The organism is Bacteroidales bacterium, assembly GCA_041671145.1.
Classification (GTDB): Bacteria; Bacteroidota; Bacteroidia; order Bacteroidales; family JAHJDW01; genus JAQUPB01.
This window is the reverse complement of sequence record JBAZBZ010000018.1, coordinates 1-56,640: the sequence shown is the minus strand read 5'-3', so window position 1 is coordinate 56,640 and position 56,640 is coordinate 1. Positions and strand designations below refer to the sequence as shown.

General features: G+C 31.5%; 41 protein-coding genes. 23 read left to right on the top strand and 18 right to left on the bottom strand.

The genetic code is table 11. The annotated features are described in order from the left end of the window. The first annotated feature begins 114 nt into the window (after window positions 1-114). Window positions 115-1,632 (top strand): helicase-related protein, encoded by a 1,518-nt coding sequence (locus tag WC223_07660; GenBank protein MFA6924117.1) that lies wholly within the window; start codon window positions 115-117, stop codon window positions 1,630-1,632. Window positions 1,633-1,641: 9 nt separating this feature from the next. Here the strand turns inward: WC223_07660 and WC223_07655 are convergent, their stop codons facing one another. The 5 genes from WC223_07655 to WC223_07635 all read right to left on the bottom strand — a co-directional run bounded on the left by WC223_07655 (window position 1,642) and on the right by WC223_07635 (window position 9,282). Beyond that, window positions 1,642-2,136 carry a hypothetical protein gene (locus tag WC223_07655; GenBank protein ID MFA6924116.1) on the bottom strand — a complete coding sequence of 165 codons (495 nt, stop codon included), beginning with the start codon at window positions 2,134-2,136 and terminating at the stop codon, window positions 1,642-1,644. A 9-nt stretch (window positions 2,137-2,145) separates the two neighbouring features. After that, on the bottom strand, window positions 2,146-4,152 hold the full coding sequence (locus WC223_07650) for a restriction endonuclease subunit S (GenBank protein MFA6924115.1): 2,007 nt from the start codon (window positions 4,150-4,152) through the stop codon (window positions 2,146-2,148). Continuing rightward, complete coding sequence (locus WC223_07645; protein ID MFA6924114.1) at window positions 4,149-5,585, bottom strand: N-6 DNA methylase; 1,437 nt, start codon at window positions 5,583-5,585, stop codon at window positions 4,149-4,151. The genes WC223_07650 and WC223_07645 overlap by 4 nt, the downstream gene beginning before the upstream one ends. Then, window positions 5,582-6,736, bottom strand: a complete 1,155-nt coding sequence (locus WC223_07640; GenBank protein MFA6924113.1) for a hypothetical protein — start codon at window positions 6,734-6,736, stop codon at window positions 5,582-5,584. Before WC223_07640 ends, WC223_07645 begins: the two co-directional genes overlap by 4 nt. 152 nt (window positions 6,737-6,888) lie before the next feature. Next, entirely contained in the window at window positions 6,889-9,282 is a 2,394-nt protein-coding gene (locus WC223_07635) for a DEAD/DEAH box helicase family protein (GenBank protein ID MFA6924112.1), read from the bottom strand. Between the two features lie 818 nt (window positions 9,283-10,100). Here WC223_07635 and WC223_07630 point away from each other — a divergent pair. Then, a complete protein-coding gene (locus tag WC223_07630; GenBank protein ID MFA6924111.1) occupies window positions 10,101-13,226 on the top strand; it encodes a T9SS type A sorting domain-containing protein in 3,126 nt (1,041 codons plus the stop codon). 64 nt (window positions 13,227-13,290) lie between these two features. Here WC223_07630 and sprA read toward each other — a convergent pair whose 3' ends face one another. From sprA to WC223_07610, 4 genes are all read right to left on the bottom strand, one after another. Further along, window positions 13,291-20,550 (bottom strand): cell surface protein SprA, encoded by a 7,260-nt coding sequence (gene sprA, locus WC223_07625; GenBank protein MFA6924110.1) that lies wholly within the window; start codon window positions 20,548-20,550, stop codon window positions 13,291-13,293. Window positions 20,551-20,658: 108 nt separating this feature from the next. After that, window positions 20,659-21,243, bottom strand: coding sequence for a Holliday junction branch migration protein RuvA (ruvA, locus tag WC223_07620; protein MFA6924109.1), 585 nt, complete (start codon window positions 21,241-21,243; stop codon window positions 20,659-20,661). A gap of 148 nt (window positions 21,244-21,391) precedes the next feature. Further along, complete coding sequence (locus WC223_07615; protein MFA6924108.1) at window positions 21,392-22,849, bottom strand: NADP-dependent malic enzyme; 1,458 nt, start codon at window positions 22,847-22,849, stop codon at window positions 21,392-21,394. Between the two features lie 231 nt (window positions 22,850-23,080). Next, entirely contained in the window at window positions 23,081-25,267 is a 2,187-nt protein-coding gene (locus tag WC223_07610) for a YfhO family protein (protein ID MFA6924107.1), read from the bottom strand. Window positions 25,268-25,510: 243 nt separating this feature from the next. On the opposite strand from WC223_07610, the gene WC223_07605 reads away from it, so the two are divergent. Next, entirely contained in the window at window positions 25,511-26,152 is a 642-nt protein-coding gene (locus WC223_07605; protein ID MFA6924106.1) for an HAD family phosphatase, read from the top strand. Between the two features lie 98 nt (window positions 26,153-26,250). Here WC223_07605 and WC223_07600 read toward each other — a convergent pair whose 3' ends face one another. Beyond that, complete coding sequence (locus WC223_07600) at window positions 26,251-27,231, bottom strand: acyltransferase (GenBank protein MFA6924105.1); 981 nt, start codon at window positions 27,229-27,231, stop codon at window positions 26,251-26,253. 35 nt (window positions 27,232-27,266) lie between these two features. On the opposite strand from WC223_07600, the gene WC223_07595 reads away from it, so the two are divergent. Further along, complete coding sequence (locus WC223_07595; GenBank protein ID MFA6924104.1) at window positions 27,267-27,785, top strand: hypothetical protein; 519 nt, start codon at window positions 27,267-27,269, stop codon at window positions 27,783-27,785. Between the two features lie 22 nt (window positions 27,786-27,807). On the opposite strand, the gene pepF is transcribed toward WC223_07595, so the two are convergent. From pepF to WC223_07560, 7 genes are all read right to left on the bottom strand, one after another. Further along, a complete protein-coding gene (gene pepF / locus WC223_07590) occupies window positions 27,808-29,730 on the bottom strand; it encodes an oligoendopeptidase F (GenBank protein MFA6924103.1) in 1,923 nt (640 codons plus the stop codon). A gap of 162 nt (window positions 29,731-29,892) precedes the next feature. After that, a complete protein-coding gene (locus WC223_07585) occupies window positions 29,893-31,227 on the bottom strand; it encodes an ABC transporter permease (protein ID MFA6924102.1) in 1,335 nt (444 codons plus the stop codon). A gap of 5 nt (window positions 31,228-31,232) precedes the next feature. Further along, window positions 31,233-32,159, bottom strand: a complete 927-nt coding sequence (locus tag WC223_07580) for an ATP-binding cassette domain-containing protein (protein ID MFA6924101.1) — start codon at window positions 32,157-32,159, stop codon at window positions 31,233-31,235. A gap of 82 nt (window positions 32,160-32,241) precedes the next feature. Further along, window positions 32,242-32,499, bottom strand: coding sequence for a zinc ribbon domain-containing protein (locus WC223_07575; GenBank protein ID MFA6924100.1), 258 nt, complete (start codon window positions 32,497-32,499; stop codon window positions 32,242-32,244). A gap of 41 nt (window positions 32,500-32,540) precedes the next feature. Next, window positions 32,541-33,680 (bottom strand): molecular chaperone DnaJ, encoded by a 1,140-nt coding sequence (dnaJ, locus tag WC223_07570; protein MFA6924099.1) that lies wholly within the window; start codon window positions 33,678-33,680, stop codon window positions 32,541-32,543. A gap of 65 nt (window positions 33,681-33,745) precedes the next feature. Continuing rightward, a complete protein-coding gene (locus WC223_07565) occupies window positions 33,746-34,366 on the bottom strand; it encodes a nucleotide exchange factor GrpE (GenBank protein ID MFA6924098.1) in 621 nt (206 codons plus the stop codon). Between the two features lie 121 nt (window positions 34,367-34,487). Next, a complete protein-coding gene (locus WC223_07560) occupies window positions 34,488-35,948 on the bottom strand; it encodes a hypothetical protein (protein ID MFA6924097.1) in 1,461 nt (486 codons plus the stop codon). Between the two features lie 58 nt (window positions 35,949-36,006). Between WC223_07560 and WC223_07555 the strand changes: the two genes are divergently transcribed. The 11 genes from WC223_07555 (at window position 36,007) to WC223_07505 (ending at window position 46,517) form a co-directional block, all read left to right on the top strand. Then, window positions 36,007-36,348 (top strand): translation initiation factor, encoded by a 342-nt coding sequence (locus tag WC223_07555; GenBank protein ID MFA6924096.1) that lies wholly within the window; start codon window positions 36,007-36,009, stop codon window positions 36,346-36,348. Window positions 36,349-36,448: 100 nt separating this feature from the next. Beyond that, window positions 36,449-39,028: an AsmA-like C-terminal region-containing protein gene (locus tag WC223_07550; protein MFA6924095.1), complete on the top strand. Its 2,580-nt coding sequence runs from the start codon at window positions 36,449-36,451 to the stop codon at window positions 39,026-39,028. A 129-nt stretch (window positions 39,029-39,157) separates the two neighbouring features. After that, window positions 39,158-39,538, top strand: a complete 381-nt coding sequence (gene gcvH, locus WC223_07545) for a glycine cleavage system protein GcvH (protein ID MFA6924094.1) — start codon at window positions 39,158-39,160, stop codon at window positions 39,536-39,538. 119 nt (window positions 39,539-39,657) lie between these two features. Then, complete coding sequence (locus WC223_07540) at window positions 39,658-40,059, top strand: VanZ family protein (GenBank protein ID MFA6924093.1); 402 nt, start codon at window positions 39,658-39,660, stop codon at window positions 40,057-40,059. A 41-nt stretch (window positions 40,060-40,100) separates the two neighbouring features. Then, the gene (locus WC223_07535) at window positions 40,101-40,343 is read left to right on the top strand and encodes a hypothetical protein (protein MFA6924092.1); all 243 of its coding nucleotides are present in this window, start codon (window positions 40,101-40,103) and stop codon (window positions 40,341-40,343) included. Further along, on the top strand, window positions 40,340-41,278 hold the full coding sequence (locus tag WC223_07530) for a substrate-binding domain-containing protein (GenBank protein ID MFA6924091.1): 939 nt from the start codon (window positions 40,340-40,342) through the stop codon (window positions 41,276-41,278). The genes WC223_07535 and WC223_07530 overlap by 4 nt, the downstream gene beginning before the upstream one ends. Before the next feature lie 101 nt (window positions 41,279-41,379). Then, complete coding sequence (locus tag WC223_07525; protein ID MFA6924090.1) at window positions 41,380-43,074, top strand: tetratricopeptide repeat protein; 1,695 nt, start codon at window positions 41,380-41,382, stop codon at window positions 43,072-43,074. An 88-nt stretch (window positions 43,075-43,162) separates the two neighbouring features. Then, entirely contained in the window at window positions 43,163-43,501 is a 339-nt protein-coding gene (gene rbfA, locus WC223_07520) for a 30S ribosome-binding factor RbfA (GenBank protein MFA6924089.1), read from the top strand. A 57-nt stretch (window positions 43,502-43,558) separates the two neighbouring features. Further along, window positions 43,559-44,401, top strand: coding sequence for a class I SAM-dependent methyltransferase (locus WC223_07515; protein ID MFA6924088.1), 843 nt, complete (start codon window positions 43,559-43,561; stop codon window positions 44,399-44,401). Window positions 44,402-44,524: 123 nt separating this feature from the next. Then, window positions 44,525-46,021: a LysM peptidoglycan-binding domain-containing protein gene (locus WC223_07510; GenBank protein ID MFA6924087.1), complete on the top strand. Its 1,497-nt coding sequence runs from the start codon at window positions 44,525-44,527 to the stop codon at window positions 46,019-46,021. A 154-nt stretch (window positions 46,022-46,175) separates the two neighbouring features. Further along, window positions 46,176-46,517, top strand: coding sequence for a diguanylate cyclase (locus WC223_07505; protein MFA6924086.1), 342 nt, complete (start codon window positions 46,176-46,178; stop codon window positions 46,515-46,517). A 4-nt stretch (window positions 46,518-46,521) separates the two neighbouring features. Here the strand turns inward: WC223_07505 and WC223_07500 are convergent, their stop codons facing one another. After that, complete coding sequence (locus WC223_07500) at window positions 46,522-47,016, bottom strand: SET domain-containing protein (GenBank protein MFA6924085.1); 495 nt, start codon at window positions 47,014-47,016, stop codon at window positions 46,522-46,524. A 469-nt stretch (window positions 47,017-47,485) separates the two neighbouring features. On the opposite strand from WC223_07500, the gene WC223_07495 reads away from it, so the two are divergent. The 8 genes from WC223_07495 (at window position 47,486) to WC223_07460 (ending at window position 56,320) form a co-directional block, all read left to right on the top strand. Next, entirely contained in the window at window positions 47,486-48,481 is a 996-nt protein-coding gene (locus WC223_07495) for a MoxR family ATPase (GenBank protein MFA6924084.1), read from the top strand. A gap of 132 nt (window positions 48,482-48,613) precedes the next feature. Next, complete coding sequence (locus WC223_07490; GenBank protein MFA6924083.1) at window positions 48,614-49,486, top strand: DUF58 domain-containing protein; 873 nt, start codon at window positions 48,614-48,616, stop codon at window positions 49,484-49,486. A gap of 79 nt (window positions 49,487-49,565) precedes the next feature. Continuing rightward, window positions 49,566-50,528: a hypothetical protein gene (locus tag WC223_07485; protein ID MFA6924082.1), complete on the top strand. Its 963-nt coding sequence runs from the start codon at window positions 49,566-49,568 to the stop codon at window positions 50,526-50,528. Between the two features lie 5 nt (window positions 50,529-50,533). After that, complete coding sequence (locus WC223_07480) at window positions 50,534-51,547, top strand: VWA domain-containing protein (protein MFA6924081.1); 1,014 nt, start codon at window positions 50,534-50,536, stop codon at window positions 51,545-51,547. Window positions 51,548-51,625: 78 nt separating this feature from the next. Beyond that, entirely contained in the window at window positions 51,626-52,672 is a 1,047-nt protein-coding gene (locus WC223_07475; protein ID MFA6924080.1) for a VWA domain-containing protein, read from the top strand. Window positions 52,673-52,898: 226 nt separating this feature from the next. Beyond that, window positions 52,899-53,573, top strand: a complete 675-nt coding sequence (locus WC223_07470; GenBank protein MFA6924079.1) for a tetratricopeptide repeat protein — start codon at window positions 52,899-52,901, stop codon at window positions 53,571-53,573. Window positions 53,574-53,653: 80 nt separating this feature from the next. Beyond that, window positions 53,654-55,513 (top strand): BatD family protein, encoded by a 1,860-nt coding sequence (locus tag WC223_07465; GenBank protein ID MFA6924078.1) that lies wholly within the window; start codon window positions 53,654-53,656, stop codon window positions 55,511-55,513. A 6-nt stretch (window positions 55,514-55,519) separates the two neighbouring features. Then, window positions 55,520-56,320 carry a tetratricopeptide repeat protein gene (locus WC223_07460; protein ID MFA6924077.1) on the top strand — a complete coding sequence of 267 codons (801 nt, stop codon included), beginning with the start codon at window positions 55,520-55,522 and terminating at the stop codon, window positions 56,318-56,320. The last annotated feature ends 320 nt before the right edge of the window (window positions 56,321-56,640 follow it).

Here is a 56,640-nt window from a genome sequence, read left to right as displayed (position 1 = left end):
CTTGATAAAACACCAGTGAAAGAGCTTATCAATAAACCTTATCATCAAAATGTCAAAGAACTTTTATATAGTCAGTTAAAAATGTTTTAATTTTTATGGTACGCTAATGATTATTTGTATGGATTAACTGCAACGCCATTTCGCAAATATAATGATGGCAAATTAATTTTTATTCATTTAGGAGAAACCATTGCCGAATTTAAACCACAAGAATTAGGCAATCAGCAAAAAGTCAAAATCATAATCAGGAATACTGAACTCGATGTTCCTTTTAATTCTAAAACAGACAAGTTTGAAACATTATCAAAAGTATTAGTACATGATTCAACACGAAATAAACTTATACTTAATGATGTTATCGGTGAGTTAAACAAAGGCAAGAAAATTGTTATTATCACAGAAAGAAAAGAACATATTGATACACTTTATCAATATTTAAAACAATCGTATGAAGCAATCACATTAAGCGGAGATGATTCTGAAACGAGCAGAAATAACAAATGGAATATTTTAAAAGAAGGCAATTATCAAGTCCTAATTACCACAGGGCAGTTATTTGGAGAAGGAACTGATTTGCAAAATGCCGAATGTCTTTTACTTGTTTATCCTTTTTCATTTGAAGGCAAGCTAATTCAATATATTGGCAGGGTTCAAAGAGCAGAAGTAATTCCTGTTATTTATGATTACAGAGATTATAAGATTGATTATTTGAATAAATTATTTCTGAAAAGGAATACTTATTATAGAAAAATTGACAAGCAGGCAACTTTGTTTGATGAGCCGGAAGAACAAGAATCAAATACAGAAAATGTATTTACAATTGATAAAAAAATAAAAATTCCAATTGAACAACTTGAATTCAGATATGGCACTATTGCTTTTAAATTTGATGTTTTGGAATTAAAAACAATTCTTGATTTTGAAATTGAAAATATTGAAATACGTCCGGAGTTTGATGTTTTAAAACCATATTTTTCAAAATTACTAAAAACAAAAAATGTTAAAATAAATATTCATGCAGAATTCCAAAACGGAAAGTTAGTTTCTCAAATAGCAACATCAACCGATTTAGAAAAAATAAATCAAGAAATTATTGAAAGTGTGAAGTTCCGATTTATTACAAAAAATATTATTGGAAAGATAAATCCTGCTATTGTTGAAAATAATTTACTTGATATAAACAATATTCAGAATGATGATGAGCTTGATAAAGCACATCTTTACAATTCAGAAGAAGAATTATTTGAAGATATTTTAAAAAATAAAAACTTCAAACATTATAAGCAATTGCGGTATCTTGCACAAAAACACGACAACAACATTCTTAAAATCCGATTTGTGTTAAATCCATTTTCGTTTGTATTTCTTTTAAAAGGAAATGAGCAATATCATATTGTCTTGGAAACATTGGACACAGAGGAAGCAACTTACATTTGGCATTTTGATAAAAACTATTCACTTCCGAACAAACTCAAAGAAATAGACAATCATTTAAACATCATAAGAAACAATGGCAGGCAACCTTTTCTCGAATCCCAACCCGAAAATTTTAGTCGGATTTTACATGACTATTCCGATGAGATGAAAGGTTTTGTATTGTGGAAAGATGCTTTAGCAGAGCGGTTGGTATAAAATGTAGTACTACCATTTATTTTTTTCTTTATAATATTCAATCCCATTAAAAACAGCAATTTTCGCTTGCTCTAAAGTATCAAATATTTTTTTACCAAATACTTCTCCTATTTTCACTTTATACTTATTTGTTTTCTTGTCTTTAAATATAAGCAAATGATGTTCTTCATATTTTAAAAAGTGGTTCCCGTTCTTACTTCGTTTCCATTCTTTTTTTGCCCAGTTAATACGCCTATTTGTTTTATTCCTTAATTCTTTTTCTCTTTGTCTTGGGTTTAAATAATCATTAGTCATTTTTTCCGCACAAACGCAACCAACTCTGAACTCTTCATCAACTTCATTGTGTTCTACTATATGAACGTAGCGAATTTTTTCGTTTCCACACATCATACAGGTTTCATAATCCGTCTCCCATTCTGACTGACCATCTTCTCTTACATCAATAACAGTTATTAATTGCCAACCTTTATGTGGTATGCCTTGTTGTTTCCAATAATTAGCCATATTATTGAATTACTTTTTCTTGGGCTTTTCAATCAATTTTCCCCAACCATCGGGAATTAAATTTTTATCTCTCATCCATTGTATAGCTTTCTCTAATCTATTCTTATCATATTTATTTTTTTTCTCATCCCAACTATAAAAATCATTTATCAAATTATCATCTGTAATTTTTTGCTGAATAATTATTCTATTATTCCAAACTGCATACAGAGTTGAAATTATTTCCGGTTGTTCATAATCATATTTTTTAAAATAGTTAATAAGTTCATTAACTCGTTTTAATTCATCCTCCGAAAAAAAGTTATATGTGTTTTTTGATTTGCTGTGATTTTGTCCTACAGAAAACACAAACTTATTACCAATTTTACTCCTGTTAAACCATTTGTCTTTTAACACTTGATTGAAATATTGTATTGTAAAACCGTTATCATAAGGACCTGCTGCTTTCTGATAATAATTTTGTCCTAAATTTCTTTTAATAGCAATGTAATCTGATAAGTGCAATAATTTTTCAAATTTCACATCGCCAAACTTACTATCGTCTAATGATTGGTTGATGATATATGTTGCCAAAACTTTACGCTTTACAAAATGTTTTTCTTCTTTTTCTTGTAGTGCAGGTATTTTAATAATGCTTTCTTTTTTATATGTTTCTTTTGGTTCGGCAGCTATACTTAATGGTTGCTCATTTTCTTCTTTTGGTTTCAACGCCTCCCTCAATACCTGTTGTAACAATTTTTCGTTTTGCTCTGCACTTTGTTTTATGCTTTCTTCAAGTTCATTGCACGTTTGCATTAGTTGTTCTATTTTTTGAACGATGCGATGTTGTTCGGAAAGTGGGGGTAAAGGAATTAATATTTTTTTTATTTCTACCAACCCAACCATATTGGGAATAGCTGTTCCCCATGCTTGTCCTAAAATGTTTTTTTGAAAATATGGTGAACGAAATATTTTTATAAAAAAAGAATTAATAATTGCTGCATTAAATAAAGTTATTCTCATTAATGCTTGATTTATTATTCCTTCTCTTGCGCCTTCAGGTATTTCAGCGATTCTTCCAAGAGTTGCACCTGAACAACTCACGATTAAATCCTTTGGAAAAACACTAAATGCTTTTAATTCTTGGAATTTTTCTTTTGTTACGAAATAATTACCCAAAGTGTGATTGTCATATATAGCATTTCTTTGTTCATAAACTTTATATCCTTCTTTAACAAATATTCCCACAGTTAAAGCACTTCCAAAAGGACCTCTTCTGAAACTTCCTAAATCCCCCAACCTACACCAAATCCAATTTTCAGGAATTTCAAAAGGAATTTCTTCTGCTTTAATTGGTGGTAGTTCTTTTTCTTTTTTTAGTTTTTTATCTTTTATAAGTTTTTCTTTTTCTGCTTTTATCTTTTCTAACAATTCGTTTGCAGGTTCATCTTTTTGGTTTTGTTTAACTAATTTTCCTTGCACTGCATCTTGCAATAATTGTTGGCGAAGTTTTTTTACAAGCGTTAGTTGGTGGATTAGTTCGGTGGATAATACATCGCTTTCTATTTTAACAAAATTTAATTTTTTAAATATTTTTTCTTGTTCATCATAATCAGGAAGAGATAATTCAATATTGCATAAATCTTCAAAACGCAATGCTTGTCTTACTGTTCCTCTCGCATAAAATATTATTTGTCTTAATCCTTCACTTGATTTTAGAAATTTCAAAAGCAATTCTGCTTTTATTGATTTTGGTTTTGGTTTAAAAACAACATAAGCAGGACTAATCAATCCTTTAATATCTTCTTTTACAAGTCCAATAGAACCAACATTAACTCGATATGGATTATATGCGAAACAATCTTTTTCTATAATTTTATAATCTTCTGCTTTTTCCTCTGCTGCATATTTAGTTTTAATAATACCATCTTCATTACTTACGCCAAAAAATTCTAACCCTTCTGCTCCGCCCACATCTTTTGCTCTTACAGAAAAATTATCTACTAATTCTCCCAATTTTACTTTTCTCCAACTCATTTCACCGCTTCTTTTAATTGGTTCAATAATTTATTGCTTTTATCAAAAGAAGTATGTAACATTTTCATTAATTCCGCACTGCTGTATTCTTTTTCTTCTTCTTTCTTTGTTGGGTTTTTAATATCTAAATCATAGCCACGTTCTATAATTGTTTTTATATCAACCTTCCAACTAATATCGCTTTCTGTTCTTTTCTTCCACCATTTTTTTATTGGCTCAAATTCTTTTAATTGTATTGGTTTTGTTTTATTGTATGACTTATATCCTTCGGGCATACGGTGTTCGTAATACCAAATTTCTTTTGTTGGTTTTCCTTTATCAAAAAATAAAAGATTTGTTGCTACTGTTGCATACGGCTGAAATACGGAGTTTGGCAAACGGATTATTGTATGCAGATTACATTCTTCCAATAATCTTTGCCGTATTCTTTGTTTTACTCCATCGCCAGTTAATGAGCCATCGGGTAATACTATGCCTGCACGTCCTTTGTCTTTTAACAAGTGAATCATTAAAATTAAAAACAAATCAGCACTTTCTTTTGTGCGGTATGTTTGCGGAAAATTTGTTTCATTGTTGTTTGCAACAATTCCACCAAACGGAGGATTTGCAAGTATTACATTCACTCTGTGTTTTTCGGTAAAGTTGCTCAATGGTTGTTCCAAAGAATCACAAAATTTAATATTGGGAATTTCAATATCGTGTAAAATTAAATTTGTAGTTGCAAGTAAATACGGCAATGGCTTGTATTCCCAACCCACTACGTTTTTTTCAATGCTTTTTCTGTCATAAACATTCTTTGCTTGTTTCTTTAAATTCTCAATTGCACAGGTTAAATAGCCACCTGTTCCACATGCAGGGTCTAATATTTTTTCTCCTAATTTCGGGTCAATAATATCTGTTATAAATTGTGTGATTGCTCTTGGTGTGTAAAATTCTCCGCTTTTACCTGCGCTTTGCAATTCTTTTAAAATGGTTTCGTACAACTCGCCAAAAGCGTGTCGGTCTTTAGCAATATTAAAATCAACTTCATTAAGTTTGTTCAATACCTTACGAATATTGATGCCGCTTTTCATATAATTGTTATTGCCCTCAAACACTTTACGAACAATTACTGCACGTTGGTTGCCTGTGCTTAAATCCAAATTACGCAATGCAGGAAATAATTTGCGGTCAACGAACTCAAGTAATTCATCGCCTGTCATTCCTTCGTCATCGCCAGCCCAATTGCCTTTTTCTTTTACCCAATGAAATTTATCAGGAATAGGTGATTTGTATTTGTCGTCTAATAATTCTAATTCTTTGTCTTTATCGGAAAATATTTTTAAGAAAAGCATCCAACCTAACTGCTCAATGCGTTGTGCATCGCCGTTCAGTCCTGTGTCTTGCCACATTATGTTTTGAATACTTTTTATAATTCCGGATATGTTGCTCATTTTAATAATAAATAAGATTGATTAAAAAATTGTTTTTTAAACCACAGTTCAAAAGCAGGGTCAACAAATTCAAACACGCTATTTATTTCGTGAATAATATCATTATTGATAAGCAGTGTTTTGTTTTTGCTTACATTTCGTGGTGTACCTAATAAATGTTTTTGCATCACTGCTGCACTGGTAAATTGTGTTTCGCCTTTGGCTACGGCTTTTAGTAAATTTAATTGTGTATAACTAATGCTCTCTGTCTCCTTTTGATACAAAGGAGAATTGGCATTTACTAATTCAATTAATGCATTATTTATTTCGGCGATTGTAGTTTTTTTGTGTGTGATATTCCATGCGTAGTGAGCTAATTGTTGCACATACCATGAGTGATTTTTCATTAACAAAGGAATCATTTCAGCGGTTTTTTCGTCAATATGTTTTCCTGTGCTTTCAAAGCCATTACAAATAAAAGACACCCATTTTTTGGATTCAATTTTCTGTAACAACATTATATCGCCAAAACGATAAAAAGGTTTAGATGGGCTATTAAAAATATCTGTCATCATGTGGCGTTTACTTCCATATAAGCAGTAAGTAACCAACTTTTGACGTTGCCAACAAGCTCTTAATTTTTTTTCAAAATTGAGATATTCATAAAAAGAAGATAGGTTTTGAAATTCATCAAGACAAATAATAAACTTAACACCTTTCTTTTTGGCAATGGTTTCGGGAAGATTTAAAATTTCATCAGTATTCTTTTTTAATTCTTTCCAATCAAAGCTTAAATTAAAATCGGTGTTGGGGTCTATTCCCAAGCTTAATTTAGGAGTTATGTTTTTAAAAAAATCTTTGCCACTGCTCATCCATTCCTGCCATTTTGATGATGATGCTTTTATTACCTCACGAGCAAAAGTTTCTAAAAATTCTTCTTCGCTGCTTACCGAAAAAAGGTCAATAATTACTGTCTTTGCTTTTTTCTCTTTCTTATTTATTTCAAAAATTACTTTTTCTACCAAAGAAGATTTTCCCCATCTTCTTGGAGATATTATGGTAGTATTTATTCCATTTAATAAGTTACTTTGTAATTTTGCTGATTCAGCTTCTCTATTCGTGAATGAATGAATGCTGACAGTTGTCCCGTAGATAAAAGGTGAGTCTTTCATAATTTTTTATTATACTGTTTAGTATTATACTAAATGGTATTATACACAAAGGTATAAATTTATATAAGTTGATACAATTTTTTTTATAATTATTTCACTGCTCACTATTTTTTTGTGGTAACTTACAAGAATGTAACTTGCAAAATTGTAACTTATGCTGTTTTATAAAGTTCTTTTTCTAATTCTTTAATAGCTTGCAAATATTTTTCTTTGCTTCCAAATTCTTTTATTATTTCTGTTGGCGAACCAAATTCATCAAAAGGATTTACTCTTAATACTTCTATACTTTCAATGTTTTCAATGCCTTCATCAGCATATTTATCAAGCAATGCTTCTAAAACTTTTTTAGCTTGTTCGCCATATTTAGTAAAGTAATTTCTTTTCTTTACATTGTTTACTCTCTCTTTGCGTGTTAATGGCGGTTGGTCGTATGCAACATGACAAATTAAATCAAATAAATCAACTTGTTTCCCAACAGCTTCATATAATGCTTCAACCAAAACGCCTTGTTCCTGCAATTCTGCAATTATAGCTTCTTTTCTATCGGTCGTATTCCATTTGTTTAAGAAATCATTTAACGTAGCAAATTTATTTTTAATAATTTCTTTTGTGTGGTCTTTTAAACTTGTAGTTATTGGTTTTCCGTGTTGGTCAAAATATAATTCTCTGCTAACTAAAACTGAAACATCAACACCATTCACGTAAACTTTTTGTCTCGGCTCTTTAAAAATATTTGTTTGAATGTTACCCTCAGGATAGCGAATTGTAGGTTTTTCAATCTCAATTTCTTCTCCTGATACTTCATCAATTATTGGAGTCGTATCGTTTTCTTCTTCTTCAACAATTCCACTTAAATCGAAATCTTCAGATACCGGCTTAACTCTTATCGGGTCGCCATCAAAATCTTTATCAGCAAATAAATCCGTTGCATTTCTGAAATCTAAAATAGTAAAATATAGTTTATCAAATTCTTCATTAATTCGTGTGCCACGTCCGATAATTTGTTTGAATTTGGTCATTGAATTAATATTTGCATCGAGAACAATTACTTTGCATGTCTGAGCATCAATGCCTGTTGTCATAAGTTCCGATGTTGTTGCAATAACAGGATATTTTTCTTCGGGATTAGTAAAGTTATCTAATTCACGTTTTCCTTCATCATTATCGCCGGTTATTTGCATTGCGTATTTATAATTTTCTGCAATCAAATCTGCATTTTGATTTGAAATAGCTGAACGCATACGCTCTGCATGGTCAATATCTGCACAGAAAATAATTGTTTTTGCAAATCTATCATAACCTTTTAAAAACTCCGAAACTTTATTTGCAACTGATTCAGTTCGCTCATCAATTACAATGTTACGGTCAAAATCTTTACGGTTATATATACGGTCTTCAACAATATTTCCATCTTTGTCGGTTTTGCCTTTTTCAGGTCTCCAACCTTCTGCATCAACATTTAAAGCAACTCGAATAACTCTGTATGGAGCAAGAAAACCATCGTCAATTCCTTGTTTCAGAGAATATGTATAAATCGGGTCTCCGAAATATTCAATATTGCTTGTCTCTTTAATTTCTTTTGGAGTGGCAGTTAAACCTATATGAGTAGCGTTTTTGAAATAGGTTAAAATTTCCCGCCAAGCACTATCTTCTTTTGCACTTCCTCTGTGGCACTCATCAATAACAATTAAATCAAAGAAATCAGGTGAAAATTGTTTGTAAACATTTGCATCTTCTTCCGAACCCGATAAACCTTGATATAATGCTAAATAAATTTCATAACTTTTATCAATTTGTCTGTGTTTTACCACAGTCATTTTATCTCTGAAATATTTAAAGTCGCCTCTTTTTGTTTGGTCTATCAAAGCATTGCGGTCTGCTAAAAATAGAATTCGTTTTTTTGCTCCTGCTTTCCACAAGCGATGAATAATCTGAAATGCAGTATATGTTTTTCCTGTACCAGTCGCCATAACTAACAGAATTCTATTTTGCCCACCGGCGATTGCTTCACAAGTCCTATTTATAGCAATTTGTTGATAGTATCGAGGTTTTCTTCCGCTTCCATCAAAATAATAATCTTGAGAAGCAATTTTTTCAGCATTAGTTGTCGTAATACCTTTATATTTCTTGTATTTTTCCCAAAGCTGTTCAGGTGAAGGGAAGTTATCAATACTTAATTCTTTCTCAATATTTTCGTCTGTTGCAGTTCTGTCGTGAAATAAAAAACCATCTCCATTACTGCTGAATACACATGGAATATCAAGTATCTTAGCATAATTCAATGCTTGTTGAATTCCTGCTCTAACAGAATGTTTATTGTCTTTTGCTTCAATTATTGCAATTGGAATATTGGGTTTATAATAAAGAATATAATCGGCACGTTTTCTTTCTCCTCTTGCTGTTAGCTTGCCACGAACATATATTTTGCCATCAGTAAAAAAAACTTCTTCCAATAACTGCGTTTGTTTATTCCACCCTGCTTTTTCAACCGCAGGTGTTATAAACTTTGTACAAATATCACGTTCCGATAATTTTTTTTTATCCATTATTATTTATAGTAAAATTCAAAAGTAAGTATTTTTTTGCTTTCTATAAATTAGCAAAAATTTCACCCAAATAGTTGACTAAATTTACTATTAAATTGTTAAATGAACCAAATATTAATTTTATTATTTGAGAGGATTTCTATTAACATACTCGTTGTTTACAGCATTTATTCTGATTTAACAAACAAATCATCTATTGCATTTTCTTCGCTATCACTTTCACTGTTAAATTTTATTTCTCTGTGGTAATCTTCATCGTAATCTTCACTCATTGCTTCATTTCTTTCTATTTTTACAATATTCTCCTTGATTTTATCATCCCAATATGTTCCGTCTATATCAATTCCAAAATCGTAGTCAAATAAAGTATTTGGAAATAGTTCATACTTTAACTCCTTTTCCAGTGAATAAATTTCATCATAGAGTTCGGGATTTAATTTGTTTCAAACAATATTAATATAAAAGATAGCACAATACATAACTTTCGTGGATTTTGGTGATTTGGTGTTTTAGTGGCAAGAAAAATATAGCCACCAAATAAAAAAACAATTAAATTATTTAATTTCAATATTTATAATCCCGAACTCACGTTAAATAGAATTATATAATTTCATTTTCAAGAAACTCCATAAAAAAACAAAAACCAATCTGAATTTTCAGAAAAGCAACGACCAAAATTAGTAAAGAATAAATTTACATTATGAAATTTTTTTTTGTGCTTTTTTAACATAATAATTTTTTTTGTAAACTAAATATGAAGAAAAGTTTTGTACTTTTGTCGTTCATTTTTAATTAAACAACTAAAATTTATAAAACTTATGAAAAAACTATTTGCAATTTTGTTTTCGCTTATGCTCTCTATGACAGCATTTGCGCAATACGATGTTCCCAACTGGAACATGGAAACATGGGACTCAACGCAACAATATATGCCAAAGTTTTGGGATATAGCAATGGGAGGAATTTCGCATGTTAAACCGGCACATGGTGGCAACTGGGCATGTAAACTGCAAAACGATTCAATACAATTTAATCCGGGTGTTCTTATTGACGGTAATACTGATCAAGGTATAAATTGGTATGGAGGAAAACCTTATTCCCAGAGACCTGATACATTAAGGATATTTGCAAAATACAATTTTGTCGGTAATGATAGTGCAAGGTTAGTTCTTATATTTAAGAAAAACAGAATACCGATAATAACTCCGATAAATAAAGCTATTATTGGTGGAGTACATACCAGCGGTTTCAGAGAAATAAAGATTGGAATTAATTATCTGGTGTCTGATAATCCAGATACTGTTATTATTGGAGTTATAGCTTCTGATTATATAGCTCATCCTGAGGGACCATTTCCGGCAGGAAATTATATGATTATTGATGATATTACTTTTACCGGAACAGGTATTACACAGCAGATTCCAAACAATGGCTTTGAACAATGGGATTCAACTATGACTTATAACTTGCCGGGATGGTATAATGAAAATTACAGTGATAAAAGTGGATTACCTCCTTCTTTTGTTATGACTTCAGATAAGTGCGAAGGACAACATGCTGTATTAATTCAAAATTATGTTACTTCTACCGATACTGTTTGGGGTTATATTACGACCCGAAAGCCAACTAATAATGATAATGGTGACCATCCTTCATTTAAGCTCACACAGCCATTTAATTATAATACTCTTACATTTTGTTACAAGTATATTCCTCAAAACCAAGATTCAATGGAAGTTTCTTTCGGTTTTTATAAAGCAGGCATGGGAGGGATTGGAGGCGGACAGTACTATGATGGAAATACTGTAAATGCTTATACGGAAAGGAGTATGCCACTTAACTTTAATCCTAGTCAAATGCCGGATAGTGCCAGTATGTCTTTGTGTGCATTTGTGACAAAAGGTAATGGTAATAGTAAGCCAAAACCAAAAGGAAATTCTCAATTATATATAGATAAGCTTTATTTCAGGCAATTTCCAACAATCATAAACAACAACCCCGTAATTTGTGAAGGTGCATCAGTTGTTTTAACAGTAACTGGTGGTGTTAGCTATACATGGAGTACTACCGAAACGGGAAGTGCAATTACTGTCACTGTTCCTTATACAACTACTTTTAATGTAACAGGAGAGGATGGTAATGGATTTACAAATCAGACATCCGTTGTTGTAACAGTTAATCCCGCTCCGAATATTAACGTGAATTCTCCAACCATTTGTGCGGGTTCTTCAGCGGTTTTAACAGCAAGCGGTGCATCATTTTATTCTTGGAGTAATGGATTAGGTGCAGGAAATCCTAAAGCAGTTAGTCCTACAGCAAACACAATGTATTTTGTTACAGGAACTAATTCTCAGGGTTGCACAAACGAGCATCAGGTTAATGTTAATGTAAATCCTTCACCACAGGTTATGGTAAATAATGAAGGAGTTTGTCCGGGAATATCAGCAACCCTGACAGCAAGTGGTGCAAATTCATATTCATGGAACACAGGAACAACATCAAATCCTATTACTGTTAATCCAAGTGTAACTACAACTTATACTGTTACGGGTACAAGTGGTAATGGTTGTTCCAACATTGCTCACGGAGTTGTTACAGTTTACGACTTACCAAATGTTACAGTTAATCAACCTACAATATGTCCGGGAAATTCCGCAGTATTATCAGCAAGCGGTGCTTCAATATATTCATGGAACAATGGATTTATGGGTAATCCCGAAACAGTTAATCCGACTGTTAATACAACATATACAGTTATAGGATTTGATGTAAACAGTTGTTCAAATACTGCGCAGGCAGTTGTTCAGGTTTCATCAAGTATTGTTGTAACAGTGAACTCACCGACAATTTGCAGCGGAACTTATGCCACTTTAACAGCAAGTGGTGCTTCAACATATACATGGGGTAATTTATTTGAAGGCGGGCAATTAGTTGATAATCCCACAAGCACAACAACATATTATGTAACAGGCAGTGCTGGTGCTGGTGCTGGATGTTCCAACACAGCAGTTGCTGTTGTAACCGTGAATCCTTCCCCAAATGTAACATCAACAGGAGGAAGTACAATTTGTGAAGGTGGTTCTTTAAATCTTCATGCAAGTGGTGCAAATACTTATACATGGAGTAATACTCAAACGGATAATTCCATTACAGTGAACCCGACAGTAACTACTACATTTATGGTAACAGGAGCAAATTCATTCGGTTGTTATGACATTTCATCACAGGTGGTTGTGGTTAACCCGAAACCTGATATTATAACGGCAGGTTCAACTATTTGCTTGGGTTCAACGGCAACAATTGTAGCAAGTGGTGCTATACTATACTCGTGGAATAATGGTTTAGGACTTGGAAATCCTAAAACGGTAAGCCCTACTGCAACTACAACATATTCCGTAACCTGTTTTGATGTAAATTCTTGCACAAATACAGGGCATGCAGTTGTTGTCGTAAATTCGTTACCAACGATAACTGTTAACAATCCAAATATAATTCAGGGAAATTCTACAACATTAACAGCAAGCGGAGGAGCTATTTACAATTGGAGCAATGGAATGAATTCAAACCCGATAACTGTTAATCCGACAGTTAATACAACATATATTGTAACAGGAACTGATGGGAATGGATGTACAAATACAGGAATTTCAGTTGTGCAGGTTTCAGTGGGAGTTAACGAATATTTTGCAAACAATAATTTAAGAATATACCCAAATCCGAATAATGGTAATTTTATATTGGAATTAAATTCAGCAAATAATGATGATGTGGAAATAAGAATTACCAACTTATTGGGAGTGATGGTATATCAGGAAAAGAATGTTGCAATAAAAGGAGGATTGACCAAAGAAATTTCATTAACCGATAAGAGCGAAGGAGTTTATATTGTAGCTGTAATAGGAAATGAAGGGATTGTGAACAGGACGATTATTGTGAGAAAATAAGTATTCAGAAAATTCATTTCCCTGTCAGAATTAAAAATTCTGACAACAACAAGGAATAATGAAGTTATTGTGCAAGTGAAAATCTCAAGCTAATACCTGCATTGGTATTGGAGTTGGGAAATTGAGCCGAAACAAAAGGATTTGAAATTATCTTATCGAAGAAAAGTCTTATTGTTAATCGCTGACTTAGCTGATAATCGGCAGATGTATTTATTGATATAACTCTTTGACCGGAAGAAATCTGGTTTACATCTTCAACAATTTTACGCAAAGCAGTTTTATTTGTCCTTATGCCAACATTAGAAATTATATTCAAATCGCTTTTAAAAACTTTCTTTCTACCGCCGGCAGTAATTGGTATTTCAAGGTTTTTAAATCTGTAACCCAATCCGATTGAAATTTCATTACTGCTCAATTCAGTAATTTGGTTATTATCCAAGCTTAACGAAACATCGCGGGATTTTTTTATTTCAAATTTTGTGAGTATGCTATTTTGCCATGCCATATCTATACTAAACAAAGGAGCAAATTGTTCGGATATAGAAACGGCATCTATTTCATATTGCTGAACATAATTACGTACTGCATCTCTTGCCGATTCGAAGCCACTTTCCTCCTTGTATAGAATATTCGAGTTGAAAGAACCTATATTGTATGATGAGCGATAGGAATGCGCAAGTGTAAATGTTTTGAAGAGTTTTTTAAAGAAATCCATTTTTATCAAACCGTCATAAGTTATACGCCAGTTGGGCATCGGAATTGTTGGGAACAATGATTTTTCAACTTTTGAAGGGCTCTTGCCGGTGTATGCTGCAAGAAATGAACGAATAAGAACTTTTTGTGATGTCGCACCGTATCCATCAGGAAAACCTGCTGAATCTCTATCGCCATTCCAGTTTTTGTTACTCCTTGCAAGCTCATTAGCTATATCAAGACGATAATTCTTCAGGTTATTAAATACAGGAGACAGATGAGCTTTATTATCTTTAACAAAAGCGGTTTTCCATGTTAAAAAAGAAATGCTGAAATTTCCTGTTACAGTAGCAGGAGAAGATATATAAACATTTTCATTTGCGTTACCCAAAGTATCTCTGAAATTCTGCTGCAAATTCCGCGTATAATTGCGATTTGCAGTAAGCTCAATTCGCAGGTCACGCAACGGCTCAATTGTTGCCCTTGCACTAAAATTAGAATTATATCTTGTAGTAAACATTCCATAAAACATTGGGTCATTGCTCAGCCATTTTTTATCTGAGGCATACTTTGCGAAATCACTTCTTTGATTTCCGAAAATAAAATCAGTTCCGGGAGCCATTAAATCCCAATCCTGCCCTATAATATAAGTCTTTGGTTTGTATCCAGGGAGCTGCGTTCCAAAAGTTTCGGAATATGTAAACGAACCACTTTTAACTCCAAGCAGCATTTTTACAAATCCTTCAAAAATTATTTTTGCATAATTTATTTTTACCGTATCGGTTTTAACGGTATCCTTGTAATTTTTCAGTTTGGATTTATCTTTAACAATATTTTCTTTTTTTGTAAAATCCTTAATTTTCCCTTGTTGGTCTTTATTGTTTTGTTTCTGATTTAATTTTCTTAAATAGCCGACTTTATTGTATAAAGAATTCATATTGAAATTTCCGTTTATTTGTCTTGTATTCGAATTTTCTATTGTATTGCCGAGACTTCGTGCTGCTAACGGAGCTGCCTTCCAGCTATATGTTGCCGAATATCGTGCATTTGCGGTAATCCAGTTCAGTAATCCTATTTTGTTTATCGGAAGATTATAATTTACATTCAAATTATGATTGTAATCAGTAGTTCTCCCGAGATTTTTAATTGTGTCAAGTAAAGCTCTTTTGTATTTTTTATATTCTTCTTCGTTGCTTTTATCAATTCTGCCCGGTGGCTCATCTATCTGTGCAAGATTGTTGGCATTGAATTCGAGACCAAGTGATTTTGTGAGGTCATACTTTAGTGCATAAATTCTGCTCCATGTAAAATCTTTTTCAGGATAAACCGGAATTATAAGTTTTGCTTCTGAGTTATTTCTGTATGCCGATTCGCTGTACTTCCTGTCCATATCGGTTCGGAACGATAATAATTTAGGCATAAGGTAGAAATTAAAATCTCTCAGCAGTACTAAGGATTTTGTTTTTGATATAAATTTATTTTTTGCAAAAGGAGAATAATTCTTTGGGTTATTTATAAAATTATATCCTAATGCTCCCTTGTATGTTTTTTGAGTTGAATATTCTATTTCGTAGTTGTGATGTATTAATTCGGTATATGCATAAGTTACATCAATGTTTGAAATATCGTAAACGCGGGGTTTTGAAGTAGTGTTTACTTTATTTTTTTTAACATTTACAAAATTTATACTTTTACGTTTTGTATAATCCTGAATAATATTTCTGAGCGAATCTCTTTCTTTTTTGTTTTGATATGAATCAAGAGTAGCACGATATTTTATATCGGGGTCGAGCGGGTCATACTGTGGTTTTACGAATGTTTCGGAGTAATCAAAAAACATAGGTATTCTCAAACCGGTTTTTTCAGGGAAAAATTTTCCGAGTTCGAGATTTGTTGCAACATCATAAGAAATTGAATTTTCCTTGCTTCTTTCATCAAGCTTCTGTTCAATGCCTCCGAATCCTGCCGTTTTCACGGTTCCTGCCAATGCCAGACTTCCCAAATCGGCAAGATTGGTAGTAACCCTTGATGTTGCAGCCCACCCTCCTTGCTCATTCATATCAGTTAAACGCAGTTCATCAATCCATACTTCTGCACACTTTGATAGTCCATCATCGCCGCTGAAAGTTGCTAATTTTTTCGGATTTCTTATTCCTATCATTATTGTTTTTATACCACTTAAATTAGGCGTTCCCTTAACTGTAACCTTATTATTACCATCATAGAAAATAAATTGGTCGGATAAATTTTTTCCTGCATTTTGCCGTATTTCGATATTTCTTTGAAGCTTTGCATTGAGTAAAGTTTCCAGATTAATATCAAATCTGTTTTCTTCCGGCCAGATTTTCTCGGGGTCGGTAGTTCCCCATGCAGTTAATTTTAAAGGAATTTCATATTCGTAAAAATTGTTAACAAAATCGGTTCCCAAACGGATAAATACCGTTAAATCTCCATCTCTGAGCTCATCGCTTGTATTAACGGCTTCTGCATGAACAAACATATTAATTTTTTTATAATTTCTTACATCCAGATCGCTGGTTTTATAAATTGCTCTTGCATCACCATCCATCAAATTACAAACTTTAAGTGATAATGATTGTTCGTTCATTCTTGTAAGAGTGGTGGTCCCCATCATTATTTCCCTTTTAATATCGGGAGGTAAAACATAATTTATCGGAGTACGTTTCCCGTTTTCTTCAATATTAACGGCAGATAAATCGAAAGTTGTCAGATTTCCTTCATCAGTAGGAATTTTTTCGATAGTTCCAATTGGGTAATTATATTTTCTCCATTCGGTTCTTACAAGCTCGAGTGTAGCAAATCGTAAAACTGACATTTCGTGAAAATTCTTAAGGAAAATTCTCATAAATCGAATTGATTTAAAATCGCTGATACCTCCTACTGTTCTGTCGGGAGATTTAACCGGAATCTTAAACTGATACCATTTTACATTTGCTGTTTTATTATTTTTTAATTGCACAGTTGTATTTGAAATATCAGTTATATAATTTTTCCCGACTACCATTTCTGCCGGACGTAATTTTACTTTATACTGAAAATATCTTTCCGACATATTTAATGTGTTATCGCGGTTTATATCTTCAATGTCAGGCATTGTAGTTGCTGTGGTGGGATATCCGTCGGTGAAATGTGCCGAACTTGGTGAGTTGCCTTCCATTCCGTTAAATTGTTTGTATCTTTCAAGAATACTTTTATTCTGACTGTCAAAATCACTTCCCAAATAATAATGATAATCATCGTTTGAAGGGTCTTTCAATGCTTCGGTATAAGCAGTTGAGTTTGTTGTCAGGTCGCTTAAATAACTACTAAAAAAATTCACTTCATCTTTATCACCAAGCCCATCCAATCCGACATCCTGAAAATCTCTTGATTTAGGGTCGTTATCAAAAGTGTTTACCAACGGTTGATTTTTTGGAACTCTTCCCCAATCGGTAGTGCTATATTTATTTATTGTATCGGTTTCTGAAATAGGCAAACCGTTTTCGTAACTTTTTCTTGAGTCGTGCAATATATCTTCGGAAATATCTCCGAGGTTAAAATATAAATCACCACCATCATTCAATGGTTGCTGTGGTCCGGAGCCATCGGGGTCAATAAAAGGATCCATCACCCAGAATTCAATATATTCAACATTTGTAGCTTCAAAGTCGGTTGTTTCAATACTTCGCATAATACCTCCCCAGCGAGTATCGGGGGAATTCAACTTTCCGTTGGCATTAATACCTTTTGAATAAGGAGATGGTTTTGCGTCATAATTATAAGGACCTTTTTCATCAGGATAATATGCTAAATCGAACATCGCCATATTTATAGGCGTTCCGGTTTGATGGTCTTTATTAGGAAAAACTTCCGTTTCCAAAACTTCTCTGACGTAATGATTTGATTGCTGCTCAACATTACTGCTTATACTTTTCGGTGTTCTGCTTTCATTTATTAAAAATAAAGGGTCAATTACATACCACGCCAATTTTGCCCTGTTGTATCCATAAGCAAGTTTTGTATTAGGTACAGCTTCAGGAAACATATATGATTCTACTTGTCCCTGAGGGGTACTTGCAAGTTTCCATGTTCCATAAGACCTCAGGTCAATTGCCGACCTGCTTGCTTCAAAATCATCAATATATATTGTTCCGGTTTTGCCTATTGCATGTGCGTGACCGGGAATCAATTGTGCGAATTCGCCGGTTATCATTACTTTTGAAGGGTCTTTGGTGTCAATAAAAGGTATTTTATCAACTATCTTGGTTATAAGACGGGATTCTTTTTGATAAACACCATCAAGACCCCATATCGTATTTGAAATAGGGTCTTCACCGACATTAACTTTTTGCGTCAGAGGTTTCTCACTCAAATGCAATATGGTTCCTCCAAGTGTTAAATCACGGTTGACCTTATGTTCAACATGCATTCCCATTAATGTTTTTGTTTGCATTGCAAAAAGGGAATTGCTTTCAAGGGAGATTTTTATCGGGTTTCCTGAATTCAAAACACCTTCATTAATAATTTTAACTCTTCCAAGTGTGTAGTCAACGGTATAATCAACATTTTCGGTAAGCTTTAAGCCACCGCAGGTAACTACAACAGAACCTTGAGGGACGTTCATTGCATTTAATGAAATTTCCGAGCCGACAGAAGATTTGTAATTTCCACTCAGATAATATCTGTTTTTTTCGGGATATTGCTGTGCAATAGTTTTAGTAGAATCGTATAAAGCATTAAAAGCATATTTATCAGCAAAAGCAGGGTCGCCGATTTTATCTCTTAAAAATTTTCCGAATGGTTCAAGTATTGGGAAAAATATTCTTCCTGTACTTGATTGTATTGTTCCTCCCGAAGTAGCTGCTCCGTCAACAAAGTCGAAAACTCCGTCGGGAAAAGTATTTAGCTGGGTGTTCAGTCGGTCGAGATTAAAAACACCGATTAGAGGTATTCCGCTGAGTTTAGTTTCGGTAAAATATCCCATCGGAATTCCAAATTCGTCATTTGAATATAAAATATTTAACCGGAAATCCTGATTGTTGACCTGATATGCTCCTAAGGAATATACATTCCGCATCATTAATTTCCACATAGGTTTTACATTCGGATTTAATGATGAGCTTTTCAGAAGTTTTACTATAAGATTTTTTGGGGATGCGATGCCACCGTTTGAAAATTCACCAACCTGGTGAACTGCCGTATCACCAACAAGAGTATATTGATAAGCTACTGCAAGGACATCACCGGGGTTAAGTGTTCTGTTTAATGAAATAAAACCAAGACGCTGATTTAATGTATATTCGGTAGAAGATAATTTCTGAGCATTTTCAACTATTTCAAAATCATTTCCTGATACCAAATTATAGAGAGGTCCGGTTAATAAATTAAATGATGTATTTATATCTCGCAATCCTGACGGATTTATAACGGAAAGCAAATTATTCGAAGAATTTGAAGGAAGATTTTTTCCTGAAACACCTGTCCAGTTTGCATTATAAATATCAGAAGAATTGTTTTCCCCTAAATCCAGAAAAGCAACGATATTGCGGTTTTCGTTAACAGCTGCACCAATACTTGTAATCCAAACTTCAATTTTAGTAATATTTATTGCGGAGTTTACTATTGGAAGATTTGCCAATGCCTTTTCATAATTATTTCTGAAATATTGAGACAGGAAAAAGTGTTTATTTTCTTCATATTGGTCGGCTTTAAGTTCAAACTTGTTGGTTTGAGCTCCGCCCGAAACTTCTATTGTTGATGTTTTTCCTTTCTGCTGCGAAAAAACACTTGTTACAGTTGTTTTTCCAAATTGCAGTTGTGTTTTTATACCGAATAACGACTGGCTTCCTGTAATCAGTGTGCTGGTAAGAGGAAGAGTAACATTTCCTGCTTCAATTTTCTTTATTATTTCATCTTCTTTTCCTTCATATTCGAGTTTCATTTTATTTTCAAATTCAAATGTTGCTTCGGTATTATAGTTGGCACCAAGCTGAATTTTATCACCGATTTTAGCGGTAACGTTTAATTGAATTTTTTGCTGGTAGTCGAAGTTTGTTGTGCGGCGTTGTCGTACATCAAGAGAAGGGTCATCGCGGCGATTCGACTTTATACCAAAAATCATTTCTGCTGAACCCTGAGGTCTTATGTCAATAGTGCTGCTTCCGAAAATTCTGTCAAAAACCTGTCCTCCGATATTAATTTTAGGAATGAGCGCTTTACCTTGTGTAAACTCACTTTCAGCTCCTGCCCTTTCTTTCCAGTATTGATTTATTTGTTTATCATAGTCATAATTCAGAAATTCTTCAAACGTCATGTATGTAGGATAAGAATTTTTAAGCGAGTCGCCGATTTTTTGATAAAAATAATAACGCTTCGTGCTGTCATCGTAATCTATTTCTGTTTTTACATTTTTTGGATTTTTAAGATATAAGCTATTATCATTAGGATTAGAATATGGATTTCTGTTATCCCTGAAAGGATATTTCAATTGAATGGTATCTTTGTTTGTTGTGTCGGGAGGCGAAAAATATTTTTTGTTTGAATGGAGTACATTGGCATTTGATAGCATTACAGCAGCATATACCAATGTCATGCATGCAAAGTAAAAAGAATATTTAACAAAACTTTTCAATTTTATTAATTAAATTTTTTAAGGAAAAATTGCTTAATTGCTATAAGTCAACAATAAGCAGTATGCAATTAATAAAAGACAACAGTTTAACAATGTAACAATTTATTGTTATAAATTTTTAAGTGCCAGTTTTATTAATTCTTCAACAGTAATATCTTTTCTTTCAGTATTTGTAATTTTGTCAATAACTCTCTCGGCTTGATTTTTTACAAAACCGAGCATAATTAAAGCTGATAACGCCTCATCTCTGATAATATTGTTTGCGGTAGAAGAAATTTCACTAATAATACCATCTTTTTCGATTTTTCCTTTCAAATCCACAATTATTCTTTGAGCCGATTTTTCTCCTATTCCCTTTACGCGTTGCAATGCAGATACATTTCCACTGACAATTGCCTGTTGAACTTCATCGGTATTCAACGAAGAAAGAATTAATCTTGCAGTTGCAGCGCCTATTCCTGAAACCGAAATCAACTGCCTGAATATTCTCCTTTCTTCTTCTGTTGCAAAACCGAAAAGAACATGGGCATCTTCCCTTATTGCCAGATGAGTAAACAATTTACTTTTGTCGAGATTACTGATTTTAGTATATGTATTAAGTGTGATGTTAATAAGATATCCAACTCCATTGCAGTCAATAACGGCATAAGTCGGTGTTTTTTCAGCCAATCTGCCTTCGATGTAATTTATCATAGTATTAATTTTAATTTGGTTGTTAGTTGACAGTTGTCGGTATACTACGAGTTAATTTGTTTTTCAAATTATCACATTTTCAAAATATTTCGTTTCCGGCATCCAACTTTTTTCTTACGACTTGCTACTTGCGACTTTTGTCTTTCTCTTATTTTGCAACTTGCTTAATTGCCCAGTTTAATGAATCCTCAAGCATTTTTTGAGGAGGTTTCCCGATAAAGCCGTTTTCTACAAGTGAACTAGTCATGTCTCTGGCATAACTTATATCTTTTTTTGCTTTATTATAAGCTTCTTCTCTTGACATATTTATTCTTGCTACTCCGTCTTTAATCGCTTGCATTGCGACATCTGCTGCTTCTTCAGGAAATACTCCGGCTTCTTCCATATTAGGGACAATATTTTCGGAGTTTATTCCGCGTTTTTCGGCAAAACCTGCTAATGAGTGTGCTGCAGCTATTGCCATATTGTCGGTAATTTTTCTTGCTCTTACTAATAAAGCTCCTTTCAAAATTCCCGGAAAACCGATAGAATTATTAACCTGATTTGGGAAATCGCCTCTTCCTGTAGCAACAATATAAGCTCCTGCTTCTTTGGCGGCATAAGGATATATTTCGGGCACAGGATTGGCACAAGCAAAAACAATAGGTTTGTTTCCCATAAGTTTTATCCATTCGGATTTAATCGTATTTGGTCCCGGAGTTGATACTGAAATTAAAACATCTGCTCCTTTCATTGCTTCTTCCATTGTTGCAATATGATTTGGATTTGTGCTTTCACAAAGTTCCCATTTTCTGTAAAATCTTTTATCTGCTTTAATATCGGTTCTTCCGTTATGCAGAGAACCTTTTGTATCGAATAAAATCATTTTTTTAGGGTCGCCTCCGTCAGAAATTATTAATCTTGCTATTGTAGTGTTAGCTGCACCGGAACCATACATAACAATTTTTACATCCGAGATTTTTTTATTTGTAAGTTTCAACGCATTAATTAACCCTGCTAAAGTTACGCATGCAGTTCCCTGAGCATCATCATGCCAAACAGGAATATCACATTCTTCACGAAGAGCATCTAACACTCTGTAACAATTTGGTTGAGAAATATCTTCGAGGTTAACGGCTCCAAAACTATGCTGAGCCATCTTTACGAATTGTATTATTCGCTCGGGGTCGTTTTCTCCTTTTTCATTTTTACTGTCTATGCACAAAGCTACAGCATCAATGCCACCAAGATATTTCATGAGAAATGCTTTACCTTCCATAACACCAAGTCCACCCGGAGGTGTGCAATCACCATCACCCAGAACCCTTGTTGAATCGCTGACAACAGCAACAAAATTTCCGCGGTTTGAAAGTTCATAAGAACTATCATTATTGTCTCTTATGTTTGTTGATACTTTTGAAACTCCCGGTGTGTACCATACATTAAACCAATTGAACCCTAATACCGGTGCTTTGGGAACAGTTTGAATCTTACCCTCATAAAATTTATGAGCTTCTTCCGCTAATTTTTTTAAAAATAATGTTTTTGCTTTCGCAATTTGTTCCTGACTGAATTCTTCAGGAAATACTTTATTCAGATTGTCGAGTTTTATATTTATTTTTTCCATGATTTTGAAGTTTAGTTTATTATTTGCAATACTAATAATTTTATCAATAAAATAAAATAGAATTTTAAAATTTACTTCTGTTGTTTTTTTGGTATTGTTTTTTTGGTATAGTAATCTATTTTTTAAACTTTGTGAACTTTGCGAGAACCTTTGTGCTCTTTGTGGTAAAAAAAAGATAACCACAAAGTACACAAAGAAAATTTCACAAAGAACACAGAGAACTATATTTGATTAACAATACCGTTTTTTTAAAAGCAAAAATATTTTTGATAAAGCAAAATAGAACAATGTAATAATTAAAGAGAAAATACTTATGAAAGAACAAAGAATTACATTTTTTGGTTTGTATTCAAATATTATCTTATTCGTGCCTTCCGGAATTAGCAATGAAATTATGGAATGATTAGCTGTTATAATTTTACTTTCTTTTCCGTTCACATAAGCATGCCAGCCGCTATAATTATTTTGCAGCAAAACCAGAACCTGTGGCTGTGCCGAACATACTGAAACCGAGATTTTATTGGGGCTGAAATAATAAATAAATGCAGTATCTTCTGATGAATGTGATGTCTTTGTTTTCTTTATTAATTCATAGTCATTATTTGAAAAAAACACTTGGTCGCTTTTTAAATATTTTTTTTGTCTGTATTCTTTTAATGAATCATCGGAATGTATATTTGAACTGAGAAATACCGGTTTGTTTGATAAAAAGGAAAAATAAAAATCAGAATAATTATCTTGCAAATCGGTGTTTGTTTTCAACTGAAATGGATTATATCCATCGGATGCTATTTGCTTCCAGAAAATATTTCTGTTTTTCCAAAAAGGAAAAACATAAGTTGAAGTTGTGTCGGAATTTTTTATAACAAAATTATTATTCGGCAAAGGAAACCCATGCGGAAACTTACGCATATTTTTACTTATTTCTTTCAAGTCGGATTCATCATTAAACACAGTATATGCGGAATTTAGCTGAGTGGAAACAATTAGTTCAGATGCAACTAATACTGTTAATAAAACAAAAATCTTTTTGGAATTTTTTAAAATTATACTGAAAATAATAAAAATTAAAATAAAAAAAATCTGAATCAAACTCTGGAAAACTATGTGTTGGTTAATGTCTGTTCCTGCGGAAAATTTAAGTAATGTTCTTCTCACAAAGTAAATCAAATCTAAATCATTGCCTGTACTGCAAAATATAATGACAAATAGTAAACCTAATATCAATATTCCCCAAGAATATTTCAGGATTTTCAATTTATAAATATTTTGTTTTATAAAAAGTTCATTCAAATACCAGCCGGCAGAAATGATAAAACCTATTATAGCAAAAAGCCGGAATAAAGAAGGAAAGCGAAACATATTCATTAAAGGAATATATTTATATAAAAAAGTTCTTACGGGTAGATAATCGCCAACAGCGGCGATAAGAGAGAAAAAACCAAAAATCAGGAACAACCATATTAATGATGGTTTTTTGTAAAATATGGAAATCAGGAAAAATAAAAATATAAAAATTCCAAAATATCCGTTACTCATTGATAAATCGGTTTCATTGTATATTTCTTCTTTTACTGAAGCGAATGGGAGAACGAATGAAATAAAGCATTTCGGACTGAAAGGACAATACAATGCTTTTTCCAAATCCACTCCATTGCTTCGGGTTATGTATGGTAAGGATTCATAAATAGATACTATCAATCCCGCAGATAGCAGCGTAAATATAAGCACCGCCAGTAAATAAAAAATATATGTTTTGAAAATAATTTTATATTCCTTTTTATAAATGTGAATAACTGTTTTATAAATAATAAAAATTAAAATAAAGTAAAAAAGTATAAAGTAAAATGCAGGGTATCCGCCTGAGAACAGCAAGAATGAAAAGAATGCAAGTTTTATAGCATTTCTGAAAATTGTTTTTTCAGAAAGTTGAATAGCTGCTGCAATAACAAAAGGAATCCATGTACCGGAAATAATTATCGGGTAATGTTGAGCGTTTCCGATAAACACACCGCACAACATAAATGAAATACTTGTGAGCAGGCAGATTAACTTTTCAAATTTTAAAACACCTGATAAATAATACATTCCAACACCTGCTAAAAAAATATGTAAAATAAATTCAAACGACATGGAGTAAATGTTATAACCAAAAACAGTGCTTGTAAGCCATGTTATGGGATAATATATGCCGCTCAATGGGTCGGCATGAATAGGATAACCAATATTAAGATAAGGATTCCATAACGGGAAAAACCCACTTTTTATACATTCGCTTATATAGTAATGCAAAGGGAAACACTGCTCAATAAAGTCGTATTTAAAGGTATTTTGAAAAAAAGCAATTTGCCGGAATGCAAAAACGGAAACAATAAATATTAATAATAAGGGGAATATTTTTTCGAAAAAATGTTTCACGAAAATTACGTTTTTGATTTTTTACAAATTTAACCAAAGAAAAATAATAGTAATGTTTATTTTTGTATAAATTTTTGGTATTGTTAATCAAAATATAGTTCTCTGAGTTCTTTGTGAAATTTTCTTTGTGTACTTTGTGGTTATCTTTTTTTTACCACAAAGAGCACAAAGGTTCTCACAAAGTTCACAAAGTTTTAAAAATAGATTACTATACCAAATTAACAATACCAAATTTTTTAATTAATGAAAATCATACGCAATATAATTTTCGATTTGGGAAATGTGATTTTAAACGTTGATGTTAAAAGCACAGTGAATGCCTTTAATTTACTTGCTAAAAAAGATGTAAACTTTGAAAATATAGCAGCAAAATTCAAAGAAGAAAAAGTTTTTGATTTAATTGATGCAAATAAAATATCAAATTCTGAACTCAGAATTATATTGCGGAAATATTTAAGGAATAATATTTCGGATTCAGCGATTGATAAAGCATGGTGTGCGATGCTAAAAAATATTCCTTTGGGAAAATTTAATTTTCTGAAAAAAAATAAAAAAAAATACAGAACTTTTCTTTTAAGCAATACATGCGAATTGCATCACAAATGTTATACAAAATACGTTCAGAAAGAATTCGGTTTGAATTTATTAGATGATTTATTTGAAAAGGCATATTATTCATTTAAAATCGGGATAACAAAACCAAATCCCGAAATTTTCAAACTCGTGCTGAATGAAAACAATCTTATTTCGGAAGAAACCCTTTTTATTGACGATGTTGAAGTAAACACTGAAGCAGCATGTAAACTTGGAATTAAAGGATATTTATATAAAGAGAATGAGGAATTTGAAAATATTATTGAAAAAATATCGAATATCGAACACTGAATTTCGAATGTCGAAGTAAATAGTTATTATGAAAACTTCAACATTCATTATTTTTTGTTTTTTTAGATAACCTCTGATAATATTGCAATTAAGTAATTTCAAACAAGCAAGTTGCATCCTCTGATATCACTGTTGTCAATGCGACCTGTTACTTCAAAGGTTTCGTTGATGTGGAAAATTCCCGAATCCTGCGTTGAAATGAAAGAACATGAATATATGTTTGCAAGGTCAATAATATTTATCCCACCTGTTTTTTCTTTTATTCCTATGTTCATCGGGTCGTTTATGTCTCTAATTAAAACCTTCATCCATGGTGGACTTTCAAAAATGCCATCACCTTTTGAATATGCCTGCGACAATAGTTCTGTCATTCCGTATTCGGAATGAATTTTATTGACGCCAAAACTTTCACAAAGTTTATTATGTAGTTCTTCTCTTATTATTTCCTTCTTTCTGCCTTTCATTCCGCCTGTTTCAATGACAACTGTATTTTTAAGTTTAATTTTATGTTCATCAGCAAAATCCATTAATGCATAAGAAACACCAAAAAGAATTACTTTTTTATTTTCTGCAATTAACGAATTCAGCTTATTTGCAAGTTCTTCGGTATTGTGCAAATAAAACCCATTATTTTTATTTTTACTTAATTCAATAAGTTTTTTTACCATGTACACTAGCGATGAATCCTGTCGTTCGAGATATGAAGGCAACAAAGCAAGAATGCAGTATTCTTCAATATTTCCATAAAATAATTTAAAACATTCAAGAAAACTTTTTTCGTAAATTAAAATATTTTTAATGTAATGCTTGCTTCGAGAAATACTGCTTGTTCCGCTGCTTGAAAAAACTTCCTGAAATGAATCATCACCTGAAATAATTTTAAATTCCTTAAAAAATTCTACGGGCAAAAACGGAATGTTATTTATATTTTTTATGTCTGAAATATTAATTTTCAGATTGTCAACAAAACATTTATAAACTTCGCAATTATGATATTGAAATTTGAATACTTCAAATGCCAAATCAGCAAAACATTTTTCATCGGTTATTTCGAAAATTCTTTTTTCAAGAGCTCTCATTAAAATTGTAAAATTTGTTATATATTTGTAATGCAATGAAATTTATTTCAAAAATAACATTATTTGTTTTAATAGCAATTTTCGCTGTTTCATATTTATCATGCAAGAAGCCTTCAGCATATCCTTCCATACCGGCAATTGAATTCAGAAGTTTTGAAAAAATACCGAATGAAACTAAAGTTGACAACAATGGTTTGCTTACGATTTCATTTACCGATGGAGATGGTGATTTGGGACTGAACCCTTCTGATACTAATCCGCCATTTGATAATAACGGACCAAATTATTTCAATTACTTTATGAGATTTTTTGAAAAGCAAGATGGTAAATTCGTTGATATTACCGATTCGCTCACGCTACCACTTAATTCAAGATTTCCGCGAATTGAATCAAAAACAAAAAATAAATCGCTTAAAGGATATATTGAACTTGAAATACCCATCAATAATCCTTATTCATCTTTTGACACTATTAAGTTTAATGTATATATTACTGACAGGGCTTTGCACAAAAGCAATACTATTACGACTCCCGAAATTATAATTAATAAATAATAACAACCAAACCACGAACATTTTAAATCTTTCCCTGCTGTTTTAATTTTTCGTAAATTTTCTCCATTTCTGTAACGAGCTCGTCAACTCTTTTCATTGCTGCTTCATACGGAGCAGGAGTTGTCATATCAACGCCTGCTTTTTTAAGAATATTTAAAGGATAATCGCTGCCTCCGGTTTTTAAAAATTCGAGATAGTGGTCTCTTCCATTAACGGTGTCTTTTAAAACCATGTCGGTTAATGCAAGTGAAGAAATTATACCGGTGCTGTACTGATAAACATAAAAGCCGCTGAAGAAATGTGGTATTCCGCTCCATTCATTCTTGATATAATCACCAACTTCGCAAACTCCCAAGCTGTCGCCATAATATTCTTTTGTTAATTTCAGATATTTATTATCAAGCCATTCGGAAGTGAGTGATTGTCCTTCTTCAACTCTGCGATGCATTGCCAAAACAAATTCCGAAAATAATGTTTGACGGTAAAGTGTTGCTCGCACATTTTCCAGATAGTTATCAAGTAAATACAATTTGAATAAATCATCAGTTTCAGTATTTATTAAATATTTAATAAGCATGTTCTCATTGAATGTAGAGGCAATTTCAGCCAGAAATATTGCATATTGTGAATTTGCATAGGGCTGTGTTTTATCAGAAAAATATGAGTGCATTGCATGACCAAGTTCATGAATAGTCATGGAAACGCTTGCATAATCTCCGTTATAATTAATTTTTACATAAGGATGAACTCCATATAATCCCGAACTATAAGCACCGTTTTGTTTTCCTTTGTTTGGGTAGATGTCAATCCAGCGATTATCAAATGCTTTTTTTAGAGCATTTGTATAGTCATCGCCCATAATTTTCATTACATCAAGAATAATTTTTTTTGCATCATTGTAAGTATATTTTTTTTCAACTGAAGGCACTGCGGAAGTATAAATATCTTCGTATCTGAATTTATCGAGTTTCAACAATTTCTTTTTTAAATCAATATAACGATGCAGTGGTGTAAGGTTACTTCGTACCGATTTTATGAGCTGATAATAAACCGTTGTGTCAATGTTATCATTGAAAAGTGCTGAACTAAGGCAACTTTTGAAGTCGTGAATTTTTGCCGAGAAAAAATCCTGCTTAATATTACCATTCATCAAAATAGAAAAAGTATTCTCAAACTTTTTCATATTATTCCAGTATGTTTTCATAACCAAAGCTCTGTCGGAAGCATTTTTCGAATTGCGGTATCGTGCATAGTTTGCAGCATTCAATGTGATTTTTTGTCCATCATTGAGAGTAATTTCAGCTCCCGGAATTTCAAGATTATTGAGCATACCTGATGCGCTGCCCGGAACATTTGTAAACAATCCTGTTAAGGAATAAATTTCTTGTTTGTCTTTCGACAAAGTGTGATATTTAGTTCTCAATATGTCATTAATTAAAAAACTATATGGTTCAAGTTTGGGCTCGGCTTTCAGATATGAATTGAATTTTTCTGAACCCAAGGCAATAATATCAGGATTATAAAATGACATTTTGGAGCTGTAGCTTATAAATACAGATTGCAATTCGCCTTTCATGGTTTGAAAATACTGATTTCCGATATCAACATCGCTTTGACGTTGTGCATAAGATGAAAGTTTTTCGGCTTTTAAATTTATTTCATTGTTTAAGTTAAGCAAGGCAAGCATTTTTTGTGCAGATGTTGTCCAATCTTTTGAAAAAACATCAAGTTTGTCAATAAGATTTTTTTCTGCATTCAAATCTGCTTTAAAATATTCATAAGTGGGGTAAATGTCATCAACATTCCATGTAAATTCGCGTGGAATATCTTTTCGTTCGGTGGTTGCGTAATTTGGAATAATTTTTTCCGTTTTCTTTTCCTGACTATTTGCAAACATAGGAAATACAAATAATCCAGCAAGCAATATTTTTTTTGTTTTGAACATAGTTGAATGTTTTAAAAATTATAAATAATAAATTTTTGGAAGTGCAAATGTATTTAAAAAATAATAGTTGGAAAAATATTTTAATCCGAAAAATAGTTCTAATAATACGAAACATCAAGTATCGAAGTAATAAGCAACAACATACCGAAACTTTAAGCTATTTCAATAAGTCAGCCATTTCCACAATTCTTTGTAACTGATTTTTTTGCCGTACATGAGTATTCCTGTGCGATAAATTTTTGCTGCGAACCATGTTGTAAAAAGAAAACCAAGCACAAGTATAATCATAGAAGCTGCAACTTGATAATAACTTACCCCAAAAGGAATACGGAGCATCATTATAACGGGTGAAGTAAGCGGGAACATCGAAAGCCAGAATGCAACAGGTCCGTTCGGATTATTAATTACAAATTGCGACATTATTACTGAAAATATTAACGGAATTGTAATAGGCGCCATAAACTGCTGAGTGTCGGCTTCGCTGTCAACAGCTGCTCCGATTGCTGCAAATAAAGCAGCGTAAAGCAGGTATCCGCCTAAGAAAAAGAAAATAAACAAAATTATCATCACTGCAAAATTAATTGAGGCAATGCCTTGCAAAATATCATGTGTTTTCTGGAGTTGGTCAATATTTTGCATTGTCATTTGTGAGGATTGCGGATTGCTCATTACTTCCTGCATTTTACTCATATCAAAAATATTCGGAAATGAAAATTTAAAAAAAGTAATTATTGTCAATGTGAGGATTATCCAAAGACAAAACTGTGTAAGTCCAACCATCGCAATTCCTAAAATTTTGCCCATCATAAGTTGGAATGGTTTAACTGACGAAATAATCACTTCAACAACTCTGCTTGTTTTTTCTTCAATCACACCACGCATCACCTGTGCTCCAAACATGAATATGAACATATAAATCAATATTCCCGAAAAAATTGAAAGACCGGTACTTATTTCCGAATTGCTTGATTCTTCCTTTTTCCCGTGTTCTTTAAGCAATGTAGTTGTTATGTCAACTTTCATTTCTATTGATTTAAGAACGTTAGGGTCTATTCCTGATGCTTCAAGTTTGGCGGTTTCAAATTCTTTTTTTATTGCATTTGCAATAAACATTTTAATGTTCAAACTTGGCTGATTACCGGAGAAGAGAATAGGATTTATGGGATGGTTGTATGCTGCCTGATTATTGACGATTGCTTTCGGAACATACAACAAAGCATAATAATTTGAATTAAGAAATACTTGTTTTGCAGTTGTTATATCGGATATTAAATAATCAAACTTTAGGTTATCGGTTTGAGGCAGTCGCTTGTAAATCATCCCTGTTTCATCAACTACGGCAATTGTTTTTGTTTCATCACTCATCTGTGCAATGAAAATAGGAACAATCATGAGCGATGCCATTAAAATAGGTCCTAATATAGTCATTATGATAAATGACTTTTTTCTAACTCTTGTGAGATATTCACGTTTTATAATCAATAAAATTTTATTCATTTTTATTAGTTTGATATTTTATCATTTTCAACTCTTTGAATAAATATTTCATTCATGCTTGGTAAAATTTCTTTGAATGATTGAATTTGAATATGAGGAAGCAGCAATTGAAGCATATCATTTGTTTTGCTATTATTCTTCAGTTTTATTTTAACAAAATACAAACCATTGTTATTAGTGGTTTCAAGAATTTCAATATTATTATTTTCTATGCGGTTTATTTCTTCTTTTTCACCTTTATATGAAATTTCAAAAATATTTGATTTGTATTTTTGTTTGATGTCAGTAACAGAACCTTCAAGTATTTTTTTTGCTTTGTTGATTAATGCAATGTTATCGCACAATTCCTCAACTGAAGCCATATTGTGAGTTGAAAAAATAATTGTAGCTCCTTTATTCCGGAGATTTATAATTTCATTTTTAATGAGATTAACATTTATGGGGTCAAAACCACTGAATGGTTCATCAAAAATCAGCAATTCGGGTTCGTGCAATACTGTTATTATAAATTGCACTTTTTGTTGCATGCCTTTGGAAAGTTCTTCAATTTTATTGTTCCACCATGCCTGCAATTCAAATTTTTCGAACCAGTATTTTAATTTCATCAAAGCATCATATCTTGTTAATCCTTTCAGTTGTGCAAGATATAATGCCTGCTCCCCGACTTTCATTTTTTTATATAATCCTCTTTCTTCGGGTAAATAACCTATTGCTTCAATATGTTTTTGGTTGAGTTTGGCACCTTTAAAAAACAATTCACCACTGTCTGGTCCGGTAATCTGATTTATTATTCTTATAAGTGTTGTTTTTCCCGCTCCGTTGGGACCAAGCAATCCGTAAATATTTTTTTCGGAAACAGAAATACTTATATTGTCAAGTGCTTTAAATCCTCCGAATTGCTTGGTAACATCATTTATTTTTAATAGTTCCATATTTTTTGTTTTAAAAATAAAGCTTCACATAAGCAATTATATGCAAAATGTAAAGCTTTATTATTAATGGTTAACGATGAATTCAGAAGACATTTACTTTACTTTTATTCCAGCGTTCTAATTTAGAAATTCCATTTGTAAAATTATCAACAAATGCTTTTGCAACGCCCATTTTCTGCATTCTTTCTTTTATAATTTTTTTCATTTCATTAGCAGTCATATCCGGATTTTTGAATTTACCGTTTTCATAACAATGATTACAATAAGTTGTTTGTGCGTTTTTGTTTGTTGAAGATTCAACAGGTAACCCACAACTTTGACAGGTTTTAAGGTTTTTCATTTTTGTTAATTTTTAAAAGTAACATACAAATATAAAAAAAATTACTCAAAGAACTCTCTCATTTTGTCAAAAAAACTTTTATCCTTATTGCTTGGATGAGGTTTGAAATTTTCGGAGTTTTTTAGTTTTTCCAGAATTTCTTTTTCTTCTTTACTTAAATTCTGCGGAACCCAAACATTTATATTTACGAGCAAATCGCCTTTTCCATATCTGTTTAAACTTGGCAATCCTTTTCCTTTAAGACGCAAAACCTTTCCTGGTTGTGTTCCTTGTTCAATTTTTATTTTTGCATATCCTTCTATTGTAGGTATTTCAATTGTAACACCGAGAGCAGCATCGGAAAAACTTATGTAATGGTCGTAATGCAAATTGCTTCCGTTTCTTTTAAGCTGAGGGTGTTCAATTTCTTCAACCAGAACTAATAAATCACCGGGAATGCCGCCATGATTTGCCGCATTGCCTTTTCCGCTCATTGATAATTGCATTCCTTCACTAACGCCTGCGGGTATATTTATCGAAATTATTTCTTCACCTCTCACCACTCCTTCGCCATAACAACTTTTACATTTGTCGGTTATAACCTTGCCTTCTCCGTTACATTGCGGGCAGGTAGATGTGGTTTGCATTTGTCCTATTATTGTGTTTGTAACTCTTATTACACTTCCTGAACCGTGACACATTTGGCAAGTTCTGTGGGAATTGCTGTCTTTTGCACCACTGCCACCACAAGCAGGACAACTTATATTTTTGTTTACTTTTATTTTCTTTTCTACACCTTTAGCAATTTCTTCAATAGTAAGTTTAACTTTAACTCTGAGATTTGAACCATGGTTAACTCTGCGATTTCCTCTTGAAGAATATCTTGCTCCTCCTCCAAATCCCATGCTTTCAAAAATGTCACCGAAATGGCTGAAGATATCATCTGTTGACATATTAAACCCGCTTTCAAAACCTCCGCTCATACCCGAATGTCCAAATTGGTCATATTTATTGCGTTTCTGTTGGTCATTAAGAACATCATAAGCTTCGGCAGCTTCTTTGAATTTTTCTTCAGATTCCTTGTTATTTGGATTTCTATCAGGATGATATTTCAGCGCTAATTGTCGATATGCTTTTTTAATTTCCGTTTCAGAAGCATTTTTTGATACACCAAGCACTTCGTAATAATCTCTTTTTGTCATATTAAAATTCTTCTATTTTTTAAACTTTAAGTACTCGAAGTACTTTAGGCACTTTAAGTACTTATTTATACTGCCACTATAACCTTAGCATACCTGATAATTTTGCCATTGAGTGTATATCCTTTTTCAATCACTTCAACAATTTTACCTTTCATGTTTTCGTCAGTTGCGGGAGCATTGCCAATAGCTTCGTGAAAATCGGTGTTAAACTCGTTGTTCTTAGTTTCAATTTCTTTTAAACCTCTTTGAGTAAGAGTATTTTTAAACTTATTATGAATGATACCAATTCCTTCTTTAATTGGTTTTATATCATTTGTTTCTTCGGTTGATTTATTAGCTCTTTCAAAATCATCAAGCAACTGGAGCAGCAGACAAATCAAATCTTCGTTAGCACATCGTATGGTATCTATCCTCTCTTTTACCATACGTTTTTTATAATTTTCAAATTCCGAATATAACCGCAAATATTTGTCATTTGCTTCTTCAAGTTGTTTTTCGAGTTCGGAAATTTTTATTTTTATTTTTTCTTCTTCTGTAATAAATTCTTCTTCAGTTTGCTCTGATGTAGTGGTGTTTTCATTAATAGGAGTATTTTCTGTTTCTTGCATATCATTTTTTTTATCAATATTTTCTTCATCGGGATTTTCCGGATTTTCCTGATGCTTTTTCGTATTTTTGGATTTCATCTTTTTATTAAATAAATTAAAGTTCATTTATGTTTTTTAAAATTTTTGTCAAATATTTTGCCAATTTATGAAACAAGACAAAATGACAGCAATAAGCAGCAAAAATAATAAAAAGAAATTTTTATTTACTTATACTTTTCAGATATTTAATTTTTCTTTCTTCAGTTATTTCATAAACTCGTTGTCGCAAAATAAATAATCCGGCAACAAAAAATGGAATTGCAGGTATACGGTATCTCACTAAAGCTCCGAAGTTTGCAGTTGTTAATCCTACCGAAAATGCAAAAAATATTGCAAACAGGAAGGAAAATATCAAAATGGGTTCTGATGAAATTATTGAAATAGTTCTAAATGGTCCTACTTTGAAAAGCACCATTAATACAAAAATCAACATTACGGTATTTTCCAGAGCTGAAATAATCATCACAGGGTTCCGGGCTTCCCACAGGAAAGGTCTGAACAATCCCGCCGTTATTGCTACAGGAGCTTTTGTAAGCATACTTTGCATAGAACCGTCAAATTCACCTATATTATAATAATTACTACCATACTGTTCGCCTCTTATCAAATCCTGCTGTGTTTTTTGTGCTTTTTCAACTATTTTATCCATTGAAGAGTATGTTCCCATTTTACTCGAAAGACCAGATAGAAGAGTGCTAGTAGCAAAAAAACCAATACCAATAATAAAAGGACCAATGAGAACTTTTAAAAATCTACTTTTTATGCTTTTCAACCTGTTGAAAGAAAGCCAAATAATTGAACCAGGCATAAGTGCAAGAAAAATGTACGGTTTTATTGAAATAATAACATATACCGCCAGAACTAATCCCAAAATATTTATAAATAATTTTTTTCGCTCGATAAAAATTCTGTAGAAATTATGAGTATATAAGCAGGCAAAAGAAATAGTAAAGCTATCCTTTAATATTCCGGACCCCCAGAAAGTAACCGATGGAACAAATAAAACAGCAATTGCAAATTGTTTATATAAAGAAGGATTTATTTTACAAAATATTGTGTATAATTTCCACATCCCAAAATAAGTTAAGACATCAAGTAAGATAGTGGTTGTGTAATAATTTTTAAATGCCAGACATGTAACTGGACTGAGAAATCGAATTACGGCAAAAGTTTGAAAATCCTGCGCATAATAAATAGGCCAACTTGTAGTAATATCAAAATAAGAATAAGTTTCCCAACTGCTATCACCAGTGAAAACCAAGAAAAATCTGTAGAAATTTTTAAACATTAAATTCACTAATGCTTCACTGCTTCTGAAATAAGTAAAAGTGTCACCCTGTTCATGATAGTATAAATGAAAAATAAGGCAAAAAGCAATTCCTCCGAATATTTTTACAAATAAACCAGAAACAAAATATTTATATAAATGATTTTTATCGATATTTTTTCGTTCAATTGATTTTGCTACTGCATAAATCACTGTTAAATAAAACAAAATAATAATAATATCTAATGGTTGTGGAGCAAGTGAGCCAGCCCAAACATCGCTGGCATATAAATCCGATGCTGACTGCAAAAGAATCTGCGAATGAAATATTGTTAAAAATAAATTGACGGTCATTATTTTTATTAATTTTATCTTTAAATCAAAATTAGTGCAAATTTAACAACTAAATAATATGTTAAAGAAAAAAAATATTAAAGGGGTTGTATATTCAACAAATCCCGATTATAAATATGATATTGAACAAAACCCCAAATCAAATACTTTACCCGCAAACCAGCAGGATTTAAGAATCATGCTTGACAGAAAAAACAGAGGAGGAAAAGAAGTTACACTTATTACCGGATTTATCGGAACAAATAACGATCTGGAAGAATTAGGAAGATTTTTGAAATCAAAATGCGGTACGGGCGGAACAGTTAAAAATGGAGAAATATTAATACAGGGCAATTTTAGAGACAAGATTCTTGAATTGCTGATAAAAGCAAACTATAAAGTAAAGAAATCGGGAGGATGAAATAATTTGGGATTTAGGATTTTAAAACTTATCTGCAATTAAAAACAATTTTCTATTTAAATAAATTAAATTTGTAAAAACATTTATTTGATTTTTTTAGATGAAAAAATTCCTGAAAATTTTTAAGATTTTTTTTATTACAATATTTTCAATTCTTGTTTTATTTATATCTGCTTGTATTGTTATCGTTTATTTTTACGAAGATGCTGTTAAAAACTTTGCCATACGCGAGTTAAACAAGCAATTGGCAACCGAAATCACGGTAAAAAATGCAGAATTGTCAATTTTAAAAACTTTTCCTTTTGCATCAATAGTTTTTGAAGATGTTACCGCTAAAGATGCTACAAAGCAAATAAATAAAGATAATCTGCTAAAGGCAAAAAAAATATTTCTGCTGTTTAACGTTTACGATATTTTTTATAGAAAATATAAAATAAAAAAAGTTATCATTAATGACGGATTAATAAATTTAAAAGTTTATCAGGAGGATTCCGATAATTACCATTTCTGGAAAACAGTTCCTGATACTGCTAAAACTTCGTTTTCATTTCAACTTCAAAAAGTGGTGTTTAACAACATTGATTTTAAATATTCAAATGAAGAAGTAAATTATAATTTTTCGCTAAATGCAAAAAGAGCAATACTTAAGGGGAATTTTTCTGACAATGAATATACACTAAATACAAATGCCAATTTATATGTAAATTATTTTAAACTCGGAGACATTGATTTTTTTCATAAAGGTGATTTGGAATTATACCTCCTGATAAATGTTAAAAATAATAGCTTATATACAATTTTAGACAGTGATATTAAATTTTCGGAACAGAAGTTTGATATCTCCGGAAGCTTCACTCATTCTTCCAAAATCAAAGATATTAATTTGAAAATTAAAGGTAAAAATCTGGAAGCAGAAAAAGTTTTGAACCGTTTGCCAAAAGAGTATAAAAAATATCTCAGGGAGTATGAAAGTAAAGGAGATTTGTATTTTGTTGCAACTCTGAACGGTAGTTATAAAGGTAAAAATATTCCTTTGCTGAAAGTTGATTTTGGAATTAAAAATGGAGAGTTTATTGAAAAAAAATCATTTATTACTTTAAAAAAGTTGAGTTGCAGTGGTTTCTTTACAAATGGAAAATTGCGGAAACCCGAAAGTTATTTTCTAAACATAAAGAATTTCACCGCATCCATGAATGGCGGCAGCATTAATGCAGATTATGAAATTAAAAATTTTATAAATCCGGTTATAAAATTGACAATGCAGGCAAACTTTGACTTTAAGGATTTACACGATTTTATAAAAATTGATACTCTCGAGGATTTAAAAGGAACTGTCAGGTTAAATGCATCTTTTCTCGGAAAATTTGAAAATTTTGAAAATATATCTGCGCGGGATTTTATAAACAGTAATGCTTCCGGAAATATTTATCTCAGCAATGTCAGCTTCAGAATAAAGAAAAATCCTTTGAAATTCACCGATATTGATGCTTCACTTGTTTTCAGGAATAATGATATGGCTGTTGATAACCTTACCGGAAAAGTTTCCAACACAGATGTGAAAATAAACGGAGTTCTGAAAAATGCACTCGCATATATGATGTTGAGCGGGCAAAGACTAATGATTGAAGCAAATTTATTTTCTTCAAAAATTAATTTTGATGAACTTTTGCAGGACAAATCAACAGGAAGCAAAAGTGCTTATCTACTTTCTTTTCCCAATAATATCGATTTCAATATAAATGCAGATATTGAAAGCATTAAATTTAGGCGATTTGAAGCAAATTACATAAAAGGTAAAATTAAAATAAATGAAAAAGAACTTGTGGCAAATGATGTTTTTTTAAACACAATGAAAGGCAGTGTAAACGCAGATATTACAATTGATGCAAGTCAGAAAAAAGAAATTCTTATTACATGCAATGCCGATATAAAAAAGGTTGATGTAAATAAAATGTTTTATGAATTTGAAAATTTCGGACAAAAAAGCATGAAAGCTGAAAACATCCGCGGCATAATGACTGCAAAAGCACAATTTGCTTCGGTGCTTAATCATAATCTCGAAATAAATCCCGATAAGATTTATACTAAATGTGATGTAACTGTGGAAAAAGGTGAATTGCTAAATTATGAACCGTTGAAAGATTTATCGAAATTTATTAAGCTGAAGGATGTTGAACATATTACCTTTTCCACTTTGAAAAATCAAATTGAAGTAAAAAATAAAATAATAAATATTCCTTCAATGGAAATTAAATCATCGGAGCTTGCTCTTCAGCTCAGAGGAACACATTCATTCAGCAATGAAATAAATTATCATATTAAACTTCAGCTTTCCGAAATACTTGCTAATAAGGCGAAAAAAGCCAAGAAAGAAAATGAGGAATTCGGAGTTGTTGAAGAAGACAACACCGGAAAAACAAACCTATTTATTTCGGTTACAGGTACGGTTGACAACCCCAAATATTCTTACGACACAAAAGGAGTAAAAGAAAATATAATCATCAATTTAGCAAAAGAAAAACAAAACTTAAAAGAGATAATTAAAGATGAATTCAAATGGCTTAAAAAAGATACAACAAAAAACCATAAAACTCTTGAAAATTCTGATATTCCAAAAAAACAGAAAAAGAAAAAAAGCAAAGAAGATGAAGAAAATGATTTTAAAATAAATCTGGAATAATCGTACCTGAATTTTAAATATTTATAATTTTTTTGAAAAAAAAACTCACATTTATTATTGCAATAAAAAAAATAATGTACTTTTGAATTTGAAAAAAGTATTTATTTAAATTATTTAAATTTTAATTATATGAATGTACCCGAAAATTTAAAATACACAAAAGACCATGAATGGTTGAAGGTAACAGGTAATGAAGCTTTGGTTGGTATTACCGATTTTGCTCAAGGCGAACTTGGCGACGTTGTTTACCTCGAAATTGAAACAATGGGTGAAACATTAGAAAAAGAAGAAGCTTTGGGAAGTATCGAAGCAGTGAAAACGGTTTCCGATATATTTATGCCCGTTTCAGGTGAAATTATTGAAAAAAATCCAAAACTTGAATCTAATCCGGAAGTTGTAAACAAAGACCCTTATGGTGAAGGTTGGATGGTGAAAATTAAATTAACCAATCCTAACGAAGTTAATGAATTGCTTTCTGCGGCTGATTATAAAACTTTAATTTCAGCTTAAAGAAAACCACAATAAGTAGAGGCTGTCTCAAAAGTGACTTTTAAGGCAGCTTTTTCTTGTTTTTATACTATATAGCCGAGAATTATCATTTAATCAAATTTAAGAATAATACCCGCAAAATGTTTAGTAAATATAGTTTGCCTTCATTAATCTGGGCTTTAATAATATTTGTTTTCAGCGCCATTCCAGGTAATGATATTTCTGCATTTGATTTCTTGAAAAATATTTCTGCCGACAAAATAGTTCATTTCGGTTTATACTGTGTTTTTAATTTTTTATTAATTTTCGGTTTTAAAAGACAATATACATCCAACCGTTTACGTTATAAATCATATTCATACTCATTTATTATAGCTGTTATTTATGGAGGAATGCTCGAAATTTTTCAAAAATATTTTTTTACAGGCAGAACATGTGATATAATGGATTTCATGGCAAATGTTGCAGGTTGCTTGTCGGGAATTTTTATTTATTGGGCTATTTCAAAAAACCAATTATTTTATTTGAAAAAAATATTTTAGTTTTGTAATTATATAAAGTATAATAAAGTAGTTAATTAAAAATGCCGCAAGGAAAGAAAACATTAAGCATTTCAATGATAATCTTCGGATTTTTCATGGTTGCCGTTTTTATTTTTATCGGACTTGTACTTTTATATAGCTCTTATTACTTGTATATTAAAAAAGAAGTGAGAGTTATTTTCGCATTCTTTTTTATTGTTTATGGGATTTTTCGCCTTGTTAGAACCATATTCAAACTCAAAGAACATAAAGAATTTTACAATAATGAAAATGATGAATTATGAGAAATATTTTAAAAATAAATTTTGCTTTTTTACTGATGTTTGCAATTATTTTTTTTAGTAATTGCAATAATTCAGAAAATAAAATTTCCGAAACTCCCACAAGCGGCGATATTAAAGCAAGTATTGAAGAATCTTATAAGCTTCTTTTTGATACCGAAATTTTTACTTTTCAAACATTTTACAAAAATGCAAAAGTAAATGCTGCATATAAACCCGAAGGCGATGCTCTTGATGATTATTTCAAGGATTCAGTGAGATTTATTGTTATTAACCGAAAACTTACAAAAGACGAAGAAAATAAACTTGTAAGCAAAAGTATTATTCCACGTACAACCAAAATTGCTTATGATGCATTGGCATTTATAGTTAATAAAAATAATGACGATTCTGCTTTTGCTTACGAACAGGTAAAAGAAATTTTTGAAGGAAAAATTTCAAAATGGCAGCAGATAAATAAAAAATCTAAACTATCCGACATGGTAGTAGTTTTTGATAATAATAAATCGTGCAATCCCAGATACATTAAGGAAAAATTCGAATTAAAAAATAATTTCCCTTCATATTGTTTTGCAGTAAATTCTAATCAGGAAGTAATAAATTACGTTGAAAAAAATAAAAATGCACTCGGAATAATAAGTGTAAACTGGCTCAGCGATAATAGCGATTCGGTTACTATTAATTTTTTAAATAAAATAAAAGTAGTTGCTATAGGAAGTGAAAGCGGAGGCAAGCCCGTGAAACCTTATCAGGGTTATATTGCTGATGGCTCTTATCCTTTTACAAGGGAAATATATATGATAAGCCGCGAATCTTTTGCTGGACTTGGTACGGGTTTTGTATCTTTTGTTGCAGGAGAGAAAGGACAAAGAATTATTCTTAAATCAGGACTTGTTCCGGCAATTATGCCTGTTCGGCTTATTGAAGTGAAAAGATAAATAATTAATAAATAATAATTAGTAATGAATAATCAAAAAATATTTGCCATCGTTATTTAAAGGGAATTACTAAATTAATAGAAATTAAAAATTTAAAATATATGTTACGAATTTCAAATAAAAAAACTGTTTTGATACTTGGACTAAGTATTATTTTTTGTTCATTTACGCTGAAAGCACAAGATTTGCAAACTGCAATTAATCTTACCGAAAGTGAACAGTTTGAATCAGCAAAAACTGCTTTTGAAAATTTACTGAAAACTAATTCACAAAATGGTGATGTTTATTATTATTACGGTGAATATCATTTAAAAAAACATTTTACAGATACAGCATCTGTTTCTGTTAAGGATGTGAGCGAACAGGCAACAGCTAATTTCAAAAACGGGATACAAAACGACCCGACAAATCCATTGAATTATGTGGGTTTAGGTAAGATTGCCCTGCTATTTAATGATGCTATTAATGCAAAAATGAATTTTGATAAAGCAGTTTCGTTGTTGCCAAGTAGAACAAACAAAACATCAAAAGTAACCCCCGAAAGACAATCATTGACATACATGAGAATTGCCGAAGCTTATATTAGAGCGGAAAGCAAAGATACAATAATGGTTTTTCCATTAATGAAAAAAATTGAGGACAATGAAAATAAAAATCCCGAATATTTTTTAATTCTTGGAGATGCTTATCTGTTCCTGTTAAACGATGGTTCAAATGCAATTCTTAATTACAAAAAAGCACAGGAACTTGATGCTAAATCTGCTAAAGCAAAGATGCGTCTCGGGCAGTTATGGGTTAGAGCAAAAAAATATACCGATGCACTCGGATTTTATAAAGAAGCAATAAAAGCCGATTCAACATTCGCTCCCGCTTATCGCGAACTTGCGGAGCTTTATTATCTAGCAGGACAATATGATAATGCAAAAAATAATTATAAAAAATATCTTGACTTGTCACCGGGTAATCTTTATGCAAAAGTGAGATATGCTTCTTTTTTATTTTTAGCAAAGGACTATAATGAAGCAATAAACGAAATAAACGAAGTTCTCGAAAAAGACCAATCATACACATATTTATATCGCTTACTGGCATATTCGTATTTTGAATCAAATTCACAATTTGACAAAGGACTTAATGCAATTGAAAAATTCTATAAGGAAACAAAATCCGATAAATTAATTCCTTCGGATTATAAATATTATGGCTTGCTTTTAGCAAAGAATAAAAAGGACTCCATGGCTGTTATTTATTATAAAAAAGCAATTGAAATGGATTCTACTTTTTACGATTTATATACGAATATTGCCATCAGCTATTTGAAACAAAAAAAATATAACGAATCCATAAATGCATTCAATAAAAAAATAAGTTTGCATAAAGCCGGTATTGGTGATTATCTCAATCTTGGCACAACTTATTATACAGTAAAGCAATACGGAAAAGCTGACACAGCTCTGGATTATGTTATTAAAAATAAACCTGATTTGTTGCAGGGCTGGCTGTGGAAAGCAAGAACAAATTCTTCAATCGATTCAACAAGCAAAGAAGGAAGGGCAAAACCATTTTATGAAAAAGTTGTGGAAATTGCAAAAGTTGACTCAGTGAAAAACTCAAAAGAAATATTAGAATCTTATGATTACTTTTCATATTATTATTTCAAATCAAAAGATTATTGCGGCGCAAAAAAATATTACGAAAAAATACTTGCTATAGAACCAAAGAATGAAAAGGCAACAAATGGAATTGCAATTTTAAAACGTTCTGTTCCAAATTTGAGATGTGAAGAAAAACAATAATTTTATCACAAAAATTTCTTTTGCGTTAAATAATTTATAATTGTTTTTATAATCCCAAATATTAAATTCTAAATCCTAAATTATAAACATGGCAACAACCCGTCAAAATAAAGTAGCACGTCTTATTCAAAAAAATCTGAGCGAAATATTTCAGCAAGAAAGTATTAATTATTGCAGGGGTTCTATGATTACCGTTACAAAAGTAAATGTAACTCCTGACCTATCAATAGCACGAACTAATCTCAGCATTTATGGAACAAGCGATAAATCCGCACTTTTAAAAATAGTTAAAGATGATACAAAAGAAATAAGACATAAGCTTGCAGTTAGAATTAAAAATCAGGTGAGAATTATTCCAAATCTCGAATTTTTTATTGACGATTCGCTGGATTACATCGAAAACATTGAAAAACTTCTTAAGAAATAAAATTCAAAAAATATCGAACATCGAACGCCGAATATCGAATAATGAAGTATCTGTCAAATGACCGAAACTGAAAACTCTAAACTGAAAACTACTTTGAACTACGACCCCATAAAAAATATTTTAGGAAAAGTATTTAACAAAAATCTGTTTTTAAGAATCTTGTTTTATAAGTTGCTCGATTTGCTTTTGCTTCGTACATGGCATATAAAAAAAGTATTAAAAAAATGGCTTGCCGATAAAAAAAACATCAATATTCTTGATGCCGGCTCCGGCTTTGGTCAATATTCTTATTTTCTTTCTTCATTTGATAAATCATTTAATATTCTTGGTGTTGATGTAAAAAAAGAACAAATTGATGATTGTAATAATTTTTTTAAAAAAATCGGAAAGAAAAATATAACTTTTGAAACAACTGATTTAACTACGTTTCAAAAACCATATTCATTCGATTTGATTTTATGCGTTGATGTTATGGAGCATATTGAAGAGGATGTTAAAGTATTTGAAAATTTTTATGCTTCATTAAAAATGCAGGGAATGCTGCTGATTTCAACACCTTCGGATATTGGCGGCTCAGATGCCCACGACAGTGATGATGAATCATTCATAGGTGAACATGTTCGTAATGGCTATAATAATGAAGATATAAAAAATAAACTTCTTCAAGCAGGATTTAATAACATTGAAGTAAATTACAGTTACGGAAAGCCCGGAAAATTATCCTGGTTGCTTTCAATGAAATATCCGATATTATTGTTGCATATGTCAAAATTATTTTTAATAATTCTTCCGTTTTATTATATAATTACTTTTCCGTTTAGTTTTGTTCTAAATTACTTTGATGTAGCATCAAAACACAAAAGCGGAACAGGGCTAATAGTAAAAGCAGAAAAACTATAAGTAACAAATTTCTCTGCGTCTTCGCGGTAAATGGCAAATTGTTGAATCATTTCCCGATATAAAAATTAAATTTGTTTAATCGTTTCCCGGAAAACCATGATTATTCATAAAATGTTTTTTGCAGTGAAAAAAAAGAATATAATATCTTTTATATTTTTTTTTGTATCTGTAATTGCATTTTGCCAAAATAAATTACCCAAAGATTCTTTAAAAAATCCCGATTTTATTAAAAAGATTATTACTTATCAAAAATCATATCTTTTCATAAATTACAATTTGAATTATATTGAATGGAATGATTCTTTGGCAATAAAATCTTTTTTTGAAAAGTTCCTTAAAACCGATAAAAGAAAACTTAAAATATTACATATAGGTGATTCGCATATTCAGGCGGATTTATTTACAGGATACGTTCGCAACAGATTACAGGAAAAACTTGGCAAAGGTGGCAGAGGATTTGTTTTTCCTTACGCTGCTGCAAAAACTCATTCTGCGTACGATTACACAACTTCAAGTAAAGGCAAATGGGAATTTTCGAGAAATATTTTTTCTGATGCAAGTTTTGAAATGGGAATATGCGGTGCCTCAATTCATACAAAAGACAGTTCTGCTAGTTTTAAATTTTCTTTTCGGAAAGGTGAATTGGACACCAGTTTTAAAATCATTAAAATATATTTAAAAAAATCAGAACAAAGTTTTAATTTAAAACTTAAAGCTTGCAATACAGAATTACCAATAGAATTAAATTGCAATGAGAAAAATAATTTACCTTATATTTTAATTCATCTTGCTCAAATAAGTGATACTCTAAAATTTGAAATTAATAAAACCGACACTTCGCAGAATTTTCTTGAATGTTACGGAATGCTTATCGAATCGGAGAAAGAGAATGGTATTTTATATTGCAGTGTCGGAATAAACGGAGCGGGTTATACAAGTATATTGCATGAAAAACTTTTGCCTTCTCAATTATACGAATTTAATCCCGATGTGGTGATAATTGATTTAGGTGCTAATGATTTTTACAAAGGTCCTTTTAACAAGGATTTGATGGCAAAAAATCTTTTGTCAATTATTGATACGATAAGAAAATTTTCTCAAGAACCATTAATTATAATTACAAATTCGCAGGATATTTACAGAAGAAGATTGAATATTGCTGCATGCAAGGATTTTTCGGAACTTACAAGAAATATTGCAATGCAGAAAAAATGTGCTTTTTACGATTATTACAATGTCAGCGGCGGAAGATATTCAATGCGAAAATGGCTCTCAAATAAACTTGCAAAAAAAGATAAGGTTCATTTAACAACAGAAGGATATTGCGTAAAAGGCGAACTTTTCGTTAATGCAATCTTGAATTCATATTACTTTTATTTAACAGGAAACAGAATAAAAACTGATACTTTAATAATGCCACAGCAAAAAGCAGAATCCGAAAAAAACAAAACTAAAAAAAATATAAATAATTCAGGTCAGCACTTAACCCACGTTGTTTCACAAGGAGAAACACTTTCTGAAATCGCGCTGAAAAATCATGTAACCGTAAAACAAATAATGAAACTTAATAATTTAAAAAGCGATAAAATAAAACCTAAAATGGTGTTGATTATAAAATAGATTTCTGTCTATAATATTCACCCACTTCGAAATTCGACATTCAGTGTTCGATATTCGATATTTTTTAATAAATTTTAAATAAAAAATAATGAACATCGAATGTCGGATAATGAAGTATTAGAACATTTTTTAACAAACACTTTAATTTTCTATTATGACAAAAAACAACTGGATTGAAGAATTTGACGCTGCTATAACCGTATGCAATAAAGAAGGTGTTATTATTTACATGAATAAAAAAGCAATAGCTACATTTGATAAATACGGCGGAGCAAAATTAAAGGGAACAAATGTGTTGAATTGTCATCCCGAATCTGCCCGTTCAAAACTAAAAGAGATGCTTATTTCTGAAAAATCTAACATTTATACCATAGAAAAAGAGGGAATAAAAAAAATAATAATTCAAAAGCCATGGTATGATAAGGGAAAGCAAAACGGTATTGTCGAAATATCTGTTGAAATACCTGCTCAAATGGAGCATTTTGTGAGATATTAAAAAATTATACTGACAACCGACAACCAACAACTGATTTCTCATTTATTTTCTTCAAATGTTTTGCACAAGAATTTATTAATTTTAATTTTTGTTCAACGTTTAAATATTTGAATCCTTTTATAAAACCAAAACAATTTTCCGATTTGCAGTCGCATTTGAATGGTGCAGCCATGTCATATTCTGTTGTGAGATAATTGAAAGTTAAATGTTCTTCTTCCGCAATTTTATGTTTTGCACGAAAGGTCATGTCTTCGGTTTTGAAATAACAATTCGGTTCACACGCATGATTCATGTATTGCCATAAAGAATCCAAATTGTCGCTTATTTCAATTTTTTCATGAACTTCAACGTGCTTGCCAACATCAATCTGTAGGGAATATCGTGTGGGATTTTCAATTATTTTTATGCGTTCCACTTTAAAAATAATTTCATCTTTTAAAATTTCAGATGTTGAATAAATTCCGAAACTTTTATCTATTTTTTTAAGTTCTATTTTCATTATTTTGACTTTATGTAAAAATACTATTTCAGGGCTAAAGCACGTTTAGTTTATGTTTTATACAGGTTATCTTAAATGTGCTCCGTGTAACTCTGTGCATTCTCTGTGGTTCTCTGTGTTATTTTTTATTTTATTGTTACACGGAGATTCACAGAGTTGTCACTGAGAGCCACAGAGAGAAAAAAAACTAAAATTTTATTTTTGAGACTGCCTTTACAAATATACACACTTTTGGACTTTAATCCTGATTTTAAACAAATGTTTTCAACGTATTTTAAAAATTTTCTTTTCACTAATTATTTTATTCGAACAATACAGATTATTTAATTATTCAATTCGTTTTGTTTTCTGAAACAAAGCAAAATACGTTTAACAATTTTTAACAAAACATCTAACAAATTTTAACTAATCCGATTTGGATTGATGGTGCGATTGTAAATATTTTTGTTCAATTAAAAAATTAAAAACTATGCAGGAACATATTGATATAAAAGAATTAAACGAACGCATTCAGCGTGAATCTTCTTTCATCGACATTCTGACAATGGAAATAAATAAAGTTATCATTGGTCAGAAACAAATGCTCGAACGGCTTTTAATCGGCTTGCTTTCGAATGGACATATACTTTTGGAAGGGGTTCCGGGATTGGCAAAAACTCTTGCCATTAAATCTCTTGCAGAATGTATAAACGCAAAATTCAGCAGAATTCAATTTACACCTGATTTGCTTCCGGCTGACCTTGTAGGCACAATGATTTTCAGTCCAAAAAAGGAAGAATTTTTTGTAAAAAAAGGACCTCTTTTTTCAAATTTTATTTTAGCCGATGAAATAAATCGTGCTCCGGCAAAAGTACAGAGTGCTTTATTGGAAGCAATGCAGGAACGCCAGATTACAATTGGCGAAAATACATACAAACTTGAAGAGCCGTTTTTAGTTCTTGCCACTCAAAATCCTATAGAGCAGGAAGGAACATATCCTTTGCCTGAAGCGCAGGTTGACCGTTTCATGCTGAAAATTGTAATCACTTATCCTTCGAAAGAAGAAGAAAAACTTATTATAAGAGAAAATATTGCAGAAAAATTCCCAACGGTAAATAAGGTGTTAAGTCCTGAAGATATTATTAAAGCAAGAAACATCGTGAGAGAAGTATACATGGACGAAAAAATCGAAACTTATATAACCGACATTGTTTTTGCAACAAGATTTCCCGAAAATTATAAATTACAAAATTTAAAAGAATTGATTAGTTATGGTGCCTCACCGCGTGCAAGCATTTATCTTGCACTTGCATCAAAAGCTTATGCTTTCATAAAACGCAGAGGTTATGTAATTCCCGAAGATGTGCGAGCAGTTTGTCATGATGTGCTGCGTCACCGAATTGGCTTGACTTACGAAGCAGAAGCCGAAAACGTAAACAGCGAAGACATAATCAATCAGGTGCTGAATACGGTTGAAGTACCTTGATTAGTTTTCAGTTACTGGTTGTTGAAACTTTGAACTCTAAACATTAATCGGAATTATTGAATTAATAAAGGTTCGCAGAAACAAACCTAAACAACTTTAAACATTAAACTAAAAACCTTAAACTTTTTGTGTGTGGAAACTTCCGAGCTTTTAAAAAAGGTCAGAAAAATTGAAATTAAAACACGAGGACTATCCCATCATATTTTTTCGGGTGAGTATCACAGTGCTTTTAAAGGCAAAGGAATGACCTTCAGTGAAGTTCGCGAATACACTTTCGGTGATGATACAAGAATGATTGACTGGAACGTTACTGCCCGTTTTAATCACCCATTTGTAAAAGTTTTTGAAGAAGAAAGAGAACTGACGGTTATGGTTTTGATAGATGTCAGCAACTCGGGAATTTTTGGAACTAAAAAACAATTTAAAAGAGATGTGATTACTGAAATTGCGGCAGTACTTGCTTTTTCGGCAATTCAGAATAATGATAAAGTTGGAGTGCTCTTTTTCAGCAATAAAATTGAAAAATTTATTCCACCAAAAAAAGGAACAACACACATACTCAGAATTATCAGGGAACTGCTCACATTTGAATCACAAAATAAAGAAACAAGTATTACAGAAGCATTAAGATATTTTACAAACGCAATTAAAAAAAGATGTATTGCATTTTTAATTTCAGATTTTATTGATAAGGATTTTGATAATGCTCTGAAAATAGCAGGAAAGAAGCATGATTTAGTCGCATTGAAAATCTATGACAAAAGAGAAAAAGAAATTCCGTCTTTAGGTTTGGTAAAACTTAAAGATGCAGAAACAGAAAATATTATTTCTGTTGATACTTCAAGCAGGAATGTAAGAGAATCATATAACAAATGGTGGCTTATAAATGAATCTAAACTTTATGAAATATTTTCAAAAAGCGGTGTTGATTTTGTCAATATCAGAACTGATGAGGATTATATTAAGCCATTGATGAGGTTGTTTAAGAAAAGAGGAACAAAATAGTTTAGAGTTTTCAGTTTGAAGTTGGAGCAACTAACTAACTGAAAACTGAGAACTGAAAACTAAAAACTGAAAACTAACAATGAACAAAAAGTTAAATACATTAATAATATTATCAATTTTAATCAGCAGCTTTTCTTTTTCCCAAGAGCCGGCTGTTAATGCGAAACTTGAAAAAAGCACAATAACTATCGGCGACCAGATAAAACTTAATATTCAAATTAAAGCATCGGAAAATTATGTTATAACTTTTCCTATTGTTGGTGATACAATAATTAAAAAAATAGATGTCATTGGTAAATCAAAAATTGATACGGTTTTGTCGGCAGATAAAAAAATAAAAACTTTAACACAATCTCTATATATCACTTCTTACGACTCGGGTTACTGGGCAATTCCACCGTTTGAGTTTACCATTAATTTAAAAAATGATACAACAAAGAAGAAGTTACTTACAGAAGCAATGTTGCTTCAGGTAAAGACAATTCCTGTTGATACTACAAAAGCAATAAAAGATATTAAGCCACCATTTGTTGCACCAATAACTTTCAGGGAACTGCTTCCATATATTTTATCGGTATTAGGTGGAATAATAATTATTGTTTTAATAATTTACATTATAATTAAAATAAAAAGGAAAGAGCCAATATTAAAATTCACAAAACCAAAATTGCCTCCGCATGAAATAGCATTGCTCGAATTGAACAAATTGCGTGAAAGCAAACTCTGGCAGCAAAACATGGAGAAATTATATTATGTTAAACTTTCGGACATTATGAGAATTTATATTGAAGGAAGGTTTAATGTTATCGCTATGGAAATGACAACCGATGAGATTTTAAAAAGATTTGAGAAAATTGAAATAACCATAGAAATAAAAAATAAACTCAAACAGATTTTGATATTATCGGATTTTGTGAAGTTTGCAAAGCTGCATCCATTGCCGAATGAAAATGACATAAGTTTGAATAATGCATTTGATTTTGTTAATGAAACAAAACCGATACCGGAACAAACAGAAAATACAGAAACAAAAATCAGTTGATTTATATGGAATATCTGAAAGAATATTTCTTTTTAAAAACATATCACAACGAATATTATTTGCTTTTGCTGCTCATTATTCCGGCATTGTTAGCGTGGTATTTGTATAAGCGAAAGAAAATAAATGCAGCTCTTCAAATTTCAACTATTGAGGGATTTGATAAAAAAAATAAAACAATGCGACAGAGATTGCAACACATTTTATTTGTTTTAAGAATTATAATTGTTGCATTGCTGATTATTGCTCTTGCCCGCCCGCAATCGAGCAAAAGCAGAAAAGATGTTACCGTTGAAGGCATTGATATTGTTTTAACAATGGATATTTCGGGCAGTATGCTTGCCGAGGACTTTAAGCCAAACCGCCTTGAAGCTGCAAAAGAAGTTGCAATGGAATTTATTGACGGCAGACCTGATGACAGAATTGGACTTGTTGTATTCAGCGGAGAAAGCTTTACTCAATGTCCTTTGACTACCGACCACATAGTATTAAAAAATCTTTTCAGCAAAATAGAAAGCGGAATGATTGAAGACGGAACCGCTATTGGCGATGGTTTGGCAACTTCCGTAAACCGCCTGAAAAACAGTAAAGCAAAAAGTAAAGTTATAATTCTTTTAACCGATGGCGTTAATAACAGAGGTTTCATTGACCCTATAACTGCTGCCGAAATAATTAAAAAATTCGGAATAAGAGTTTATACCATTGGCGTGGGTAAAATTGGGATGGCACCTTATCCGTTTAAAACACCTTTCGGAATTCAGTATGAAAATATTGAAGTTAAAATTGACGAGCCATTACTGAAAAATATTTCGGCAATGACTGATGGCAAGTATTTTCGCGCTATAAATAAAACTAAATTAAGGGAAATTTATTCCGAAATAGATAAACTCGAAAAATCAAAAATTGATGTTACCGAATATCATAAAAAACAAGAAAAATATTTACCATTGGTTTTGCTTGTGGCATTTTTGTTTTTGGGTGAAATTGTTTTGAGATATACTTATTTCAAACAAATACCTTAAGGATGATTTAGGAATTGGGATTTACAAATTAGGATTTACGATTTTTTTAAATGAAAACTATAAACTGAAAACTAAAGAATGTTTCGATTTGAAAATATAAATTATCTCTACGGATTAATATTAATTCCTTTGTTGGTGGGGTTGTATTTGCTTTATCTTGTTTGGAAGAAAAGAGCAATCAGCAAATTTGGAGATATTGATGTTATAAAAAATTTATTTTCTGATTATTCATCCGCACTTAATCTGATAAAATTTATTATTTTACTTTTTGCATTTACCTTTATTATACTTGCAATTGCTAATCCACAGGTAGGTTCAAAAATCGAAAAAGTAAAACGAAAAGGTGTTGACCTGATGATTGCACTTGATGTTTCAAACAGCATGCTTGCCGAGGATATTAAGCCGAACAGATTAATTCGGGCAAAACAGGCAATTTCAAAACTTATTGACAGATTTGAAGATGACAGAATCGGAATTATTGTTTTTGCTGGGAAAGCATATACGCAATTACCTATAACAACCGATTATGCAGCTACTGATTTATTCATGTCAAATGTAAATACTGATATTATTCCCGTTCAAGGAACAGCGATTGGTGCGGCAATTGCTCTTGCGGTAGAATCTTTTCCAAAAGAAAACACAAAAAGAAGCAGAGCAATAATAATTATTACAGATGGCGAAAACCACGAGGATGATGCAATTGCTTCAGCTAAAGAAGTTGCAAAAAAAGATATTGTCATTTATACTATCGGCATGGGCTCGCCTGAAGGCGTTCCTATACCTCAAAAATATTCGGGAATGGCAATGGGTTACAAAAAAGATAGAGAAGGGAATACTGTAGTTACAAAACTTGATGAAGCACAATTGCAGCAGATAGCTAAAGCTGGCAACGGTGTATACGCGAGAGCAACAAACACAGATATAGGACTTAATGCAATATTCGATGAAATTGGAAAAATGCAAAAGAAAGAAATTGAAACAAAAGTTTATTCGGATTACGAGGACTATTTCCAGCCGTGTATTGCAATTGCATTATTTTTTGTTATTTTAGAAATTTTATTGCTCGAAAGAAAATATAAATGGATGAAAAACGTTAAGTTTTTTGAAGTGAAAAAAAATAATTAAAAAATTAAAAGATTTAAAGATTAAATGAAGTTTAATTTTTAAAAATAAATTTATCAGAACAAACCCGTTAGGGTTTGAATGTTTGTAGCCCCGTGCTGAAGCACGGGGTAAAGAAATGCCAATGTTAAGCGTCGCAAGCAGAAAGTTTTTTAATTTATAAAATGTATTATGCGACGCAAAATAGATAGTTTATAAACAGGTATAAATTGAAAGATTAAAAAATTAAATGAAAAAGATTTTTATAATTTTACAGATTATTTTTATTTCTTTTACTGCTTTTTCGCAAAATGCTGATAAGCTCATTAGAGATGGGAATAAAGAATATAAGGATGGCAAGTATAATCCTGCTGAAATTAATTACAGAAAAGCACTTGGGAAAAAGAAAAATAGTTTAAAGGCAAATTATAATCTTGGTGATGCTTTATATAAACAGGAAAAATATGAAGAGGCAAGTAAAATATATCAGGAACTTATTACTTCAACAAAAAACAAAGATACACTTTCAAAAATATATCATAACCTTGGAAATTCACTGCTGAAGCAGAAAAAATATGAAGAAAGTATAAATTCATATAAGCAGGCGCTTAAAAATAAACCCGACGATAAGGATACTAAATATAATCTGTCTTATGCTTTAAGGATGATTAAAGAAGAACAGAAAAAACAAAATCAGAAGAATAAAAATGATAAAAACAAAAATGACAAAAAAAATCAACAGCAAAAACAACAAAAAAACAACGAAGATAAAAACAAACAGCAGCAACAACAAAAACAACAGTTGTCAAAAGAAGACGCTGAAAGAATTCTTGAAGCAATGAAAAATCAGGAAAAAAATACTAATGATAAATTAAAAAAAGAAAAAGCCGTAAAAGCAAATGCAAAAATTGAAAAGGATTGGTAGAAGAAGTACTTCAAGTACTTAAAGTTAGAGACAATTTAGCAATTATACAATTCAACAAAAAAGTTAGCTGACAAAGAATAATGAATAAGAATTTAAACATATTAATTATAACTTTTTTAATTCTATTTTCAAATGCGTCATATTCGCAAAAGCTCACTGCATCTGCGAATGAAACGCAGGTTTTTATAAATTCACAGTTGCAGGTTACATATTCTCTGACAGGCGGTTCGGCTGATAATTTTTATCCTCCTTCATTTAAAGGTTTTCAGGTTGTCGGGCAGTCCACATCTTCGGGAGGAGGAATGACGATTATTGTCAACGGAAAAGTTGTTCAGGGCGGTGGAGGAGAGGAGCAGTGGATTTATTTTCTTGTTCCAACTTCTATCGGTAAATTTACAATTGACGCGGCAATGGCAACAGTTAACGGGAAAAAAATACAATCAAATACATTAACAATAGAAGTTGTTAGCAGCGGAAGTAAAACCGCAAAACAACAAAATCAATCTAACCAAAATATACCTGATGTAAAAGACAAGGATATTTTTGTGAAAGCTTTTGTTAATAAAAATAATCCATTGCAGGGCGAGCAAATAATAGTTACATATAAAATTTATACAAGAGTTCCGATTTCACAATATACAATTGACAAACTTTCGCAATTTTCAGGTTTTTGGTCGCAGGATTTACTCAAAGAAAATGAAAAAATAAAACAATCTAACGAAACAATTAACGGCGTTACCTATGTAGTTGCAGAAATAAGAAAAGTTGCCCTTTTCCCGCAAAAAAGCGGAACTCTCACTATTGCTCCTCTCGAAATCGAATGTCTTGCACAAATAAAAATCAAAACAAAACGAAATGACCCCTTTGCCGATTTTTTTAAAGACCCTTTTTTCAGCAATTTTCCTGACCCCTTTGCAGAATCATACCAGAATGTTAAAAAAAGTCTGAAATCAAATGCACTTGCAATTAATGTCAAGCCATTGCCATCAGCAAATAAACCTGATGATTTTAAAGGAACAGTGGGAAGCTTTTCTTTAAGTTCGCAAATTGATAAAACAAAACTTAAAACTAACGAAGCGGCAAATCTGAAATTTACAATTTCGGGTACTGGAAATATTAAACTTGTTGAAAAGCCCGCTCTTTCTTTTCCTCCCGATTTGGAAACTTATGACCCGAAAATAAATGATAATATAAATAACATCCTATCGGGAATTTCGGGTAGCAGGACTTTTGAATATCTTGTAATACCAAGAAGTGCAGGAACATTTAAAATAAAACCTGTTTCATTTTCATATTTTGATTTGAATAAAAATAAATACATAACTTTAACTTCTCCCGAATACACTTTACGGGTTGAAAAAGGAAGCGGCAACGAAGCAGGTGCTGTTGTAACGGGCATTAATAAAGAAGAATTGAAATATCTGGGAAGTGATATTCAGTTTATAAAAAATCAGAAATTCGCACTAAAACCTTTAGGAATATATTTTTATAATTCACTTAACTTTTATTTGCTTCTGCTCATTCCGTTTTTATTATTTTTAATCTTTGTATTTTTAAATAGAAAGCGAATAAAAGAAAACAGCAACATTGTTCTGGTAAAATACAAAAGAGCCACTAAAGTTGCACGTAAGCATTTGAAAACGGCAAATAAATTCCTGAAAGAAAATAATAAGGAAAAATTTTATGACGAAATGTTCAAGGCAATGTGGGGATACATTGGCGATAAACTCAGCATTCCTGTTTCCGACCTCACAAAAGATAATATGGTTGAAACTCTTAAAATGAAAAATGTGGAAGAAGAATTAATAAATAAATATCTCGAAATATTGAATTATTGCGAATTTGCACGATTTGCTCCCTCGGGCGAATTAACGGAAATGAAAAATTTGTATTCAAAAACTATTGATTTAATAAGTGAACTTGAACAAAAAATAAAATAAATAATAATGAATAATGTTTTTAGCATAAATCGAGATTCTTTTCTCCGTTATGTGAGGTTTATTGTTTGTGGTTTATTGTTTGTGGTTATTGGTTTTAGAGTTGCTGCTGAGAATAACCAAAACGTAATTGATAAAGCAAATCAATTATATCAGAAAGGAAAATACGAGGATGCATTGAAGTTATACAAAAAGGTTATTGATAGCGGATTCGAAGCTGCCGAATTGTATTACAATATCGGTAATGCGTATTATAAAACGAACAATATTCCATCGGCAATTTTATATTTCGAAAAAGCAAAAAAACTTTCTCCCAATGACGACGCCATTGACCATAATATTTATATTGCAAATCTGAAAACTCTTGATAAAATTGAAGTGATACCAAAGTTTTTTATTGCAAGATGGTTTAATAAAATTGGGGATTTTTATTCCACTGACAGATGGGCAAAGGCAATAATATTTTCATTTATAATTTTATTATTGTCTTTATCAGTATTTATTTTTACTCGTTCTGTTTTTCTAAAAAAACTATCATTCAGTTTAATGTTGATATTTTTTATTGCTACGGTTTTCATATTTGTTTTTGCACAAATACAATATAGCAAAGTAAAAGATAATAAAGAAGCAATTATATTTCTGCCGAGTGTAACTACAAAAAGCTCTCCCGACGAAAAAAGCACCGACCTTTTCATACTTCACGAAGGAACAAAAGTTAAAATAACAGATAATATCAACGAATGGAGCGAAATAAAACTTCCCAACGGCTCTATTGGCTGGCTCAAATCAAATTCGTTTGAAGTGATTTAGTTTACTGACGGGGCTGTCTCAAAAGTAAAATTTTTATTGTTTTTTTCTCTGTGGCTATCTGTGCCAATTCCGTGAAACTCTGTGTAACAATAAAATAAAAAATTACACTGAGAGCCACAGAGAATGCACAGAGTTACACAGAGTACTTTTGAGACAACCTCGTCAGTAAAATACAGTTAGTCCAAATCCTAAATTTATATAACTTTATATTTTTTATTTCGTTTAATCAAAAGAATTCCTCGAGGCTCTGCCTCGGGGTCAAAAATAAAGAAAAAAACAGTAATTTTAACGTGTGAGTGAACATATATTCAAAAGACATA

Bases quoted from the DNA above. Each gene is read 5' to 3' on its own strand.
- WC223_07655 (MFA6924116.1), bottom strand. From the start codon at position 2,136: ATGGCTAATTATTGGAAACAACAAGGCATACCACATAAAGGTTGGCAA.
- WC223_07650 (MFA6924115.1), bottom strand. From the start codon at position 4,152: ATGAGTTGGAGAAAAGTAAAATTGGGAGAATTAGTAGATAATTTTTCT.
- WC223_07645 (MFA6924114.1), bottom strand. From the start codon at position 5,585: ATGAGCAACATATCCGGAATTATAAAAAGTATTCAAAACATAATGTGG.
- WC223_07640 (MFA6924113.1), bottom strand. From the start codon at position 6,736: ATGAAAGACTCACCTTTTATCTACGGGACAACTGTCAGCATTCATTCA.
- WC223_07635 (MFA6924112.1), bottom strand. From the start codon at position 9,282: ATGGATAAAAAAAAATTATCGGAACGTGATATTTGTACAAAGTTTATA.
- WC223_07630 (MFA6924111.1), top strand. From the start codon at position 10,101: ATGAAAAAACTATTTGCAATTTTGTTTTCGCTTATGCTCTCTATGACA.
- ruvA (MFA6924109.1), bottom strand. From the start codon at position 21,243: ATGATAAATTACATCGAAGGCAGATTGGCTGAAAAAACACCGACTTAT.
- WC223_07615 (MFA6924108.1), bottom strand. From the start codon at position 22,849: ATGGAAAAAATAAATATAAAACTCGACAATCTGAATAAAGTATTTCCT.
- WC223_07605 (MFA6924106.1), top strand. From the start codon at position 25,511: ATGAAAATCATACGCAATATAATTTTCGATTTGGGAAATGTGATTTTA.
- WC223_07600 (MFA6924105.1), bottom strand. From the start codon at position 27,231: ATGAGAGCTCTTGAAAAAAGAATTTTCGAAATAACCGATGAAAAATGT.
- WC223_07595 (MFA6924104.1), top strand. From the start codon at position 27,267: ATGAAATTTATTTCAAAAATAACATTATTTGTTTTAATAGCAATTTTC.
- pepF (MFA6924103.1), bottom strand. From the start codon at position 29,730: ATGTTCAAAACAAAAAAAATATTGCTTGCTGGATTATTTGTATTTCCT.
- WC223_07585 (MFA6924102.1), bottom strand. From the start codon at position 31,227: ATGAATAAAATTTTATTGATTATAAAACGTGAATATCTCACAAGAGTT.
- WC223_07580 (MFA6924101.1), bottom strand. From the start codon at position 32,159: ATGGAACTATTAAAAATAAATGATGTTACCAAGCAATTCGGAGGATTT.
- WC223_07575 (MFA6924100.1), bottom strand. From the start codon at position 32,499: ATGAAAAACCTTAAAACCTGTCAAAGTTGTGGGTTACCTGTTGAATCT.
- dnaJ (MFA6924099.1), bottom strand. From the start codon at position 33,680: ATGACAAAAAGAGATTATTACGAAGTGCTTGGTGTATCAAAAAATGCT.
- WC223_07565 (MFA6924098.1), bottom strand. From the start codon at position 34,366: ATGAAATCCAAAAATACGAAAAAGCATCAGGAAAATCCGGAAAATCCC.
- WC223_07560 (MFA6924097.1), bottom strand. From the start codon at position 35,948: ATGACCGTCAATTTATTTTTAACAATATTTCATTCGCAGATTCTTTTG.
- WC223_07555 (MFA6924096.1), top strand. From the start codon at position 36,007: ATGTTAAAGAAAAAAAATATTAAAGGGGTTGTATATTCAACAAATCCC.
- WC223_07550 (MFA6924095.1), top strand. From the start codon at position 36,449: ATGAAAAAATTCCTGAAAATTTTTAAGATTTTTTTTATTACAATATTT.
- gcvH (MFA6924094.1), top strand. From the start codon at position 39,158: ATGAATGTACCCGAAAATTTAAAATACACAAAAGACCATGAATGGTTG.
- WC223_07540 (MFA6924093.1), top strand. From the start codon at position 39,658: ATGTTTAGTAAATATAGTTTGCCTTCATTAATCTGGGCTTTAATAATA.
- WC223_07535 (MFA6924092.1), top strand. From the start codon at position 40,101: ATGCCGCAAGGAAAGAAAACATTAAGCATTTCAATGATAATCTTCGGA.
- WC223_07530 (MFA6924091.1), top strand. From the start codon at position 40,340: ATGAGAAATATTTTAAAAATAAATTTTGCTTTTTTACTGATGTTTGCA.
- WC223_07525 (MFA6924090.1), top strand. From the start codon at position 41,380: ATGTTACGAATTTCAAATAAAAAAACTGTTTTGATACTTGGACTAAGT.
- rbfA (MFA6924089.1), top strand. From the start codon at position 43,163: ATGGCAACAACCCGTCAAAATAAAGTAGCACGTCTTATTCAAAAAAAT.
- WC223_07515 (MFA6924088.1), top strand. From the start codon at position 43,559: ATGACCGAAACTGAAAACTCTAAACTGAAAACTACTTTGAACTACGAC.
- WC223_07505 (MFA6924086.1), top strand. From the start codon at position 46,176: ATGACAAAAAACAACTGGATTGAAGAATTTGACGCTGCTATAACCGTA.
- WC223_07500 (MFA6924085.1), bottom strand. From the start codon at position 47,016: ATGAAAATAGAACTTAAAAAAATAGATAAAAGTTTCGGAATTTATTCA.
- WC223_07495 (MFA6924084.1), top strand. From the start codon at position 47,486: ATGCAGGAACATATTGATATAAAAGAATTAAACGAACGCATTCAGCGT.
- WC223_07485 (MFA6924082.1), top strand. From the start codon at position 49,566: ATGAACAAAAAGTTAAATACATTAATAATATTATCAATTTTAATCAGC.
- WC223_07480 (MFA6924081.1), top strand. From the start codon at position 50,534: ATGGAATATCTGAAAGAATATTTCTTTTTAAAAACATATCACAACGAA.
- WC223_07475 (MFA6924080.1), top strand. From the start codon at position 51,626: ATGTTTCGATTTGAAAATATAAATTATCTCTACGGATTAATATTAATT.
- WC223_07470 (MFA6924079.1), top strand. From the start codon at position 52,899: ATGAAAAAGATTTTTATAATTTTACAGATTATTTTTATTTCTTTTACT.
- WC223_07465 (MFA6924078.1), top strand. From the start codon at position 53,654: ATGAATAAGAATTTAAACATATTAATTATAACTTTTTTAATTCTATTT.
- WC223_07460 (MFA6924077.1), top strand. From the start codon at position 55,520: ATGAATAATGTTTTTAGCATAAATCGAGATTCTTTTCTCCGTTATGTG.